Raw genomic sequence first — 57,671 nt, 5'->3', positions numbered from 1 at the left:
ATGCTTGATGTATTGGGCGATTCACACGGTATGGAAGTCACCCACAATATCGACGAAGCCGATGTGCTACTAATGAATACTTGCTCAATTCGCGAAAAAGCGCAAGAAAAAGTGTTTTCAGAATTGGGCCGCTGGCGCAAATTGAAAGAAAAACGCCCTGATTTGGTTATCGGTGTTGGCGGCTGCGTAGCCTCGCAAGAAGGCGATAATATCCAAAAACGCGCGCCTTACGTTGATATGGTTTTTGGGCCACAAACCTTACACCGTCTGCCAGAGCTGTATGACCAGTCGCATGAGCAGCGCTCTATCTCGCCTAAAAACCGTATCGGTACGGTGGATGTGTCATTCCCAAGTATCGAAAAGTTTGATTTTTTACCAGAACCAAGAGTAGAAGGGTTTAAAGCCTTTGTATCTATCATGGAAGGTTGCTCAAAATATTGCTCATTTTGCGTGGTGCCTTATACGCGCGGAGAAGAATTGTCGCGTCCGCTTGATGATGTCTTGGCAGAGATTGATAGCCTCGCTGCCCAAGGTGTGCGCGAAATTAATTTACTGGGTCAAAACGTCAATGGCTATCGCGGCGAAAAAGACGACGGCAGTATTTGCCGATTCGCTGAGCTCTTGCATTATGTCTCGCATGTCGATGGTGTCGAGCGCATTCGCTATACCACCAGCCATCCGCTAGAGTTCACCGATGATATTATCGATGCTTATGCCAAGTTGCCAGAGCTGGTGTCACACCTGCATCTACCGGTTCAAAGTGGCTCAAATGCTATTTTGGCGGCGATGAAACGCAACCATACCATTGATGTTTATATCAATCAGATTAATAAGCTCAAAGCCATACGCCCTGACATTCACCTATCGAGTGACTTTATCATTGGCTTCCCTGGCGAGACTGATGAGGACTTTCAAGATACCTTAAACTTGGCAAAAGAATTAAACTTCGATCACTCTTATAGCTTTATCTATTCTAAGCGTCCGGGCACACCAGCCGCAGAATTGCCTGACGATGTGAGTTTCGCAACCAAAAAAGCACGCTTGGCAGAATTTCAAAAGGTTATTATCGATTCAACCCTTGCCAAAACCCATGAAATGGTCGGCACTACCACTCGCGTCTTGGTCGAGCAAGTGGCCAATCGTCATCCTGATTGCTTAATCGGCACAGCAGACAATACCCGTACCGTGATGTTCCCTTTTGACGTTGATAAAGTAGATGAACTACTGGGTAAAATCGTCAGTGTACGCGTGACCGATTTTGTCAGTCCGCATATGGTAAAAGGCGAGCTTATCGAGGTATTGGCTTAACCCTTTATAAAAAACTGTATAAATAAAAAAGCCGCTCTCTATTTAAGTAGGGAGCGGCTTTTTTGTGCGTGGATGTTAAAATTGATTGTCTTTACTGCGATAACCAATCGGTCTTCCGCAATTGCTGCTTGGTTTCGCGGCGACGTTTTTTGCGCACGATATCAATATCTTCTTTTCCATGAATACCGCCTTTTTTGAGCAGTGGATTTAGCGCCAGATAATTTCGCGGTTTTATAGCACCAAGTAAGTTTTGATTGGCTGTGGCATCTTGCTGTTCCAGCTGCCGTTCAATCTGTTTGGCCTTTTTTAAGGTTTGTTTTAAGCTCATATTGTTACCTATATTTTTAATATCTCTAAATCTGTTTTGCAAAACCAACTAACCCTTAATGCACATGACCTGTTTAAGCGTATGCACCACTTCGACTAAGTCGGCTTGGTTGGCCATCACTTCTTCAATGTCTTTATAAGCACCGGGTATCTCGTCGATGACCCCTTTGTCCTTACGGCACTCAACGCCTTCGGTTTGCGCTTTGAGCTCATCAATGGTAAATGCCCGTATGGCTTTGCCTCGGCTCATTTGTCGCCCTGCGCCATGCGAGCACGAGCAAAACGACTCATCATTGCCAAGACCTCGGACGATAAAGGATTTTGCGCCCATAGAACCGGGAATAATCCCCAGCTCACCTTGGTAGGCACTGATAGCGCCTTTACGCGTGACATAGACTTGCTCACCAAAATGCATCTCTTCGTTGACGTAGTTATGATGGCAATTGATGGCTTCTTTGGTCAGCTGAAAACGTGGCAACCCCGCTTGTGGTGACTGCATGGCTTTAATGACCAAACGCATCATCTCACGGCGGTTTTCTAGCGCATAATCCTGCGCCCAGCCTACCGCCTCAACATAATCAGCAAAACTATCAGAGCCTTCAGCAAAGTAAGACAAATCCCGATCTGGCACATGACCAAAGCGCGATTGACGCTCTTTTTTGGCAAGATTAATAAAGTACTGACCAATACAATTACCAATGCCGCGACTACCAGAATGCAGCATGACCCAGACATCATTGTTTTCATCTAAGCACAGCTCAATGAAATGATTGCCACCACCCAATGTGCCAAGTTGCTTTGCCCACGTACGCTCAAAGCCTTTGAGCATCTTGAGCAAACCTGGATGCTTATCAGTAATCGGTTTTAAGCGTTTACCTAACGGATCAAGCGTTGAGTTTTTGGCTTGGATTTGTTTGTGCATATTAAAGCCAACTGGCACTTGCTGCTCCACTACTGAGCGTAATGCCCTTAAACTATCAGGTAAATCGCTTGCCGTCAGAGACAAACGCACCGCGTTCATACCGCAGCCAATATCAACACCGACTGCAGCCGGAATGATGGCGGATTTGGTTGGAATCACACTTCCAACGGTAGCGCCTTTGCCAACGTGTACATCAGGCATCACCGCGATATGCGAATGTACAAACTCCAGCTGAGCCAAATTACATAACTGCTGCATCGCCTCTTGTTCAATATCTGAGGTATAAATCTTGACTGGTACGCCAGATTTACTATTTTCATTTAATACTAATTGAATGCTCATAATGTATTATTTCCATTTTATTATTTTAATCACCATACAAAATATATTTTAATTTACCTATTCTGTTAATTTTATAATTTACTTATTGATTACCATTAAGTAAAACACTCAATAAGTTATTTTTCATAAGAAATAGACAATAAAATACCGCTTCTTTATTAATTAAAAAATTAATAAAAATGTATGATTGATTTATGATGGACGTTTTAAAAAGAATTTTTACGCTACCAAAATTTTCAGCTTAAAAATAGCCAGCTCAGATAGCACACACATAAATAGTTATTTACTAAATAATAGCGTGAGCTGAGCGAGAATATTGGTGATAACAGTAAGGTAAAATTTTGAATAAACAGCTAACAGCAAGCGCGGAAATGCCGAGCACGATTACGAGCTATGTTGACATAGCGTACTTAGAAGAGGGATAGAGTGAGTAGATACAGAGGGCTATGCGTTGATATCAATAAACAAGATATTACTCATAGCTGACATATAAATTCAGCCAAACCTTTTCGAAGTCGTCATTGCTGTCATGCAATTTATACGTTCAATCTTTGAAAACGTCTTAATGTTTAAATAGGACACGATGATTCCTCCGTAGGTTGTGGCCAATGTCAGAGCGACAATAGCAGATTAATTAGGATGATATAGCACCTATGAAAGATAAGCACTATAAATCAATGGGATAATAATAACGATTTAAAAAATAAAGTCAATAATTAATTTAATTATATGAAAATTTTCTAGAAAACGTATCGCTTGTTAAAAAACCACGTTAAACATAAACCAGATTAATTCCTAAGCCAAGAAACCATTTAAAACCTCAGCCAATAACGCCGCGGCAATTAAAATAAATATCACTCCGCAACCGCGATTGAGCCATGCCAAACGCTCACCAACATCAAGCCAACCAGCCAGCTTTTTACCGCCAATGGTATAAATCAGCTGCCAAATCGTCTCGCTCAAAAACAGCCCACAAGTCAGCATAATATACTGCGGCCACAGCGGCGCGCTAAAATTGATAAATTTGGGAAAAAAGGCGGCAAAGAATAAAATCGCTTTTGGGTTAGACAGTGATACCCACATGCCCGTTCGAAACAATAACCAATCGCTAGGCGGTGCTTTGACAGCAGCGCTCGAAAGTGAGCGCGGCATAGGCTTATCTGCCATTTCCGCAGTCGCAGTCAGCTCTTTATGAACTTCTGTACTCAGCTCGCTGGCATCACTTATTAAGCTGCTACTACCACTATCGCGCCACGATGCGACACCTAGATAAATAAGGTAAATCGCACCAACGGTTTTAATCACTGTCAATAACCATGGCGATTGACGGCTGATAACATCAAGTCCAAGTAGCGTTGACAACAGCAAAATAAACAACCCAAGGCTTAAACCTGCTAGCGTCCATAAAGTACGTTTTACGCCATAATTAAGGCCATATTGGAATGCCAGTAGCATGTTTGGACCGGGGGTCGCTGAGATAAAAAACGTACTTGCAAAAAATACCGCAAACAGATGCCAAGACATCAACGAACCCCTACTTCTTTATAAAAATTTGAATAATACATGCGCCATGTTGAAAAGCATGCATCATGTTGAAAAAATAAACACCGCCATAAAGACGGTGTATGTCATGCGCATCTATATTGCCATAAAATTGCTTATTGACTATTTTATCAGCTGATAGCGCAACTGTTTAGCAGCTTTTGTAAAAACTCATCACAACGTGCCATTTCACTTAGCGCGACATATTCATCGGCTTTATGCGCCTGCTCAATACTACCAGGACCGCAAATAATCGTTGGGATGCCGCTATTAGTAAACTGACCACCTTCAGTTGCATAAGCGACTTTATGACGTGTATCGTCGCCGGTCAGAGCGATAATTAACGCTTGTAGCTCAGCGCTGTCGTTATCGGTCATCGCTGGTACACTTTCTTCTTGTAGCAGCTCAATGCCAGTATCGGCAGCGCGTGCTTGCATTTGGGTGCTGAGCTCTGCAACTTTGGCCGCAATCGGTGCGAGGATATCGTCTTGTGTCATATGCGGCAGATTACGATAATCAAAGGTAAATTCACACAGATTGGGGACGATATTGGTCGCGGTGCCGCCTTGTATGGTGCCAACAGATAATGTCGAATAAGGCACATCGAACAGCCCATCGTTATCGCTTCGATGACTAATCTCTTGGGCCAATTCATCGACATAACCAATCAAACGACTGGCATAGCTAATAGCGTTGACACCTTGGGCAGTCAATGATGAATGCGCTGACTTGCCATGGACGCGGCAACGGTAAACCGCGATGCCTTTATGCGCCACCACCATCGCCATATTGGTCGGCTCGCCAACGATACAGTAGTCAGGCGTAATACCGCGCGCTTTCAAATCTGCCAAAAGTAGCGGAGCGCCCAAGCAGCCCACTTCTTCATCGAACGACAATGCCAAATGCAATGGGCGACGCAATTGACCTGCGTTAGAGAGTTTTACCGCTTGCGGCAATAGTGTTAGCGCACAAGCAATAAAACCTTTCATATCGCAAGCACCGCGACCGTATAGCTTGTTGCCACGAATGGTCGCGGTAAACGGCTCCGACGTCCAATCTTGCCCATCTACTGGTACGACATCGGTATGACCCGATAGTACCAGACCATGATTGATTTCATCGGCATCTTTTCCCGCTGGCACTGTAACGAATAAATTGGCTTTATTTTTAACATCGTTAAAGGTTAAATCTACCGTTAAGCCCAATTGCTCGCAATACGCTTTCACATCGTCAATCAACGCCAAATTTGAATGGCGACTGACCGTATCAAACGCAATTAATCTTGTCAGCCAATCAATACTGTCTTTTGGATAATTGCCAGTAGAATAATGAGTATTAGGCGTTTCTCTTTCTGCAACGTTATCGTAATTTTTTAGCGTCATAAGACTTCCTTATCGTACTAAGATAAAAAGGCACAGCTTTTTTAATAAGCGTAATAATGAAGACACGCCCTAGCCTTTTTAAGCAAATTTTTTATTTAAGCTTTTTACTTAAGCTTTTTTAAATGCGCGTCGCTGTAGGGCTCTGATTTCTTCATCTAAACCGGCAATCGGACCTTCGACAGGTACATTCGGCGCCACTTCTTGGATACTTAATGAATGGATGGGCGATGTTGAGCTCACACCCATCTCGTCCATCCATTTACTGAGCTGTTTCGATGAGCTGATATAGACAATACGACCCAGACCCGCCCATGCATGCGCCGCTGAGCACATGGCGCAATGCTCACCCGAGGTATATACCACGGCTTTTGCCCGCGCCTCAGGGGTCATATTTTGCGCGGCCCATTTAGCGACGGCAATTTCAGGATGGTAAGTCACATCAACCGTATTGGCACGATTACGATCTTCTTGTAATATATTGCCATCGCCATCAACCAACACGCTGCCAAACGGCGCATCGCCCGCCTCCAAAGCTTCAGCAGCAAGCTCAATGCAGCGGCGTAAATAAACCATCCCATTATCAGTAGTCATCATCGCTTCCTTTCTCTCATTTTTTCAGCGCTATCTAATAGCCAAGTGTCCGGTGCCATTTGCATGGCATGAAACGTGACTACTTCTCATTCTATTTATCCTATCATATTAATTATGATGGGCGTTTCTGATTCATCACATCAACGACCGGCGGTATCGGTTTAGGCAGCTTACCTTCTGCCTGTAGCTCTTTGGTGGTTTTAGCATCGATAGCCAAGCCAGCAATTAGGGCAATATCTTTTACAGGTTTACGTTTACGCGTAGCAAAACTGACCGGTACCATGCGTGCAAATTCAAAAATATGCAGATAAGACTCTTCGCCACCTTCGAAGTCTTCATCATCTTCTAATCGAATCGCACCAATTTTTGCCAAATCCGATAGCATCTCGTTTTCTTCAGCGCTTAGACCACAATCGGTAATACCAAAACCGGTCATAAAGCCATTTGCCCACTGTTTCAGCGCCATCACGCGCTCGTACAAATCATGTTCATCATCTGGCACCAGTGGCATATACGCATAAGCATCGTCTTTGTCTTTTAACTGAAAAACAATGTCTTCTGCCTCTTCGGTGAGCAAAGTTAATGCGGCATCAGGCAGCGGCGCAAAGCTTAGCTCTTCAAACACCTTTGCCCAAACTGGCTCATCAGGGGCATTACAGGCGGTCATCAGCCCCGTCATCAAGCCGTGTACCTCGCTGATAGACACGTCCGTCCAGTCATCAAACGCAGCCAGCCAAGTATTCCAGCCAGAGATATTGTCATTCATAATAGATGTCCTAGTGATTGATTAATAGAGGTAAATATAAATAGACGCCGCCCGATATGATTCATAAAGCGGCAAATGATAAAAGTCACAAAACAAAGCGCCCTACAATTACTTTGTTGATATAGATATTATGCGGTCACCTATGGCATTATTAAACGCAGAGAACAAAATTCATTTACGCTTACTTGTTAAGGATAAAAACTGACTATGTATGACCAACTTAGAATATTAGAAAAAATGGTACTCGATATTAAAAAGCAGTATCAGCTTGTCAGTGCTGAACTTAGCAGCTTCAAACAACAACCAGTGACTGACCCAAAAGAGCTTACCGCTCTTAAAACCAAGCTTGATAGCAGCTATAGCGAGCGTGACGGTGCCAAAAAACAATTAAACGATCTTGATAAGCGCTATCAAAGCCTTGCCGAAGCGCATCATATGATTGGCGAAGAACAAGACAAATTGCACAAGCAAATCGAGCAATTACAGCATCAAAACCATGCCCTGCAGCAGCGTAATAATGAATTAAAACAGCAGTATAGCGATATTAAGCAGCAAAATAGCGACTTGAAGAAGAAAAATGAATTGGCCGCTGAGCGTACCCAAGTGGTTTTACAGCGTTTGACACGTATTGACCAAGCCGAAAGTTAAGCAGACGTTGATATTCATTATGCTTAATTTGAGCAATTTTGCTGATTAACTTTATCTATTCAGCATTTAAGTTTATCAGCACCCTATTTATAGGAATGACAGTTAATTATTCACTTTAATGACACATATTGTAGGATTTATCATGACCGATGACCGCGCAAACCCTGTAGAGCGTCAGCTGCCAAGCAGTCAGACCCATAACATTCAACCCACAACCACTCCAGCAAAAGACAGTCAAACACAAACCACGCAACCACAAAAAGCCATGCCAAATAATTCGAACCCGCAAAATAACAATGCAAATAGCAATGTAAACAATAATGCAAATAACAACAAGACAACTAATAGTACGGTAAATAGCGCTACTAAACCTGAAAGCGCCCCTGAGCCGCAAATTAAAAAGGTCGATGTGGCGATTGCGGGCGTAACCTACCCTATTTTTTGTCCTGTACACGAGCAAGAAGAATTGCGTGCAGCAGTTTCCTATATCAACGACTTTGCTCTCAAGTTAAGAAGAGATGCACCAAGTCTTAGCCAAGAAAACCTGCTGGTATTAACCTGCTTAAATTTATATGAAAAAATCCAAATTCATGAAAGAAACGAAGAAGATCGTCTGCAACAAAGCAAACAGTCTGAAGCACTGCTCAACAAAATTATGAAAGATGCCCATTCTGTTCTATAAACTTGCCTCAATATTAAATAGGTATTCTAAAAAGATAAGCGCTTAGCTCATCAGAACTAAGCGCTTTTTTAAATGGTGATAACTGCTTATTGATCTAGCTTAAGCATCTGCTTGATAAGTCTTACCAGCATGAAAGTCCGCCTGATGCTCATAATTGCAAAAGAATAATTCTTTAGGAGCGGCAACATTATTGCTGCTATTACTCTCTAAAATAGGTGTAGGTTCCAGCACACCGCGATACTCAGCCAAGTGATTGCCACAAAAATCACACTGGCGCGGCGTGGTCACATCACCCTTTTTTGGCATCATGCTTTTTGGCGCACGCGGGTACATAAACTTATAAAAGCCCCACATCACAGCCCAAATAATAAGAATTACAATGATAACGGCCAACACGTCAGTGCTCCTTTGGATACGTTCTAAGACATTATAAACCTAACGCTGTAGAATAAGCGCATAAAAAACTGACCACATGTAGCCAGTTTTTTATCTCGTTAATAAATTAACCGGATAGATGCTTAAACTAACGGAGGTCTATCACTGTCGAACTATAATGAACCAACTATAGCTGCAGCTCACTGATGTCAGCCACGGTTAAGAATAGGGCGCGCACTTGCTTGAGCAGTGCTAAGCGATTGTTTTTCAGCGCCGCATCTTCACTATTTACCATGACATCAGCGAAAAACTGGGTCAATGGCGCATCTAAACTGACCAGCGTTTGCAATACTTGCGTATAGTCAGCAGTTTCAAGTAGCGGTTTGACCGCCATCTGCGCTTGCTGAACCGCTTGATATAACGTTTGCTCAGCAGCTTCAGATAATAGTGCTTCATCGACAGTGTCGGCGACACTTACTTCTGATTTCGCTAAAATATTGGCAACGCGTTTGTTTGAATCGGCAAGCTTTTCGGCTTGTGGCAATTCACTAAACGTTTGCACAGCGCGAATACGCTGATCAAAATCGAGCGGCATATGCGGATTGATTGCTTGCACGGCTTGAATCGTATCGACACTGACGCCCTGCTCGGTATACATCGCCCGATAGCGTGAGTTTAAGAACGCCATCACTTGGGTAAAGGTATCGCCCATTTTAGCAATTTTACTGCCTTCACTGGTGCTATAACCTTTAATCGCTTGCTCAACGAGCGCCACCAAATTAATTGGTAATTGCTTTTCAATCAAAATACGCAAAATTCCAATGGCTGAACGACGTAAGCTAAATGGGTCTTTTGAGCCAGTCGGTGCTTGGTCAATGGCGAAAATACCAACCAACGTATCTAAACGATCAGCCAACGCTAAGCAAATACCAATCGGTGTCTGCGGTAATACATCACCGCTGAACTTAGGCAAATATTGCTCTTGCAGGCTGGCCGCGACGGCTTCAGGTTCATCATTTAAGCGCGCATAATACGTACCGGCGATACCTTGCAGTTCAGGATATTCACCGACCAATGAGCTGGCCAAATCCGCTTTTGATAAAATTGCGGCTCGTACAGTTTCATCAACATTAATATCGCGACCTTGCTGCTGCATCAGTGTCGCAATAAAGGCAGCAAGCTTGGCAATACGTTCAGACTTTTCCCAAATCGTACCAAGCTTATCTTGGAAGACACGCGTTTTTAGGCTTTCAGTCAAAGCAAATAAAGGCTGCTTTTGGTCTTGCAAGAAGAAAAACTCCGCGTCCGCCAAACGCGGACGCACGACTTTCTCGTTGCCTTCAATAATTTGATTGGGATCTTTTGACTCAATATTGGTGATAAAAATAAAATAAGGCTGCAATTTGCCTGCTTTATCGGTCAAGCAAAAATACTTTTGATCCGCTTGCATGGTTGAGATAAGCGCCTCTTGCGGCACTTGTAAAAAGCGCGGCTCAAAGTTTGCTCGCAGCGCAATCGGGAAATCAACCAACGCCGTCACTTCATCTAACAAATCTTGTGGGACGATAGGATCGGCATTAACTTCATCGGCTAGCGTTTTGACTTGGTTTTTAATCAACGTTTGACGCTTATCAAAATCCGCCACGACTTTTAAACCATCGAGCAGCTGCTCATAATCGTTAGCATGCATAATCTCGTGATAGTCAGGACTGTGGAAGCGATGACCGCGCGTTTGCTTGCCAGTTTGATGTCCTTGTATAGTCGCATCAATGACCGCATCATCTTGCATCAATATCGCCCATTGTACCGGACGGACAAACTCATTGCGGCTCGCGCCAGAACGCATACGCTTAGCAATCGGCAAATTATCAAGCGCGGTTTGGAAAATAGTAGGTAGTAACTCAGTCGTCGCTTGACCCTGAATAATCTGCTCATAGCCGACATAATCACCTTTATCGGTGTTGATAGTGATCAGCTCGCTGGCGTCGATACCTAAACCCTTAGCAAAACCCATCGCTGCGCGCGTTGGATTACCATCGCTATCAAACGCCGCTTTAATCGCAGGACCACGTTTTTGCTCGCTACGATCAGGCTGCTTATCACTGATACCCTCAATTTGAATCGCCAAACGACGCGGCGCGGCAAAGGCTTTAATACTATCGAAGCCAATTTCAGCTTCATTTAACTGCTCAGTGACACTGGCTTGAAGTGCATCACGTAGCGGTTTTAGGCTTTTTGGAGGTAGCTCTTCACACCCCAGTTCAAATAAAATAGTACTCATGGGATGCTCCTATTTATTATTGTTAGTAGTTTGATTATCATCTGTATTTTCAGTTAGTACATCTTCTTTTGGCAAATACTTATCGAGCGCCGCTTGACGATGCGCTTCATCTGCCAATGGGAAGCCCAATTTGGCGCGTGCTTCGACGTAACCAAAGGCAACTTTACGCGCCAGCGTACGTACACGTAGAATAAAACGTTGACGCTCTGTCACTGAAATCGCACCGCGCGCATCAAGCAAGTTAAAGGCATGCGAGGCTTTTAGTACCATCTCATAGGCAGGTAATGGCAAACCTTCAGCAACCAGCTTATCCGCTTGCTGCTCATAAAAATCAAACATCTGACCCATCATTGGCACATCGGCGTGCTCAAAGTTATAGGTTGATTGCTCAACTTCGTTTTGATGGAAAACATCGCCATAGGTTACGCGACCAAATTCGCCATCTGCCCAGACCAAATCATAGACGCTATCAACGCCTTGCACATACATCGCCAAGCGCTCAAGCCCATAAGTAATCTCGCCCGTCACGGGGAAACACTCGATACCGCCAACTTGTTGGAAATAAGTAAACTGGGTGACTTCCATGCCGTTAAGCCAAATCTCCCAACCAAGTCCCCACGCACCAAGCGTTGGCGACTCCCAGTTGTCTTCAACAAAACGCACATCATGTACCAATGGATCAATACCGATGGCGCGTAATGAATCCAGATACAGCTCTTGGATATTGGGTGGATTGGGCTTTAGAACCACCTGAAATTGATAATAATGCTGCAAACGGTTCGGGTTATCACCGTAGCGGCCATCGGTTGGACGGCGCGATGGCTGCACGTAAGCCGCATTCCAACGCTCAGGACCTAGCGAGCGCAAAAATGTCGCGGTATGAAAGGTACCAGCGCCGACTTCCATATCATAAGGCTGCAAGACCACACAGCCCTTATCAGCCCAGTAGTTCTGTAAGGTAAGAATTAAATCTTGAAAAGTCATCGGCTGAGCGTGTTTTTCTTGTGTCATCGAAGTTGTCGCTTGAGATGTCATAGTTTGGATTGTCATAGTTTGGGGCATGTCATAACGCCGCGGTGGAATAGGTATTATAAAATAAGATATTGATAGCGCGCGTATGGCTTATTTGGCAACGACGCTATTTGCCTGCTCACCTTACTAAAAATTGACCATTTTATCTATATTTAGCACAATTAAATTTGTCTAAATCGCTCAAATAGTCAGTTATTTGCTTGGTTCATCGTCAAAATCTACCTATCAGCGTGTTAAGCCGATAGATATAAAAACAAGATAAAAAAATACCCAAATGCGTGAGCATTCGGGCAGGAGGAAAAGTGTGTCGCAGGCATCCTGATGAGTCAGGCTTTTTGTTTTTTCATGGGCTATTGTTTTTATTCTAGCCTTGTATTTTACGTTCTCAACGTTGTCTTTATTTAGATGATTTTAGATTTAGATAACATTAATATTAACAATCAATATTCATCTTAACTTTTTAACTTTGCTTTTACTGATAAGACTGATTATTTGCTTTAGGCATGATTATCCATAAGATAATATAAATTAAGATGCCTGGGACAGCGGCGCTCATGGTGGAGACAATTACAAAAAGTAATCTTACACGCCAATCTCAACTTATCGTAGGCTTTTGATTTTTATAGAATTTAAAATTCTAATTGTTTTAACTGAAATTTTAAAAACTAAGTAAACCAATACCTTAGAAAAATAAGTTGAGAGTGGGGTAATCTTACCCATGTTGGCGACCAGCCGACATATTCTGCAATACCGCCCATCACACCCGCGATCATACGATTATTTCTTGAGCGATGTAATTTTGCTAACTTAGCCAAATCAAATACCTCTCTTATTATTTATGCTTATTTTGAATGTATTATTTAACGTTATTCTTATCATTTATTTTAAAACGTTATAAAAATTCATAACCCTTTTGAACTTACGAATAAGTATAGCAACTATTGACTTTTTATCTGTTGATGATATAGACGTGCTTTGTGAGTTTATGCTACTTAAGCTTACTCTAAGCTCTCATAATTACTCCTAAACTCCTGATTTTAAATAACTATTTCAAAATGTTTCATCATACACTTTGTTTCGCTTATATTACATATTCTGTTACAACTTTAAAAAGTTCAAGCAATCACTTTAAATCTGTTTAGGTGGAAAAACTTTATTATCTATTGATAATTTGATATTAAAAGTCCTTTATAAAATAATGCCTATTTACAATAACCTACCTGTAAATCTATCCAAACCTTTATACCATGCTATTAAATCATCAAGGCTTAGGAAATATGAATTGCCACGATGAATCATAACTAAAATAAAAACAGCACATAAGGAAAGCTATGTACGAGTCAGGATTAATGATTGGACATTTTGAACCGCTACATTTAGGACAAATGCGCAGTATATTGGATGCCGCAGGACAAGCAAAGACGCTACATATTGTGATTATGATGCACCCTGCTCCACATCCAGACTTTACTATTACCTTGCAAGATAAGGCACGTTGGCTACAGATGGCGTGTGCAGATTTGCCATTTATCCATATTCATACCACTGATGAGATTGAGCTGCCGCTACATGAAAGCTTTGCCGATGTAAGCATCGATATTGTGGCGAGCAATGCCAAGCTGCAACGTTTAAAAGATGCATTAGGCCTGCCAACAGAAACGGTATTATTCGTTGCAGAGAACCATCCTTTGGCGCAGTCGGACGTTTCTGGACAGTTAGTCATGCCAGTAGTCACGACGCCATTGCAATCTGAATTTGATTCTTACGCTATTGCACGTAATCCGGTCGCCCACTGGTCGGCGCTGCACCCACAAGTGCGCGGCGACTATACCAAAACGGTGGCGATTGTTGGCGGTGAAAGCTCGGGCAAGACGACTTTGGTACATAAGCTTGCCAACTATTATGGATCCAGCTTTGCGCTTGAGATGGGACGGCTGTATGTCGGTACAGATTTGGGCGGTAGCGAGATTGGATTGCAGTATAGCGATTATGGTCCCATTGCCCTCAATCATGGCCAAGCGATCCGTGCTGCCGCTGCTAGGGCAACAGCGCCCGTAACCATTATCGATACAGATTTTGTCACCACGCAGGCTTTTTGTGAAGAGTACGAAGGTCGTACCCATCCCTTTGTGAGCGCATGTATCGATGAGTTTCGCTTAGACCATACCATCATGCTTGATAACAATACTCCATGGGTAGACGATGGCATGCGCTCATTGGGTACGCCTGAGGCTCGCGGTCGCTTTGAGCAGCGCTTATTAGATATTTTTGCTCGTCACGATATTGAGCTGCATATGATTGATCAGCCCGATTATGATGCCCGCTATCAGCAAGCTTTATTAATTATTGATAAGCTTATCTATGGTAAATAACAAACTTAAAAAAACCATAGAAAAAATACGGTTAAAAGAATAACTCTAAAATAAGAAAAAAAACGATAATAGCTTCCATACTTTGAGGAAAAAGACGTTATGCGTATTCAGCTTCTAGACAACATCACCGGGAAATGGGCGATACAATGGATTGTCCTATGGTTTATCTGCGGTGTCATTGCTTTATCAGCAGGCTTTTGGCTGACCACCGAACACAATACCCTTGATTGGTTTTACTTAGTCGTGTCATTTATCGGTTTGATTTGCGTGGTGTCATTATCTTTTCGCAAAAATATTCTAGGTAATGGTTTTGGAATGGCGGCGACCGCAGGTGAATTTGTGGTTCAAGCCACCTCTGGCGCCGTTGGTTTGATGCTCGCGCCGTTATTTAACTTTTTTAGTCATCTTTATGGGATTTTTTATTGGTCCAAGCATACCGACGACGATGGCGATATGGTGCCCAAATCTGCCAGTCGCTGGATTTGGCTATTAACCATCGCTTTTATGGTCATCGGTTTGGCGCTGTTTCCTACAGTAAATAACTTACTTGCCAGCTATGGTTACGCCGTCGTTGAAGATGATAATAGTAAGTTTTTGGGCTTTATCTCTTTCTTTTGGATTAATGTTATCGCTTTTGTGCTGTCTATCACTGCGCAGGCAGCGATGATTCTGCGTTATTCATTTAACTGGTGGTTATGGATTTTATCCAATTTCGTTTGGCTAACCGTTAACCTAATGTCGGGCAATTATATCTTTGCCATTCAAACCATGGTTTACCAAGTTAATTCATTTGTCGGACTGTATGAATGGTATCGCAGCGAGCAAGACTCTAGAGAGTCAACCCAACCAGTACGTTAAGAGATAATTTTGGTAAAACATAAAAAGTTGAAAAACAGACAAATGAGGTTAATAAGATAGTATGTTTTGACTGTGCGGTTTACCAGATAAAATGGCAGGTTGTGCCAATTAGTGCTACAACTGGTAAGAATAAATTTATTTGCTAACAAGGAGGTTAGTATGTCTCGTACCCGTCAAGGCCGTATGTCAAAACGCACACTTGAGCAATGGCTCAGTGAATATTCTGTCAGCCATCAAAACCTAGTCAATAAAAAAATCCATTGGCTCTGTGTTCCAACCATTTTTGTCAGTATCTTAGGCATGGGCATGTCGCTATCGGTCTGGTTCACCTTGGTGATGAGCGCCTTAGTTTTAATATTTTATATGCGTTTATCGACGCCGCTGTTTTTGGCAATGGGCATATTTATTCTCATTTGCTTATCAGTGATGACGCTACTGCCGTGGGGCTTTAAGGTTTGGGCAGCTATCTTTGTGGTTGCTTGGATTGGACAATTTGTCGGTCATAAAATTGAAGGCAAAAAACCGTCTTTCTTTGAAGATTTGCAGTTCTTGCTGATTGGTCCAGCATGGGTAGCTAATAGCTTAATGCGCCGTAAAAAAGCTCAATAAACGGTATTTAATGCTGCTACTAGCTTAACTTTTCCGTTTAACACAGTTGAAAAAGCGCCACCCAATAATCCATTGAGTGGCGCTTTTTTTATTTGCTTACTATTTTAAAATTATTTTAAAAAATAGCTTATTTACCAAATACTTTCATACGCTCTTCGAGAGGCTTAAATTCCTTGTCACCTGCGGGTTGTTCGATAGCGCCAAATACCAATTGCGCGTTCATCTCCCATTGCTCATCGATATTCCACTCTTCAGCGACTTTTTTATCGATAATAGGATTGTAATGCTGTAAGTTGGCGCCGACATCAATACTGGCTAACGCCGTCCAAATAATGTACTGGTGCATCGCATTGGTTTGGTGCGCCCAAATTGGAAATTTGTCTGCATACAAAGGCGCAGCAGCTTGCATGTCTCTGACGACGCTATGATCTTCAAAAAACAAGATAGTACCAGCACCTGCTTTAAAGCCATCCATTTTTTGCTTGGTCGCCGCAAATTGCTCTTCGTTATCGACGATATCGCGTAGGGTATCTTCGGTTAATTGCCAAAGCTTGTTATGGTCGTCACCAAACAAAACAGCGATACGCGTTGATTGCGAGTTAAATGACGATGGCGTATGTAAAACCGCATGTTCAACCAACTTGACGATTTCATCATTTGTAACGGGTAATTGATCGCTCAAAGCATAAACTGAACGACGTTTTTCTGCCAATTTCTCTAATGTTTTTAGGTCTGACATAGTTTTCTCCATATTATTTATTAGGAATATTAGTGATTAGAAGCTAATGAATACGAGTACGATTAATGGGTAATACCAAGCAAGCGTACTATCAACAAATCTGCTGTATTATAAGAAAGATTGACCTTAATCAATACTTCCTTTTTGTAATTATATCTTATTAATAGTTTATGAAAACCAAAATAAACTAAACAAACTAACCTTTAAAGCCTTGCGGTAATTCTGGTGCTGGCAAGCGTTTCATGTCTGAGTCGATATTACCAAAACGCTCATGACCGTTGTTCCAGTCGATGATAGATTGCTCAATCTCTTCTTTGTTGTCGGCGACAAAGTTCCACCACAGCAGCACTTGATTGTTTAATGGCTCACCGCCGATAAACATCACACGGGTGCCTTTTTTGGCGACTAGCTTGATGCTTTTATTATTGGCAACGTCGCTATCGTGGAAGCGGAACAATTGATCTTGCTCACAAATTTTGCCTTCAGACTCAATCTGTCCTTCTGTCACCAAGATACCATATTCAAAACCCGGTTCTAGGTTAAGCGTAACTTCACCATCCTCTAAAAAGTAAACGTCGATACCGACCATTTTTGAGTACTGAATGGTTGGCGCTTCATAGCGCTTACCTGTGACGCTGTCATAGCTGCCCGTCGTCAATACCATCTCGACGTTATCTTCACGCCATGTCGGTAGCTCTGGATAATGGTGGAAACTGCGTTCGATTTGTTGATCGGTCGGTAGCGCAATCCACAGTTGTACCATACTTAGACCACGAGCGGCATCTGCCGAACCACCGGTATCAGGAAAAACGCTCTGCTCTGTATGACTGATACCTTGGGTAAGGCCAGTACCTGCTGTCATGACGTTGACTTGGTTTTTGGTAATCACTTGCTTATTACCCAAGCTGTCTTTGTGCAGTACTTCACCATTTAGCATCCAGCTAAAGGTTTGCAGGTTGGTGTGCGGATGACGACCGACTTGCATACCGCTTTCATCTTCGCTAAATTCAGCAGGACCTGCATGGTCTAGAAAGCACCAAGCACCAATTGGCTGCTTACCTTTACTGGGTAACAGACGAGCAATGGGAATGCCGCCCACATCTGCTAAGCGCGGCTCTAGGGTTTCAATACTCATAATTTACCTCTTATGATGTAAGATAGAATTTAGTGTGACCAAAAGATAAAAATTAATGTCTATTATTTGGCATTAAAAGCTCATTTAGTATCAAAAGCTCATAGGTACTTCCATGAGCAAAACTCTGGCATCATCGAGGACATCCATCGTAAAGTTTTTAGTATCCCAAACACCTAGACCATCGCGGGTATCCAAAGTGTTACCGTTTATAACGACTTTACCGCTAATGACAAAAATATAGACACCATTGTTAGGATTTTTAAGCTGATACGTCTCTGTCACGCCTTTATCAAAATCGCCCATACTGAACCATGCGTCTTGATGAATCCACACGCCTGCATCATCGCTATTAGGCGATAAAATTTGATTAAACGCATTTGGCTTCATCAGTTCATCCATACGGATTTGCTGATAACGAGGCTCAACGTTCATTTTGTTTGGGATGACCCAAATCTGTAAAAAACTCACCGCCTCATGATTATCGGCGTTCATTTCACTGTGGGCAATACCTGTACCCGCCGACATGACTTGGATTTCACCGGTTTCAATAGTGCCCTTATTACCGATGTTATCGCCGTGACCGAGCTTGCCTGATAAAGGAATACTGATAATTTCCATATCACGATGTGAATGTTTACCAAAACCTTGACCTGCGATGACAAAATCATCATTAATGACACGTAGCGCACCAAAGCCCATACGTTCTGGATTATGATAATTGGCAAAACTAAAGGTATGCTTGCTTTTTAACCAACCATGGTTGGCATCGCCACGAGAATCCGCTGCATGATAGATGGTTTTCATAATGTATCCTTAATTATTAGTAAGTTAAACGGTTTTAGAATTTGACATTCGTTAACTCGTTTAAACAATGAAACTATTATAATTGTTGTCTACTAACAGATAAACAACGATATTCGCAATTGACTATTCTTATTTTTAGAACAATATCGTCATAAAGGTAAGGTAATATATTTATAACAGAACCCTGTATACTCATAACAGTACAACTAGCATGAGCTGTTACTATGGCCAAAGTTACGATAAAAGTGTCATGAAAAAAGTAACGCGAGCAGGTGTAAATTAAGTCTAGAAAATGTTAATCATACGATATCAGGAAATTTAACCATGTCAGATATGGCAAAGACAGATATGAAAAATAAACAACCATTACATTATGAAGTCATTAATAATACCGAAAAGAAGCGTTTTGAGATTCATATCGATGACAAAATTGCTTTAGAGGATTATGAATTTTTCACCACGAGCGCCGGCGAAAAAGGTATCGAATATAAACATACCGAAGTGCCAGCAGATTTAGGTGGTCTAGGTATTGCAGTGTATCTGGTCAAATATATTTTGGATGATGCAGCGGCGAAAAACCTGCGTGTGAAACCAACTTGTTCTTATGTAAAGTCCTATATCGACAAGCATCCAGAGTACCAAGACAATTCAGTATTTCATAACGCTAAGGCTTAAATAGCGATACATAAGTGCTTAACCAGCAAGCAAAAAAACGCCCTATCCATAAAGCTAGGGCGTTTTTTATTGGCAATGGTTTAGGTGAGATTTATTATTGGTAGTATTCCTTAAGCAATATGCGCTAAGAATTCTTTATCGCGTGCCATCACTGATATATACAGCACCGGCAATACAAACAAACCTACGGCCCAAAAACTCAGCTGCATATATAGCAGTGCACCGACTAACGCACCAACTAAAAAGCTAAACACCAATACTGAACTGTGTGCCAATTTTTTGCCATTATCAGTAGTGCGATTGACCAAATAATCGGTCAGGTTGATGCCCAGTTGGGTGGTATTTCCAGTCATCAATACCGTTGGGCTCATGTGTTTAATCACTGTCTTGCTAGCGGTATTACGAATTGCTAGCGCAATCAAACCTAATCCACCTGTGATTGCCACGGTGATATCGCCGGCATCAACAAACGGCTGGTAATAAAGACCAGCCACCATAAACGCGGTCAAAAAAGCCGCTTCTGCTAAAAATAAATGGCTTAAGGTCAGTTGTTTATTTTTACTGCGGTCAATAAATATCTTGGTGACCATAACCGTTAAAATAAATAGCGGCAAAGCAGCAAGTTTAATCCATAGACCCGCTTCACCTTTTACCAAGCCACTACCCGCCATCACCAAGTTACCCGTGACATGGGCAGTAAAGAACCCAAACAAGGTGATAAAACCAATGGTATCAATCGCGCCGCCGACCACTGTTAAAAGTACGGGCGTTTGATGACGTTGCCAGAAGCTTGGCAGCTTGGCAGTCTCTGTAGAGATAGGATTAGGCACGCGACGACTGCCCTGCAAATTTACGATTGATGGATTCTTTTCGCAAACTACCGATAATTAATACGATGTTTATGGATGCGCTCATAGGTGCTCCTTGATTATAATTATAAGATGATATTGTCTAAACCATTTACTCTACTAGATTCTGTGCGTATGACTGTTATCAATTGAATATGCGCCTGGTCCATGAGTAAAAATCATCAAGAAACCGCCTGCCATGGCAATGTTTTTCATAAACGGGTTCATTTGTGATTCATCAATCCAAAATTGATGGAAAAGTAGCGCCGACACAATGCTAAAACCAGCCATTAGAATCGCCACCAAGCGCGCTTTGAAGCCTAATAAAATTGCAATACCGCCAAGCAGCTCAACAGCAATGACCAAAGGCAATAGCATACCCGGTACGCCCATCGATTCCATATAACCTTGGGTGGCCGCGTAGCCAGTAATTTTGGTAAAGCCAGAAAAGATAAAGATCATCGATAACAATAAGCGACCAATTGGGGCGCTCAGCTCTTACAGCTTATCCATAAGTATTCTCCAATAACATAAAAGTCATCATTATAAAAATTTTACCAAAAAGACTTTTGTTCGATTAAATGATGGCATTATTGTAGTCGTTGCTTAATAGCAGATAAACCAAGATAATCGCAAATATAAGTTCTCTTTTAGAGAACAGTCAAATAGCAATTCTACTGGTACAATATTAAAAACGACAATAGCGTTACGTGCTATTTATGCTCACTATTAAGACAGTTAGCATTTTAGCCATACTATTAGACGCTAGAGATAAGCGCCACAGAAAGAAACATTTTTCGATGCCATTTAGCGTTTAATATCCTAATTTTTTGCTACACTCATTATGTTATTATGTAAGACATACTTAACGCTAGCTTCTACTTACTTACCTAAAAAGGATGATTTATGATCACTATAAATTCTATTAAAAAAACAAACCGCGCAATTACTTTTGCTGCTATCGGTACGCTTGGTTTGCTTAGCACACTAAGTCACGCTGCAACTTATGATCTTGACTCCAAACATACCGCCGTACGTTTCTTCGTCGATCACTTTGGTACCACGACCAACGCTGGCGGCTTTTATAATCTATCGGGTACGCTTGAGTACGCGCCTAAAGAGAAAAAAGGCTTTGTCGGTATTACCATCCCGATGGGCAGCTTGAGCACAGGTATTAAAGCGTTTGATGGTCACCTTAAATCTGCCGATTTTTTCAATGTAAAAGAACACCCAACCGCTTATTTTAAATCGACTAAATGGGAGTTTGACGGCGATAAAGTCAAAGCGGTCAAAGGCGATTTAACCCTGCTAGGTCAGACGCATCCAATCACTTTAACGGCCACTAAATTTAACTGTTATGACAGTCCTTTATTAAAAGCTGAAGCGTGCGGTGGTGATTTTGAAACCACGATTGATAGAACCAAATGGGGTATCAATACCTTTACCGATGGCGGTATGATGAAAGACATTAAACTGGTCGTTCAAGTAGAAGGCAGTAAAAAAGCCGATCTTAAATAAGACGGCTTGACGACTTTGAACCGTATTTTATACGGAACACAGTCTAAACTATTTGGCGTTATTGATAAAAAGACTGGGTTTTTAACTCGGTCTTTTATTTTTTATATGATTAACCGCTAAATAATAACAGCCAAATAACAGTAAGGAGGTAGCTAAGATGGGACAACTAGAAGATATGGCGATGTTTGTGCGTATTGTCGAGGCGGGTAGCATTACTAAGGCTGCCGAGCAACTTAATATTGCTAAATCAGCAGTAAGCCGCCGACTCAAGGATTTAGAGACGCGTTTGGGCAGTCAACTGATTAGCCGTACCACGCGCCAATCAAACTTAACCCAAGCTGGCGAGCAATATTACCAAAAGGTAAGTAATATCCTCAGCGAAGTGGACGCGCTAAACGAGGAAACCAGTGGCGCGCCGACACGTATCGAGGGCACCTTAAAAATGACTGCACCTTTGTCATTTGGCTTGATGCACTTAAACGATGTCATCGATGAATATGCCAATCAGCACCCCAATCTGAACTTTGAATTAAACTTTTCTGACCGCCATACCGATTTGGTCGAAGAAGGCTTTGAATTAGCGATTCGGATTAGAGAGCTGCAAGATTCAAGTTATCAAGCCAAACGTCTGGCGCTGATTCGTTATACCTTATGTGCCAGTCCTGAATATCTGACTAGAATAGGCACGCCAAAAACCATAGAAGATTTGGCCAAGCATGCGTTTTTACAATACGGTCTGAGTAAATCTAGCACGATAGAGCTGATAGACGAGCAAGGCAAAAAACATCAAGTCGCTATCAATTCAAAAATAAAAGTCAATAACGGCGATTTTTTGCGCGATATGGCGGTAAAGGGACACGGTATTGCTTTTTTACCCAATTTCATCACTTATAAAACCCTAGCCAGTGGTAAGCTGGTGCCTATTATGCAGCAGTACCAACTGCCCACTTTAAACGCTTATGCGGTCTACCCGAAAAATCGCTTTTTGTCGCAGCGCTGTCGCTATCTCATTGATTTTATTGCCGAGCGTTTTGGTGATGACCCTTATTGGGATAAATTCTAATAAAACCAATTTGGCACACTGAGCAGTTTTTTTAAGTCGCTATAAATTCTAAAACTATACTGCTAGTATGATTTTAAGTTATCCATCAGTCATAAGGAGATGCGACATGGATTTATAGTCAATCCTACTTAAAAATGTTATAAAATAATTAACAAATTCAATTGTTATTATAAAGACCATGACTTACTCACTAGATTTCCGCAAACAAGTACTAAAAAGCTTAGACGAGGGTATGACCTTTGCCGAGGCAGCTAAATTCTATAACCTCAGCCCAACCACCATACAAAACTGGAAGAGACGTGTTCATAGCAAAACAACCAGGCAAACCAAACCCTATAAAATACCAGATGACGTGCTACTCAATGATGTCAAAGAACATCCTGATGATTATCAGTACGAGCGAGCGCGTCGTTTAAACTGTAGTAAAACAGGCATTCATCATGCCCTAAAGCGCCTAGGCATCAGTCAAAAAAAAGACTTTAGAACATCCAAAAGCCTGTCCGATCAAAAGAGCGGCGTATCAGAATAAGCTTGAGCACTTTAAGCAGCAAGGCTACCCCATTGTATATATATACGCGCGCGGCTTTGAGGCTGAAACCATTCGCTCTCATGGTTATGCACCGATTGGTAAGCCTTGTATCGATAGCTACAACTGGCAAGGTAAAAAGCGAACCAACGTTATTGGTGCTCTGTATGAAAAGATGCTGTTTGCGCTTGATTACTTTGAGACAAACATCAACAGCAGCATATTCTACAACTGGTGCAAACAAACCCTAATCCCAAGTCTTAAAACCAAATGCGTGATTGTGATGGATAACGCCAGATTTCATAAGAGCAAACGCATTCAAAAGCTACTAAACAGGCACGGGCATCGTATTTTATGGCTGCCGCCGTACAGCCCTGATCTGAATCCTGAGCGAGGATAAAGCAAAGCACTGCTTTGCCCGAGCGCAAGACGAGAGCTGTGCTCGAGTGGGAGAAAAAATGGGCTCAGGTGAAGTTTCTACGCCAAGGCTGGATGGAAAACGACTTATCCAAATTGTTTTATGATGTTTGCCCTAACCATAACAATTTTATTTTGAGCTGACTATATATTGAAATTCTTGCATAAAAATCCTTATCATCGTTATTATTATTTTTAATAAGCTACAGACTACTATGTTTACGTACTTTGTATTTAAACTACTTTGTTAGCACTAACTAATTAAAGACAATATGCGCGACTAAAATTAAATGAGTGTGACAAATTATCCGTAATTTGTAACGGGTGCATTTTATAAGGCAGGGGTTTTTAGTATATCTATAAGCTTTTAATAGCGCTGCAAACTTGCCTTTTAAATGTTAAGTGCTAAATTTAAAATATAAAAAAAGCCTTACTTCTTATAAGAAGTAAGGCTTTAGTGCTTTTGCAAGCTATATTTGGAGCGGGATAAGAGATTCGAACTCTCGACCCCAACCTTGGCAAGGTTGTGCTCTACCACTGAGCTAATCCCGCTAAATATCAAATCGTAATATTGTTAACAACGACTACGTCTCGATAGGCTGGCTATTTTAGCAAATATTCTGTAGGTGTCAATAGCTTTTTTCAATTTTTTAGCCCGTAACTGAAGCTTTGAGTGGTTTTCAAGGCAAGAAAACATATATATTATTGATTTCAATTACTATTTTCATACCTAATAATAACGCTATAAATTTAAAATATTTAGAAATCGTAGCAAATTTTATGACGCCTACTATAAACGCGTAGCAAACTTGCACTTAACGTATTTACAATCCTACTGCCTATTGTTACTTTTTCTGTCTAGGTTTTCACTTGCCAACATTATTATACTTATGCCTAACGATAGATAGTTGCGGTAGAGCTTTATCGTTTCGGTAGACCAGCAGGCATGACAAGTTTTTAATCAGTTAACCTTTTTTAATAAAAAACTATCTTTACCGCGACCGTTTTAATTTCAATATTGTTTAATTTTTTTATATATTTACAGCGAGGACGTTTTATGAAGAAGCTATTTACCACCACCATCATGGCGGCATCCTTGTCGGCATTGACCCTGACTGGTTGCTCAAGCACCACTAGCACGGGCGCTGTCGGCGTTGACCGTCAGCAGCTACTTTTGGTTTCTAGTGAACAAGTTCAGCAATTATCAGCGCAAAGCTACAATAAGAATATTCAAGAAGCACGTGCACGCGGTTTGCTTGACACCAATAAGGCCCAGCTCAATCGTTTAAAAAATATCTCTAACCGTTTGATTGGTCAAGTGGGCGTCTATCGTCCTGACGCAGCGAAATGGAAGTGGGAAGTTCACACCATTAAATCTAACGATTTGAACGCGTTTGTGATGCCAGGTGGTAAGATTATGTTTTACACCGGTATCATTGATCGCTTAAATCTTAGCGATGACGAAATCGCCGCTATTATGGGTCATGAGATGTCTCATGCCCTACGTGAGCATTCACGCGAGCGCTTATCGCGTCAATATGCCACGCAAACGGGTATCGGTGTCGCAGCCAGTATTTTTGGTCTATCGCAAGGTCAGGCTGAGCTTGCTAACGTTGCAGGAGACTTAGGTTTAAGCCGTCCGCACAGCCGCACGCAAGAAGCAGAAGCTGACCAAATCGGTCTTGAGCTGATGGCACGTGCAGGTTACAACCCGCAAGCCGCGATTACCTTGTGGCAAAAAATGCAACGCGCCAGTCAAGGTGAGCCACCACAATTTTTGAGTACTCACCCAACCAGCAGCAACCGAATTGCGCAATTGCAATCATTGATGCCTAAGGTAATGCCGTTATATCAAAAAGCACGTCGTTAAAATTTAATGGCAAATGGTATTCATAGTAAATAGCAATAGACGACAATAATGGACGATAAAAGCAGAGCGTAATAAGGTTGCGCTCTGCTTTTTTATGCGTATCAATAATCCGCTCTTTACTGATATAGATGGCTTTGTAGAGCCTTGCAGTATAAATATCAGGGTCTGCTATAATAAGTGCCATCAGCCATTTGAAAGGCCAAGCATTACAATAACGAGGAATACTATGACAACTCATACCCCAACTGCAGACGCCCTAAATAAGGAACTGCAAGCCTTGCCAGCACAGCATATTGAACTGGTGAATGAATCAATGAACCATGCCGGTTATTTCGACGGTAAAGAAAGTCATTTTAAACTGACCATTGTCAGTGATGCCTTTGAAGGCAAACGCTTGGTGGCGCGGCATCAGCTCGTGTACAATCTAGCAAATCCACTTTTGACCTCACAAGGTGGTCAAATCCACGCTTTGGCTATCCATGCTTATACGCCAACAGAATGGCAAGGCCAAAGCCCTGACAGCCCATTATGCGCAGGGCGAAATAAAAGTTAGTCTCAAAAATTAGTCTTAACGCTATTTCCAAATAACATAGATAAGCTGGCAAACGGCACCTTTAAAGGAAACCCTATCCAATGAAACATCTACATATGCTCATGGCCGTCTTGTTGATTGCGCTGTTTTTATACCAAAGCTATGTGGTACTAAGCGCAAACAAAAAGCCACCATTTGCGGTAAAAATATCGACCCATATTCTCTATGCCGTCATTATTATTTCAGGGGCTGGCATGCTCGTGCAACTCATGAGTGTCAATGCGCCAGTACAGTGGGTATTTGCTAAAGTTATCTTATTGGTTGCCGCACTCAGTGCCAGTATTAAAGCCTTTAATGATAAAGCCACGCCTAGTCAAAGAAAAACCGGCATTCTTATCGCGGGTATCGCCTATGTTGGCATCTTGGTACTCGCCTTTACCAAGCCGGGTAATTTATTTTAAGAGTCGTTAAAAGTTATATTTTTCAATATCTTAATCGCTATTTTTTTGCTATCTTAAATAGATATCAACCTCCCAACGTCGCCTTATGGAGCCATTATGAAAACTCTTACTGCAGCAACACTACTCGCCACAGCTGGCGTTCTTGCTCTCTCAGGCTGCGCCTCAACAGGTAATATTACCCCGCAATACGTGCCACCGAGCACTTATCAAAGCTATGACTGCCAGGCGCTAAGCCAAGAATATAACCGTGTCAATCGCTATGTCAATGCAGCGCGCAATGAGCAATCTACCATAGCTGCCTCGGGTGTCGGCGTTGGGGTTTCCGCTGGACGTTGGGGTATCTCACCTAATATCAGCTTTGGCGTGGGTAAAAGTAATAATACCAAAGCCCGTGATGCCAAATTATCGCGACTTTATGGTGAGCGTGATGCCATTATCCAATCGGCTCGTATACAGCGCTGTAGCTTTGCCAATGGTATTAAGATTTATGGTGAGTAATCATTCATACCTGTTTCATAGCTTTGAAAGTCTCTTACAAAAAAAGCCAATATGCGATAAGCATATTGGCTTTTTGGTTTGTAATCATGACGAGCAGTAACTCAGTCTGAGATTAAGAATTTAAGCTTCTTACCCACTGTACGATTTGATCGCTTGGTAAGGCTCCAGACTGGCGCGCGATTTCTTTGCCGTTTTTGAAGGCCACCATCGTCGGCAAGCTACGAATATTATAAGGTGCCGCCGCTTGCTCGTATTTATCAGTTTGTATTTTAGCAAACACCACGTGCGGCAGCTGACTGGCTGCGGCTTTAAACTGCGGAGCCATCATTAGACACGGCTGGCACCAGCTCGCCCAAAAATCAACGATGGTCAATACCTCATTTTTTTGAATAACTTTGCTAACCGTTTGCGCATTGAGTTCATGTGGAGTGGCCGTTAATAATGGCTGACCACATTTGCCACAGTTTGGTGCGGCATTAAGGCGCGCTGCAGGTACCTGATTGGTGACACTGCAATGCGGACAGACTAGATGAGAGTTTTGCTCACTCATGATACAACTCCTTTAGAAATAACAGCGGCGGGCGTCTTAGTAACACTCTTATAAATAGACTAGCATCAAGATAACCGTTGCACGTATTGTGATTGCGTAACGGTCTGCATATTTTTTGCCTATTAATTACATATCAATCTTGGATGAATAAATCAAACGCATGACTGCCTAAAGCGCATTAAGTGGCACTTTTAGATAACGGGTGCCATTGTCTTCGGGTTCTGGAAAATGACCGGCATCGATATTGAGTTGTACTGACGGGATAATCAAGCGCGGCATCTCTAGCGTGGCATCGCGGCGCGCGCGCATCTCGACAAACTCGGCTTCATTGATACCCTCTTTGACATGGATATTTCCGAGCTTTTGCGCGGCTATCGTCGTGGTTGGACAATGCTTGCGACCTTGACTCGGATAGTCATGGCACAGATACATGATGGTTTCGTCAGGCAGTGCGAGCAATTTTTGGATAGACTGATACAGGGTTTTGGCGTCGCCTCCGGGGAAGTCACAGCGCGCTGTGCCGACATCTGGGGCAAATAGTGTATCACCGACAAAGACCACGGTTTTTTCATCGTCAGCGGCAAGATACGCCATATCCGCGCGGGTGTGACCAGGCACATACATGGCAGTAATCGTAATACCGCCAAGCGTCAAGGTCTCGCCTTCATCGGTCAAGATGTCAAACTGGCTGGCATCAGTACGAAAACTGCTATCAAAGTTAAAGATTTGCTTAAATATTTTTTGCACTTCGGTGATATGTTGCCCGATGACCAACTTACCGCCAAGCTCATCTTTTACATGGATAGCAGCTGATATATGGTCGGCATGAGCATGGGTTTCTATAATATAAACCAGCGTCCAGCCCTGCTCTCGAACGAACGCTATCACTTCATCTACACTCACGGTATCCGTATGTCCGGATTTAGCATCAAAATCCAGTACAGGATCGATGATGGCACACACTTGCTGCTGCACGTCCGCGAGTACATGGGTGTAAGTTTCCGTGTCGCTATGTAAGAAAGAATGAACTTGCATGGCTACCTCTTTACTTGTATATGAATGTTTTAATTTTTAAGGTATTGTTCCGTATAATAGGCGCTTATTTATGGCATTTGCTGCTGATTTATAGTATCTATCCCTAGTGTTGCCTATATTTCCTATGCATCTACCTATCAATACCAGCACTATAGCAATCATTATACATTTTATCAATTTATATAATGTAAATAATGATAACTTGCTATAAATCGCGATATCATTGATAATTAACTATATATATCCATAACTTATCTATAAACTCTGCCTTTTCTATTTATATCTTTTATAAGGAGCTCGCTCTGACTACTTCAACTTCAGCATTGAGCACAACCACCATCCCCACTGGCACGCCTACATCTGCCAACGTCGCAGACTTTGCGCCTAAAGACCTTGCTGAGCAAATGCAACAAGCCTCCATGCAAGCCAGCCAGTTATTAAAATCGCTCTCACATCCTGATCGCTTATTACTTTTGTGTCAGCTGACCCAAGGCGAGTACTGTGTCAGTGAGCTTGAGGGCTTGGTCGGTGTCGGTCAGCCAAGTTTATCGCAGCAGCTAGGTATCTTGCGTAAAGACGAGCTGGTCACTACTCGCCGCGAAGGTAAGCAAATCTACTATAGTATCGCAAGTGAGGACGCATTATCGGTATTGCAGTTATTGTATGAACGCTTTTGTGCCAAAACAGACGCCTAACTGCGCGTTTGGTTTTTAATTATTTTTAACTTTCTTTATCGTGATGACATATCGCTATGCCTTCTATCGCTGCTCGTCTGATTCCCGCTTGGTTACGTCAGTATCAGCTGTCTGCCCTGCCGACTGACGTCATCGCGGGATTGGTCGTTGGGGTGCTTGTCATTCCGCAAAGCCTAGGTTATGCGGTGCTAGCAGGATTGCCGCCGGTCTATGGACTCTACGCAGCTATCGTACCCGTGCTGGTATATGCGTGGATAGGCTCGAGCAATGTCCAAGCCGTAGGGCCTGTCGCCATTACAGCGATTATGACAGCCAGTAGTTTGCATCCTTATGGCAATGATGGCACGCAGCAATATATATTAATGGCCAGTTTATTGTCTTTGATGGTTGGCACGATGTTATGGCTGGCGGGCCGGCTGAAGCTTGGCTGGATTATGCAGTTTATCAGTCGCGGCGTATCGGCAGGTTTTATCAGTGGCGCGGCGGTATTGATTTTTGTCAGTCAGCTTAAGTATCTGACGGGGATTCCTATTGCCGGCAATGGCCTTATTGGTTATTTATCGAGTATGCAGATGTACGCTCGCCAGCTGCATCCGCTAACCTTGGTCATCGGCGTGATGGCATTTACGCTATTATTTGCTAATCGCTATGCGAGTAAATGGGTCTGGCGCTCTTGGTTGTCAGCCTCTTATGCAAAATGGGCTGAGCGTCTATTTCCGCTTATTTTGCTTGCTCTTGCCATTATATTAAGTATGAGTTTGCATTGGACAACGCACGGCGTAGCGACAATTGGTACTATTCCGCAAGGGCTGCCTAGCTTTACCCTGCCGTACTTGCCAGATTTTCATGAAGCGCTCAATCTATTACCGAGCGCCGGTTTAATGGCGTTGATTATCTTTGTTTCAAGCAGCTCAGTAGCCAGCAACTATGCACGCCTGCGCGGTGAAACCTTTGATGCCAATCGTGAGTTAACCGGACTGGGTCTGGCCAATATGGCTGGCGGCTTTTTTCAGAGCTTTACCATTGCTGGCGGCTTTTCACGTACGGCGATTAATGCCGACTCAGGCGCCAAAACGCCAGTCGCAAGTCTGGTCACTGTGTTGGTTATGATTGCGGCGTTAATCGCTTTTGGTCATTTATTGGCGCCTCTGCCCTACGCCCTCTTGGGCGCGACTATTATGACGTCAATTATCGGTCTCATTGATATGGCGACTTTAAGGTCAGCATGGCAACGCGACCGCTTAGATGCGGCGAGCTTTTTGGCGGCATTTATCGGGGTGCTGATATTTGGGTTAAATACTGGCTTAGTCATCGGTTTGATGGTGTCGTTTGCTAGCCTTATTTGGCAATCAAGCAAGCCGCATGTCGCAGTCGTCGGTCAGCTAGCGGGTACAGGACATTTTCGTAATATCAATCGTCATGATGTGGTGACCTTTAGCAATTTATTGATGCTGCGTATCGATGAGAGCTTGTTTTTTGGCAATAGTGAATCCGTGCATCGCAGCGTCATACAAGCGACGCGGCAGTACCCCGATGCGCATGAGGTTATCCTGATTATGTCAGCGGTCAATCATATTGACTTGACCGGACAAGAGATGCTTATCAGCCTCAATCAAGAGCTATTGAATCAAAAAAAGCACTTAAGCTTTAGCTTTATTAAGGGACCGGTGATGGATATTATCGAGCATACACCAGTCATAACCCATCTATCAGGGCAGGTTTATTTAAGCACCATGGATGCGGTCAATGCGCTAAAAGATAATTAGCTTATAGCTAATCAATTTTTCGCTTAAATTTAATCCTGACAGAAAGTGCTTTTGAGAAAACATCAGTGACAAAACATCAGTGACAAAACATCAGTGACAAAAGATAGATATGATAAAAGCTGTGTTATGCTAAATTACTATCAGATTTAAAATTTACTGTCTCTAGAAACATCAGAAATTCTAACGCCATTTAATATATGCGACCGAAAAACTTATGACCGATGATTTAACCATTTATAAGCAAATTTACCCAAGCCAATGCGTCAAGATTGCCGAGCTTGGCTACCGCTCTGTGCTCAATATTCGACCTGATGCTGAGACAGAGACGCAGCCTAATAGCTGTGACTTTACCAGTGCAACGGCAAAGGCCAACCTTAACTATCAGCATTTACCGTTCGATGATGAGCGTTTAAGCATGGCGACTGTCGAGCAGTTTGCCGCCTTTTATCGCAGCATGCCAAAACCCATCCTGATGTTTTGCGGTACGGGTGCACGCGCCAAATTGCTCTATCAAAGTGCACTGATGCAAGGTTTACTATAGAAAGCAGATAGGCTTTATTGAAATATTTTAATCCAAGCGCAAAATTTTCGTTTTTACGCTAAAAAATAAAAAGGAGCTCTTATGAGCCATGAAGTGAGTATTACCGGACAAATCACCCCTGATCAAGTACCTATGATTGCTGAAAATGGTTTTAAGACCATTATTAACAATCGTCCAGATGGTGAAGAACCAAACCAACCAACCAGTGCTGAGATTGAAGCTGCCGCTAAAAAAGCAGGTCTTGCTTATAAAGAAGTGTCTTTCGCCGGTAGCGAGCTCAATCAAAACCATGTTGAAGAATTTGCTGACTTTTTTAACCAAGCTGAGCAGCCTATACTGATTTTTTGCCGTACCGGTAACCGCTCAACGGGTATCTATGAAGCAGCAAAGCGTATGGATTTGTTAGATGATTAATACTGATTTAAGTATAATCGTTACTGCTTGAAAAACGCTCATCCAAACTTTGGATGGGCGTTTTTTTATATACTACTCAACTATAGACTGGTTATTATTTAATATTGAATACATAATAAATTCCTACTGATACTTCTTAATAGGAATTTATGATGCAACAACCCCTACTCATCATCGGCAATAAAAATTATTCGTCATGGTCATTGCGAGCTTGGCTACTACTCAAGGCATTTAATATTGATTTTGATGAGCAACTGATTGAGCTGTTTCATCCATCAGCGACGGCCATTCTCGATGAGCATGCGCCAACAGGGAAAGTACCCGTTTTAGTCTATGGTGAAAATGATGAAAAGGTCACAGTTTGGGATACTTTAGCGATAGCCATTCATGCCAATGATTATCTGACGGACTTAGATGTTTGGACAGGTCTGAATAAATCTGATGCTAAGAACAATACCAGCAACAGAATAAACAGCGCTTATTGCCAAAGCATTATTGCGGAGATGCACTCAGGTCTAATGGGCATTCGTAGTGAGATGCCAATGAACATTCGAGCTACCGCGAAAATACAACCAAGCGCTGCATGCTTAAAGGATATCGCCCGTATAGAAAATATCTTTGCAGATTGTTTAAAAAATCGCTCAAAAGACAGCTATCTGTTTGGTGCATTCACGGCTGCCGATGCTTTTTTCGCACCTGTGGTTTTACGCTTGCAGACTTATGCGGTCGCCTCAGGCATACCATTAAAACCGATAACCAAACAGTATTGTGTGACGATGTTAAACAACCTTCATATACAAGCTTGGATTAATTCAGCGTTAAAAGAGACACGTGTAATCAAAGAAGATGAAGCAGGGGAGATTTTATCTTTAAATGGCGTTTTAGGTCATTAGCACAATTCCATATACAGTGAGTTGCTACGTCATCAATAAGAACCATGATGAGCCGGTAGTTCTTATTGAAACACCTAACTAGCTGTAGATAACATCATTGTAATGGATAATCTTTAGGTGCTTGATACCCTTTTTTTGGCTCGTATTTTATTGTATAGACCTGATTGTTATAGGTATTCTTTTTTGAGGCATCATAGTTATACTCATGACCATTGACTGTAATTTCTAGCGGGTAGAACCCATTTATCAGCGTCGTTTTATCGATATTGAGTTTGGCTTTAAGCAATGTGCAATATTCTACCTTTCTATCTTTACTACAACCTGAAGGCGCTGTCGATTCATTATAGTACTCAACTTCCGCTGCTATGTGACTGTCTATAATCTTTCTCGATTTAGAGTCTGGTGTCATGAGGATATATTCAGAAAAAGATTGATTGTAGTGCGAGTCACTATGAATGTTAATAAATCCCCACTTATCAGAGGCAACTTGTATCAGCTTCCAGTCTTTTAGTCCTGCACCAGAAGCACCTGCATTCATCACTGGATTAGCGTATTCCACCTCCCAGCCCGAACCTTGTGGCTTTAAGACAAACATACCAACCAGTCCAGTATCGGCATGAGATCCAGAATCATTTCCACCTTCTTTATTAAATGATACCTCTCCAATGACGACCACATATAAACGCTTGCCTTGCTTGGTTTTTACCTCTAGTTGTCTATCAATTTTAATACAGTAACCACTTTTTAGGTAAACGTCCTCATCAATTCTAGAACCGTTATTAGCCATAATACCTTGGCACTGTTGAGCCTTGTTGTAGATAGGATAGTATTCTTTAATAATCTCATTGACGCTTTTTGCCGATGCAACATTTGATAAGCTCATAAGCGTAATCGCACCAACAGCGCTGAAAGTTATTTTTGATCGTTTGAAGTTAGTCATGTTTTATCTTTTCCTAAACGCTTAACGGTTATTTTTTGCGACAGCTGCAGCGTGATGTACGTTACGATATAAACAATAAAGTCGACACTTAAAAACTGACATCTTTCATTGGATAATCATTAGGTACTTGATACCCTAATCGGGGTTGATACTTAATAAGATAGACTTGATTTTTATATACCTTATCCTCTTCAAAACCGTTTAGCGTAATCTCTAACGGATAAAAACCATTGATTACCGTATTTTTATTCACGTTTAGTTTAGCCTTCAAAAGTGTGCAGGTACTGGCATCAGAGTTGCTACAGCCTCCTGCTGACCCAGATCCTGCATTAAAATGTTCATACTTGGCTTCTATCCAGCTTCTTCTAATATTACTCTTATCTGGAGTAAGTAAAATAAAAGCCGAGCCTGAATAAACCCAATGCGAGTCACTATGAATATTAATAAATCCCCACTTATCAGGGGCAACTTGTATCAGCTTCCAGTCTTTTAGTCCTTCACCAGAAGCACCTGCATTCATAGCTGGATTAGCGTATTCAATCTCCCAGCCTGAACCTTGTGGCTTTAAAACAAACATGCCTACTAGACCAGAAAAGACGTGTGCCCCATAAGCTTCGCTACCGTCTTCATTAAAACCTATGTCACCAATGACTGATATATATAACCTTGTGCCTTGTTTGGTTTCTACCCTCAATTGTCTATCAATCTTAATACAATAACCGCTTTGATAAAGTGTTCCTTCGCCATTTGATGAGCCATCATTAGCAATAATACCTCGACACTGCTTTGTCTCATTATAGATAGGGTAATACTCTTTAATAATTTCATTAACGCTTTTCGCTGAGGCAACATTTGATAAGCTCATAAGCATAATCACACCAACAGCGCTTAAGGTTATTGTTGATCGTTTAGGTTTTGGCATGTTTTCTCTTCTCTCATGAGGTCAAATGTAACGGTTATAAATCTTCTAGCTCATCTAGTTCTCTAAACCTATAGGATAGTTATCAGGTATCTGATAGCCCTGACCTTTTTTATAAAAAAAGGTATAGTTTGCATTTTTATAAGTCTTATTGTTTTTGCGACCGTTAATCATGAAACTTAGAGGATAAAAACCATCAACGACTTTACTCGTATCAATGCGCTGTAATTTAGCCTTGATATCATCGCAGACCCGTTTTACCTCATCGCTACAAAGATCAGTATAAGCACTAAAATTACTATTATTAATCGAGCTTTTTATAATATTTTGTCCATTAGGCGTTAATATAACCAAACTGGTTTCTACATAACCCAAATACTCGTAACCATCCTCATTTATAAAGCCCCAAGTATCGGGAGCAAGTCGCATCAGCTTCCAACCACGTAGTCCCATACCTTGTGCACCCGCACTCATAATAGGACTTGCCGATTCTATTTTCCAGTTGTTGCCATTTGGCTTTAAGACAAACATACCCACCAAGCCTTGGTAAAAAAGAGCGTCATTACTATCTATCAATCCCTCCTCATGCTCACCAAATTTTATATCGCCAGCGACTAGTACATAGAGACGTTTGCCTTTATTAGTTTCAACCACAACTTGACGATCAATTTCAACACAATGACCCGCTTTGTTATCTTCAGCAGAAAAGATTCCATAAAAACTTGATTCAACCACCACACTTTGGCACTTAAGTTTCTTATTATAGAATGGATAATAAGGCTTCAAGAAATTCATAAGAGTGTTGTTTGATATAAGACTATTGGTTTGAGAGGTGTTTGCTAATGCCTGACTTCCAAAAAACATATAAGCTAAAGTAGCTACTAAGGTTATGCGTTTTAAAGCTGATGTGTTTAAATGGGGCAAAGCAATCTCCTTTTCACCGTCGTTTTATCGATAATCCATTTAGTTACACTCTATACATTTTACATTGCCAAACATACGTCACCTTATGTTATTTAACAAGCATTAAAATATTTCCCATAAAAAAACCACCTCAAAATAGGTGGCTTGTTAGACTAAATCTAGCGTGAAATAACTTACTGCATCACCAAGTATTCAAACGCTGATAATGCTGCTTTTGAACCCTCACCCATCGCAATATTAATCTGCTTAAATGGCACGGTGGTCACGTCACCACAAGCAAAGATACCTTTGCGGTCAGTACGGCAGCGCTCGTCAATCTCAATCTCACCAAAGCGGTTTAGATCCACAAAGCCTTTGACAAACTCAGTATTGGGCACCAAACCAATTTGCACAAACACCGCTGAAGTATCCAGCTCTTTGGTTTCACTGCTGCTACGATCTTGATAAACAAGCGAAGTCACTTTACCATCTTGCGCTTTAATCTCTTGCGTTGCAGCACTGGTAATGATATCAATATTTGCCTTTTCTTTGGCTTTATTAATCAGTACTTGGTCAGCCTTTAAATCATCGGCAAATTCAAGGACGGTCACGTGTTTAACAATACCTGCCAAATCTAGCGCCGCCTCGATACCTGAGTTACCGCCGCCGACGACCGCAATATCCTTACCTTTAAAGAATGGACCATCACAGTGCGCACAGTAGGCTACGCCTTGACCCACGTTTTCATCTTCACCGGGAACACCAAGCTTACGCCACTGGGCTCCGGTCGCTAAGATGATACTGCGCGTCTCAAACGTCTCACCAGTATTGAGATGAATACGGTAGTTTTCTTCTTCAGTTTCACTGATTTCTTTGACGCTGACATGCTCTTTGAGCGTAATGTCATATTCGTGCAAATGTTTTTCAAAGTTCGCTGACAGCTCACTACCGGTTGTTAAAGGCACAGAGATTAAGTTCTCGATATCTTGCGTGTCTTTCACTTGTCCACCGATTCGGTCGGCGACCATAGTAACTTTTAGGCCTTTACGCGCGGTATAAATCGCCGCCGCCACACCAGCAGGGCCTGCACCGATAATCGTTACGTCTTGCTGCTCTAACTGCTGAGCGTCATCAGCCACTTCGCTCAATAAATCAGGGAACTGCTCTTGTAACTTCTCAATCAATTTAGCCGTATCGATTTTACCATTAGCAAACGGTTTACCATTTAAAAATACCGCTGGTACACCTTGGATATTATTGGCTTCGACTTGCTCTTGAAACAAGGCACCATCAATCATCTCATTACTGATGTCATCGTTGAGCAGCGCAAATTGGTTCAGCGCTTGCACCACATCCGGACAGCTGTGGCAAGACAGAGAGACATAAGTCTGAAACTGTAGCGGCTTATTAAAGCGCTTAATCAGCTTTTGAATCCCTTCATCCAGTTTTAAGGTATGACCGCCCGCTTGCAAAATCGCCAAAATCAACGAGGTAAACTCATGGCCACCCGGAATACCGCTAAAAACGATCCCCGTATCGGTCAATGCATTATCAATATGACTGACGACTTTAAAGCTAATCGGACTTGGTAAGCTGTTATCAGTTGCTGTTGCATCAAAATTGATCTTATCTGTGGTGCCAGCGATTTTAGTCAAAAAATCAATCAGCTCAGCACGTTTGCTATGTTCGCCGCTACCCAATACAAAGGTAATGGGGCGGGTCATGTTTTCACTATAGCTTTTGACTGCGTCTAATAAACCTTGATCTATCATGTTTGTTCCTCATTATTATCAGATATGTAACGTCAGCTATATCGCTGCACATTTAAATAGGGTTTGGTGACAAGCTAAGTATCTGATTTAAAAAGCCATAAATACTTGGCTTACCACCTTTGATACGTCTATTATCAAGGCTTTGGACGTACCACGCAAGCCGATAAACTCAAACTTTATGTTTAATAAAACAAATCATATATAGATATTATTATTTAATTTTAAAACTACCAATCAAAGAAAATCCATGACAGTCATGGTATCGGGTAAATTTTTTCGCTACAATCAGATGAGGCGAATAAGAAACACTCTTATTTACCGGTCGGCAGATTGACTGCTAGTTGTCGTTAACAAACGCCCTTTCTGCTGCGCACAAGCCTGTTCAAAACTGAGCTGAATTGCGATTTGGCTTGGTAAGACTGAAGTCTCACAATCATATAAATTCATCAGAGCACTCTTAACTAAAATGCGCTATGGCTTTACTAAGCCTGCGCTTCATAACAAGGATGACAACATGAGAAAGACTGATACATGGCAAGACAACAGAGATATTATTTGCGAACTTAAGCAAAAAGACAGCTACTTTGCGACCATTTTTGATGAGCATACCAAGCTTGATCAGCAAATCAACCAGCTAGATAAGGATTTGGTGACGCACGCCAGCTGTGACGAAGAAATAGAAAAAATGAAAAAGCGAAAGCTGCACTTAAAAGATGAGATTTATAAAATAATCGATAAAAATAAACTCAATTCTGCGGTGTAAACGCTTTAGTTTATAACGCTAACTGATTCAATAGCGGCTTGGTGCGATGCTTACTTGCTTATCGAACCAAGCCGCTATTTTTTGCCGCGACTTTTATTGGACTTAAATCAATATAAGTCAATAAACGCTCGATGAGCATTGGCTTAACTAACCATTTACTTAATGAAGCACTCATCTACTCACTTTATCCACCGACAATCTCGCCGCCATTTACATGGATAACCTGTCCTGTAACGTAGCTTGCGTCGTCACTGGCCAAGTATAGATAAGCAGGCGCGACCTCGTTTGGCTGACCGGCGCGGCCCATCGGCGTGCTTTGACCGAACTTCTCTATCTCATCAGGGGTAAATGACGCCACAATAAGCGGCGTCCAAATAGGACCGGGTGCGACGCCATTGACGCGGATACCTTTATCCTGACTCATTAAATTATTGGCTAAAGCGCGGGTGAAAGATAAAATCGCGCCCTTAGTGGCAGCATAATCAATCAAATGGTCACTGCCGCGATAAGCGGTGATAGAGGTGGTATTGATAATCGAGCTACCCCCTGGCATATGTGGTAAGGCAAATTTACTCAACCAAAAGTGCGGATAAAAATTGGTATGAATGGTTTTATCAAATTGCGCACTACTGATATCGGTGAGCGATTCTTGCTCAACCTGCATCCCAGCGTTATTGACTAAAATATCAATTTTGCCGAACTCAGCGATGGCAGTATCGATTAGCTTTTGACAGTTAGCTTCTTCTGATAAATCTGACGCCACCAGTAAGCAGCGCTGCTGGTAAGATTCTACGTGCTTTTTGGTCATCTTGGCATCGTCATCTTCACATAGGTAGCTGACCACTACGTCCGCGCCTTCTTTGGCAAATAATATTGCTACTGCTTGCCCAATCCCGCTATCAGCGCCAGTGATAATAGCAACCTTTCCAGCAAGCTTGCCATTTGGATATTCTTTTGGCAGCACCTTAGGGCTTGGGTGCTGCTCTTGCTGCGAGCCTGGTAGCGATTGTTCTTGTTTCGGAAATTCTTTAGCAGATGATTTGTCGTTACTCATAATATCCTCTCTTCATTACCGATTTATGTGATAGGTTCAATGTAAAACCATTTCTGTGCAACTAAGGTGAGTGCTTCGTCGCCTCTACTGTGATGGCAACAAGCGAGGAAAGTTTAACCCAGTCGCACGTAGTCATTGATGTATCGTTTTCGATGTAACGTTTTTATTAATGACGCTCATATACTTAAATGGATGTTGACGTAGATATCTTTAAATCATAAGCATTCTGTGATAAAAATCGAATGAACTTAGGTGACAATCTGTAGACAGCCTGTAATCTTGTCCTAACGCTATCTATCTCTAAATATCTGCCTATAAAAAATAGACAAAAAAACGCCCCATCAATCAAAACCGATGGGGCGTTTTTAAGTCATTATTTAATAGCGTTTTCTTTTAAAAACGAAAACTCACTATTAAATTTTATACTTATCTTTTCGCTAGTCTAAATAGTAAGTTATCTAAGTATATCCTTAGATTTTACCAACTAGATCTAGGCTTGGTTTAAGGGTTTCTTGTCCTTGTTCCCAAGCTGCTGGGCAAACTTCGCCGTCGTTATCACGAACGTACTGTGCCGCTTTTACTTTACGTAGCATGTCTTTTGCACTACGGCCAATACCGCCTGCATGGATTTCAGCGACTTGGATTTTACCGTCTGGGTCTACTAAGAAAGTACCACGCTCTGCCAAACCTGCTTCTTCGATCATGACATTAAAGCCACGAGTGATACGGCCAGTTGGGTCACCAATCATTGGATAAGTGACTTTGCCGATAGCTTCTGAAGAATCATGCCATGCTTTATGTGTGAAATGTGTGTCAGTTGATACTGAGTACACTTCTACGCCTAAGCCTTTAAGCTCTTCGTAATGGGCTGCCATGTCTTCAAGTTCAGTTGGGCAAACAAAGGTAAAGTCAGCTGGGTAAAATAGGAAGATTGCCCAACTGCCTTTTACGTCTTCTGAAGTGATGGTTTTGAAATCACCGTTTACAAACGCTTCTGCTGAAAACTCTGGAATTTCTTGATTGATAATTGACGCCATGATTGGCTCCTTTTTTGATTAATTGATTGTTGTTAAGTTAATTAGTGTTTATGGCTGCAGGTTTTGATTAACCCACTCATTAACTGGGTTACAAGACAAACTATACGCGAATTCTATGGTTAATCCAGTTAAAAGTTTTTAATGTGATGTTTTGTTTTATTAAACTTGTTAAACTATTCTAACGGCTTTTTTTATACGAACATCGGCATTAAATTGCTATAGTACACAAGATAAACGCCCAAAACAAATGGCGTTCAAAACCCATTAATAGAGAGGTTTTATGATTACTTTACGTCAACTTGAGTTTGCCTTAGCAGTTGCCAAACATCGTCATTTTAAACGGGCAGCAGAAGACTGTAATATTTCACAATCAGCGCTGAGTTTGGGTATCGCCGAGCTAGAAAAGCAACTAGATACGCAGATTTTTGAGCGTAATAATAAGCAAGTTTTGATTACGCCTATCGGTGAGGACATCTTGACGCGGGCGCAGCGTATATTTTCTGAAGTCAATGATTTGACTACGCGTGCGCACAGCCATCAATCACCGCTTGCGTACCCGATGACGGTTGGTATCATTCCGACGATTGCCCCTTATCTGCTGCCAAAAGTCCTACCTGCGCTGCGCAAACACTACCCTGAATTTCGGATGACCGTTATCGAGCAGCAAACCGAGCGTTTGCTTGAGCAAGTGCGCTATGGTCATATTGATACCGCCATTATTGCATTGCCTTATGCGGTCGATGGTTTGCATACCTTTGAGTTTTGGGCGGAAGATTTCTTTGCGGTCTTTCCACAGGATGACGTCCATGCCAAGCTTGACAAGATTAATGCCGATGAGCTAGCAACGGCCAATCTGATGTTACTTGGCGAAGGGCATTGTCTGACCGATCAAACCTTAACCGTCTGTCATTTCGACCGCGCGCAAATGAAATCAAGCTTTTCTGATGCCAGCTTAAATACCCTAATACAAATGGCGCTTGCTAATATGGGCACGACCTTGGTACCAGAGATGGCGCTCGATCAGCTGCATTTGCAAAACCAAAATGCGGTCGCAGTGCCATTAGCAGAAAAAGGGCCACATCGTCATATCGCTTTTGTCACCCGCTTAAACTATGCCCGCGTTGATGATGTTAATTTGCTTGGGCAATTATTTAAACAAGCATTTGAAGAGGCAGATCATAAAAAATAAATGACCGGTGGTGAATGGAAGTTGGCTAAAAAGGATGAGGAATAAGGAAATTAAATGATAAAGGCTTTTGCGCACATAGAGACTGAGCTTGGTAAGGTTTTTGCGCAGCATTTTACAGCTATTAATAGCGATGTAGAATCAGAAAAAGTTAACAATCTTTGGCAAGATATCGCTATACGTTATAATGAAGCTCAGCGCGCTTATCATAGCTTGCAGCATATTGAGCAGTTATTTGCGCAGTTTAAGCAGATTAAGCATGTTTTAAATGAGCCGCATATTATCGCATTGGCACTGTTTTATCATGACGTGATATATGCGCCGACGCGCTCAGATAATGAGCTGAAAAGTGCAGAATATGCGGTAGAGGCGCTACGCCCTTATTTATCGGCAGCGCAGTGCCAACATATTTACGAGCTCATTATGATGACGGCCAATCATGAGCTTGCTGACTGCTCAAACGCTCAAAAGAACTTTGATGCTGCCTATTTACTAGATATGGATTTGAGTATTCTGGGGGCATCTTGGTCTGAGTACGAGCAATATGCCCAAGCGGTTCGGCAAGAATATGCGCATGTCTCAAACCCAGATTATCGTGATGGACGTAGAGCCGTATTAACAGAGTTATTGGCGCACCCGAAGCTTTACCTAACCGATTATTATTATGACAGGTTAGAAAAGCAGGCTCGGCAAAACATCAAGCGTGAGATTAAGATTTTACAAGCATCTTAATAAACAGCTCACTGCCTTGCCGCGCCGGATGCGAGTTATAGCTTATTTCCATAATCTCAATATCAAAATAAGGCGCAAAACGCTGCTGGTATTCAGCTTTCGAGCCGCCAAATGGTGGTTCTTCTCGTCCGAAATCCTTATCAAACAGCAGCCCAACCAGCTTGCCATTCGGTTTCAATAATGCGGCCATCTGCGCCACATATTCATCACGGCGCGCAGGATTTATGGCACAAAAAAACGTCTGCTCAAGCACCCAATCAAACTGGTATTGTGCTGGCGATAACGCGAAAAAATCAGCACAGACCAAATGCTCTGCTGGAAAGTTGGGATAGCGCTCTGCGAAAGCCTCAATCGGCGCAGGGGCAAAATCAACCAAGGTGACATTGGTAAACCCTTGCTCATGCAGATAACCGACCTCATAAGCATTGCCCGCGCCCGGTACTAAAATCGCTTGCTCTTTAGCAGATTCAGGCAACTGGTCAATATAAGCTTTGAGCGGTGGTGACACTTGCCCCATATCCCAGCCGATACTGTCCTCTTCATAACGCTGCTGCCAAAACTGCGCTTGATTGACGTTTTCCATAGCACATCCTTGTTTCGATAAAAAACCTTATCTTAGCAGATTAAGACATGACATCTGGTTATTTAGCAGTAGGTCGTACTTTAATCTAACTGCCCTGTTTTACCCGCCAACATATTATGCCAATGCTGGTAATTGGGCATCGCCGTTGCCACCGTTTGCCAAAAAGCGCGGCTATGATTGGCATGATGCAGATGACAAAGCTCATGGACGATGACGTATTCGGTGCATTCGATAGGATAGGTTGGCAGATAGACGGACAACCAAATTCGCCGTGCGCGGGTATTGCAACTGCCCCAACGCGTATGCATTTTCTTTAGACGTATTTCATTAGCATAAGCGCCGACAATCGGTTGCCATTTTTCAAACAGAGAAGGTATGACTTCAGAAAGCTGTTGCCGATAGTAGGCAATTTTTTTATCGTGATTTAAGGTGAATGATTGCTCTACGCCCCACAATAGCAGTGTGCTATCGGCAGTTGAAGACTCTTTTATAGATTGCTGTGATGGGATTTGCTGACGTTTATAGCGTTCTAATACATGCGCGTGATTGGCGATTGCCCAAGGCACGCGTTTTTCTATCGCCTGGGCAATTTGCGCTGAGCTAAGAGAGATGGGTATAGAGACCATTAATTTATGCGGTTTTAAGCGGAAATTGATATTTTTAACGCGCTTTTTGCTGATGTGTAGCTCAATATCCGCTTGAGCCAAACAACGTATAGCGCTATTTAATAAGGGCGAATCATACTGTGACAGCACATTCATGCTCAGAGCGCTTGCAAGTGATTGTCAAACGACATCAGATGACATTTGCTGTCTATAAAAATACGCTCAACGTTATCTACTCTAGCAAGTTCAGCAGTTGCTAAATGATTAACAGTTAACGCGGTCAACTGACCTTGTCCATCACTAACGATAAAACCTGAGTGCGCCTTAGTCTTAACATTGGCATTGGCATTGTTAACGCCAGCTTTGTCAGCATTCAGATTTGGCAACACTGCTGCACCGGCACAATCTGGTAAGCTAATATTATCAATCAATGTACGAGTATTTAAGTCATAAATCGCCGCACAACCGCCAATTGGCGTGGTCACACATAATAGGTTACGCTCACTATCAACCGCCACACTGGCGATATATTGATGAAAGCGCTGCCATTGATTATTAGGCATAATAAGAGGTTTAAAATCAGGCTCACCGCGTTGATGGGTCAATACTAACGGCACATTGATATGCTTTTCGCCTTGAAACTGAATACCTATCATCACCGTACCATCGTCATGCATGGCGAGATGACGCACGCTCATCTGATTATGCTCAGGCATAATCTGCTCAAGTAACGCGCCAGTATGACGATTGAGGTAAGCCAATGACGGTCGCATACTGTCTAAATTAAGCTCTTCACGCGACGCTTGCTCGGTTTTGATACCGCCATTGGCAATCACCAACGTTTCGCCATCAGGATGCATAATCAGCTCATGCGGGCCGATACCATGCGAGTCATACTCTGCTATCTTTTGATAATGATCACAGGCATCATAAATGCCAACTTTACCGTCTAAACTTAACGTGTCATTCTCGGTCACGTAGAGCAGTTTACCATCTAAGCTATAACAAGCATGGCCATAAAAATGACGATGCGTAGACGCTTTAATAGCAAACTTTACTTGCCCAGTTGCCGTGTCTAGTACCCAAAACTTTTCGCTCGGGCGCCGACCCATCACCACCACATCGCGTGCTTGGTTATTCTTAGCAGAAAACTTTTGCTTATCAGAAATAGGTTGAACGACAATATCATGCACGCGTTCAGGCATAGTCGTTTGCCAAACGATTTGTCTATCGGAGTCGATACCAACCACGCCGAAGTCATGCTCATTATGACTGGCATCAGCGCTATCATTATTTGCTAAGGCGATGTTTTTCGGCATAGACGCCACGCCGCTAACCCAGCAGACTGGTCGCGGTAGTATTGTGGTCGTATGTGCTGTGCTAAAGTCGCTTACGCTATAAGACTTGGTGTTTTGCTCGTCATCTCTGTGTGAATGATAAGCTTGCTGCCATGCAACTGCCGCTTGCTGACAAGCGTGGCGAAATTGCACGAGCTCGCGTTTAGGCGTCAAGTTTATCAACTGCAACTGCGCGCCCATACCTGCCACATAATCCCATAAGCTGGCATCTGGTTGCTTGTGCTTACGAAAACCATGATGGATACCGACAAGCGCGACTGTACCCATGACAGCAGAAAGCATGGTCAATGCAGATGTTACTAGCAGCTCATTATTAGGCTGCTCTTGTGATTTACCTGCAGTTTTAGTATCGAGAGAGTACATTTTTTAATCGCCATCGGTGCTGTTAAAGCCAACGCGCAGACCAAGGGTTGGAATCAATTGACGCTTAATAATGCGCGTAATGCTCGTGAGATGATCAAGTAGTTCCTGCTGCGTCGCTTTATCAGCAGTCGCTAAATCCTCCGGCATTTGTGCCAATAATGTCGTGGTATCGGCAAGCGCGGTCGATAGACTATCCGCCACTGCATTTTCATTATTGCCACCAAGAATAGCAGTCAAAACAGGGTCAGTCATTGCTTGATTTAAGGTTGCCAATTTCGCAGTGATAATCGCGCGGCTTTGTCCAGCGGTTGCAGCTGGCAAATGACCTTTTGCTTTAGCAGTTAAACCCAATGGCTGGTCGATAGCGTTAGATTTCATCGTCTCAACCAATGACAGCAGCGAGTTAAACCATTGGTTTAAACCTTGATCGCTCTCGGCGGTTTTATCAATTGCTAGTAAATCAGTAGCATTTTGCTGCCAGTTTTTCTCGATATCTTTTAGACGTGTGCTCAAAGCGCTGCTCGCGCTCATCACATAAGCGCACTGCCCAGCATCCAAACTATCATTGGCATAAAGTACCTCTTCTAAGCCTGGCACGCCTTGCACGATGGCGCTCTCGTTAGCCAACTGCTCGGCGGTAAGCTTGGAATTGGCAGCAATCAAATCAGCGACCCCGCTATGTACCAGTCCGCGCTCATCAGGATAGTAATTGATATATAAATTACTCATGCTCGCCGTCGCTGGTCCAAAGTTAACCATCTCAGCGCTTGCCCAAGCTTGTGCGAGCACCAGCCATTGGTCGCGCAATTCTTTTAGCGCATCACCGCTCACGGGCGCTTGCTGACAAGATTTCTTCGCCAAATCATGCAATAAATCACTCTGCTTTGCGGCATCTGCATAGGCTGGAATGACAATGTCATTTGCCACGTGGGTCAGATAGGTTTTTTCGGTATCAGGACTAATATCAACAGCGCTAATCTTTTCAGCATTATTGTCTTTTTTGTCAGGAGTAGTAGAAGTAGCACTTTCTTGGGCGACTTGGCTATCTACCTCTGATACTTTATTTTCTTCCGCAGGTTTGACGCAGCTAATTAGAATACCAGCACTTAGCGCTGATAATGCCATTGCTAAAGCAGGATTTATTTTCATAGATTTCTCAGTATTTGGATGAATATTGATATAAGTAATTATTTAATTTGGTATTTCTTACGTTGAATAACCATCGCTTTTAACACTCATACGCTTATTTTTATAATGACTTTAAGAACGCATTCAACTCACTGCGTCCTTGTTTATCAAGCTTAAGTACTTTTTGCTTCTGCTTTTCCGCTTCGCCGCCATGCCAAAGTACCGCTTCCATCAAAGTACGCGCGCGCCCATCATGTAAAAACGTCGCTTGTGGATCGACGGTTTGCGCAAGACCAATGCCCCACAAAGCAGGCGTGCGCCACTCATAAGAGTTTGCTAAAAACTCAACCTGTAAATCTTTCGATGGTAGCTTACCCGCAATGGTACGATCAGCTAAGCCATCGCCCATGTCATGCAACAATAAATCGGTATAAGGATAAATCACTTGGCCGTACTGCTCAAGATGGTCATCGTCGGTTTTTGGCAACTGATAACGCGGCGTATGGCAGCTTTGACAGCCCATATCATAAAAGCGTTTTTTACCTGCCAATACCAGCTTGTCTTCGGCATTGCGGCGATGCGGCACCGCCAGATTACGGGTATAAAATTCGACGAATTTTGCTACCTCATCATTGACTTCTACGGGCGGCTCACCATTACCTTGCTCATCAGCCCCTGTTGCGGCATTCACACAAGCGGTCTGCGCTGGCATACACGATTCATGCGGGCGGATATTCGAGGTAAGCCCCATATCCTCATTAAACGCACTTTGGTTTTGAGTAATCAGCTTGGTTTGACCAGCTTTCCAGCCAAAGCGTCCTAATGCCACTTTACCCGTTTGTGGATCCATGACTATATTAAATTTACCGCTAATGTCGCTATTAGCGCTATTTACTTTGATTGCTTGTTTTTTAATATCATCGTCTGGAATCTGTTCGAGTAACCCAAGCCCAATCATCGGTAAGGCTACCCGCGGCGATACCATCAGCTCATCGTCAAATGGCCCATAACCGGGTTTGGTCAGATTAAAGGTTGGCGCGCGCAAGGTCTCGACATGACCATCAGCAAATGTAACGGCTTTATCGCTCCACTCTACTACAATTCGGGCTTCAGCAGGCACGCCTTGCACACCGCGGTCCTGCAATTGACCGCCATACATAGGATGGACGACTTTTTCAATCAAGGAATCTTTTAGCTTTTGACGCTGCGCTTCGGTAGTCGCCGGCATAGCAAGGCGAATCAGCAAGCTGTCGGCATCGTCATCAGCGTTCATCGGCGCATGACCACGACCGTCTTTGATATGGCAAGATTGACAGGCAGCCACGTTAAATAAAGCACCAAGCCCATCACGGCTATCGGTACTCGCCGGCGCGACCACCCAAGGTTGCCTAAAAAACGCATTGCCGATAAAGAAAGACCCTTTACGTGAGGCGGTGATATTTGAGGAAGGTTTAGAGTAGCTTTCGCTCGTGGTAATACTAATGCCCGTATCGCCACCTTGTTTGATTTCTTGCGCATCAAAGCTGGCAAGCTGCTGCATAGGGACGCCTGCTAGCGCTTCAATCGTTTGAGTACGCTCAGGCGTTATATTTTGCAAATAGCTCCTGTCTTGGGCTTTATTGTCGTTATTATTGGCGGTGTCGTCCGTTGGAGATGGCTGGCAGGCGCTTAATGAGAGCACGCATGTCACTCCTAGCGATAGCTTTAATAGCGAATTTTTAAATATTAAAGGAGAATAAAACGCGGTAGATTGTTTGGCGGTTGACACATTACTGCTACTCATAGGGAACCTTAGTTCTGGTATGGAACCATTAAAAACGCGTGCTATAATTTTTTCACTTTTATTTGATAAGCATTTTTAGTCAATAGATATTTCAATTCGATAAATCATTGCTGCGCTATAAAAAAACACGCTGCCAACAGCGGTCGACAACGTGTATATTATACCCAAATTATTTTTCTATAAAAATAATTCTCATTCACTGATAACGACTCATCAGGCACATAAATACAGGCTATTAAGGCTTCCTAAATTGGAACCGAAAACTTCATTTTAAATAGCCGCCCTTTTAAATAACTGTCCTTTTAAATAAGACCTACTTAAAACTGTGAACCTGCATCAGCGTCTAAATTATCAATGCCAACGGCTTTTGCTGCATTTTCAATACCATCGGTTAGCTGTTGTAAGCTTGTGATACTACTTTCAATCCAGCCGCGGCGTTTGTTTTGCTCTTCAGCAGAAATACCGTGCTTGCTGGCTTGACCTACGGTTGCAATCATCTGATCGACCTTGATGCCTTCTTTCTCAGCTTTTTCAACGATGACTTTAAACGCTGCTTCGACGTTAGCAAAATCAGTCGCAAGTTTATCAGCCGCTTCTTTATTGCCGGTATCGACAAGATAATTCTTTAGTCCATAACCGCCTACTGTCTTGCCAGCGACGGTTTTATAGCCGCCATTAAAGATATTTTGAATACCGCGGGCATTATTGGCATAGCTTAAATGGGTCAAATCACTAAAGCATTCATGCTCATCTTCGGTAGAGCCAGTGACGAACGCCACCTGTATACGCTCAGAAGCTAGCTCGCCAAGCGCTAAGCTGCCCATTTGATACATGATTTGACGCAGACCGTTTTTGTCTTTACGAGCCATCATATCGCTACGTAAGGTGTTTTCGCTATCAGGTTGCCACTGGGCTTCCATCGCGGTCAAATCATCGATCAATAACTGGGTAACCGCTTTTAGATACTGTCCACGGCGCTCGCAAATACTCGCATCTGGGTTTGTCGTATCGCCGCTGGTACATTCGCCCTCGGTCGTTATATAGTCGCTCACCGGACGATTACCTGCACCTTCACCAACGCCATTGGTATCTTGTCCCCACAGCAGAAACTCAATCGCATGATAACCGGTGGTGACATTGGCCTCACTACCACCAATCTCGTTCATCTCAGCCAATAAGTCAGGCGTAATAGTGCTGGTATCTTGCTTGATACTACCAACCGTGATGCTCTCGCTATTGATAATATTATCCTGACTGTTATATTCACCCTCATAACTGTCACTGACATAGTCAATCAAAGCTTCATCTAGCGGCCAAGCATTTACCTGCCCTTCCCAGCCATCAACGCTACCAAGCGCGCGTTTATCATCAGCGGTCACAAAGCCTTCGTCAAAGCGAAACACTTCAGTCTGTGAATATGGCTGACGCGCGGCTTTATAGGCAGCCTTTGCAGCGTCAAGATTGGCTTGGGTCGGCGTGTCCACATAAGTATTCACTGCTGTTTGTAAAAGTTTGGCCGTTTCTAAAGAATCTTTATAGGCGGCGTGCGCCATATCAGCATAGCTAATCAACAATCGATCGATATGCGCCTGATCAGCAGCGGAAGACGTTTTATTGTCGCTTTTTTGGGTTGCTTGGACGTCGGTTTGTGCCTCTGACGCTGTGGTCTCATCAGACTGTTTGGTACATCCTGATACTAGCAGTATCCCTGCCAATGCAGCAGCTAAAGTAGTCGGTAAAATTTTACGGCTTATCGCTGGGCTGATATTCATACACATCCTCGATGAGATACATTAGATAAAATGACAAAAGATAAAGTAATAAAGTGATAAAAGGAAAGCTTAAAGACTTATAATTTCAATAAGATAAAATCCATTTAAACCCTAGTTAAATTTAAACGCCCGCTAAAGGCTGACAAAATTTAACCCCTGCAAATTATAATGTTATTGATAACTATTATCAAATGTAATTTTTTGAGTATTAGACAAATTTCAAGCAAAAAAAAGACCAACTTTGCGTTGGTCTTTTTTAATTTATATTATATTTTAAATATCAGTAGCGATTAACGAACGCTGCTTGGCGCATTAAGGGTCAACTCAACACGGCGGTTTTGTTGACGGCCGTATTCAGAACTATTATCAGCAACTGGACGAGACTCGCCATAAGCAACTACATTAATACGGCTAGAGGCTACACCGCGAGCACTTAGATAGTTTGCTACCGCATAAGCGCGATCACGTGATAATTTCATGTTATAAGAATCAGAACCTTTACTATCGGTATGACCGGCAATAGTAATAGTGTTCTGGTTATATTCATTCATTGTAGCCGCAAGTTTATCAAGCGTTGGTCTAAACGATGGGTTCAACGAAGCACTGTCAAAAGCAAAAGTAATGTTACCTGGCATAACCAAGTCAATGTTACCGTTTGCATTTGGGGTAACCGTAACGCCAGTACCCGCCATTTGCTGCTCTAGCTGCTTCGCTTGACGCTCCATGTAGTAGCCTACGCCTGAACCCAATGCAGCACCGATAGCCGCATCACGACCAGTCTTATCACCGCCTGTTGCTTTTGAGATAGTGGCACCACCAGCTGCACCCGCTAGCGTACCGATAGCAGTTTTATTTAAACGTTGCTGTCCAGTGTTTGGATCAGTCGTACAGCCACTCAATGCTAAGCCTGATGCCAATGCTGCAACCATTAATGTATTACGCATAATATGTCCTCTTAAGTTGAAAAAATGGGCTATCAATATAGGTATCGATAAATAAACGGTGTTTTTATAGATATTGCTTGTCACGAATATGCGTCAACAAACCTTTTTATTTGTTTATTCACACTTACTATTATTATGGCAATTACCGTCTATTTGTGTGTAATATTTTGTCACATCTATGTATGGAAAGTGCATAAGTATCTATAGTCTAGTGTTTATAAAAGCACGTTGTTTGTTACCGCAAGTCACGTTTACAGTCGTACACTCTAATTATTTTCTGCTAACATTATCTTATAAAAACTTTGGTACAAACATTTTACGAATTAAAAATCCGAAAAATTACTGGACTAAAATAAGGTCTTACCTAATATTAGTACTAAAATTTATTAAATAAAATGCGATTATAATTTGCTAAAACTTGTTAGAAAAATGAGCCGTATTTTTGAGATGATATAAAACACCGGTTTAACCATAATAATGAAACGATTAACGAGCAAATAGTAAGGAATAAGACATGCGTTTGAACGCTGCGATGCAAAAAATACACGAACGCGCGCCAAAACTTGGCAAAGCAATGTCGCTTACCACAGCGGCCGGAGTCATCGCTGCCAATAGTTTTGGCGGCAGTATTCCATTATGGCTTATGGGCGTTGGCAAAATTATCACGGGCGCTCCTATCGCTGATAAGACGGTAATAAAGATTGCCGAGCACTGGATTGGTAGCAATAATGCTTTGATTGATACCATGTTACCGCGTAAGGATTGGCGCATTCAATTGCCGGATGATGTACATATGGACGGCAAATATCTGCTGGTCAGCAATCATCAGTCTTGGGTAGATACCAGCATCGTGCAATACATTAGTGAAAAACGCTTACCACTGACCCGGTTTTTCACCAAGTTTGAGCTCATCTATATTCCTATCGTTGGGCAGGCATTTTACTTTTTAGACTTTCCAATGATGCGGCGCCATTCTAAAGAAGCAGTTGCTAAAAACCCAGCGCTTAAAGGTAAAGATATCGAAGAAGCCAAGCGCGCTTGTGCGTTATTAAAAGACAAGCCGTTTACCTTGTTGAATTATTTGGAAGGCACACGCTTTACCCAAGAAAAACACGATAAACAAAACTCGCCTTATACCCATCTGTTGAAGCCGCGCGCTGGCGGTCTGTCGCTAGCCATTAATGCCTTGGGCGCTGATATCGATGGTATCTTAGATATGACCATCGTCTACCCTGACGGCGTGCCAACCTATGGCGATTTGTGGAAAGGCAATATCAAACGCTTAGGCGTCGATGTCCGCCATATTGCCATACCCGATGCGCTGTTTGCCGGTATTCAAGACGGCGGCTACGAAAACGATGAGGCCGTTAAAGCGCAAATGTTTGAATGGGTCGAGCAAATTTGGCGCCAAAAAGATCAGCGTATTACAAAAATGCTGGCAGAATTTGAGAGTCATCCGCAAGCGGCGCATCAAAGTGAATAAAAAAGGACATTAAAAAAACTGATTAAAAAAAGCCATTAAAAATTATGGCTTTTTATATAAAAAGATAACGGCTAAAATACCAAATTATAATGGTTGATGGCTTGTTTTTTGGCATGATTCATTGATAATGTGAATAACCATTAAAACTTGCCGCTTATTTGGTAGTGATTGGCAAAAGATTACTCACTACCAATGCCATTTACTACTAAATAAGGTATGACTGTGCCCGCCTCTTCTACCCGTGCGCCGATAACACCAGCGCCTCTTCAGTCCTCAGACCTACCCAGCAGCCCGCCGCCAAGACCGAATCGTCCCCAGCCCAATCGCTTGAAGCTGACCTATGACATCGTGATGCTCATCGCCATCAGTATTGATTTATTTTTAATCAGTACTGACGCTATTTTGATGAGTAATTTTAGTAGTAATGCTGCGCAGTGGTTGAGTATGAGCGAGGCATTAAACTGGTATCAAAACCATATTCATGACTCGCTACGGACAGCGGGCGGTTTTTTTACGCTCTTCTTGATTGCCGAGTTGCTATTGCGCTGGGCAGTTGCTATTAAAGAAAAGGTATATTACCGCTGGTTCTTTTTCCCTTTTGTGCATTGGTATGAAGTGTTAGGCTGTTTTCCGCAGTTGCGCGCGCTGCGCCTATTTCGCGCCGTGATTATCGGGCGCCGCTTATATCAGCTAGGTTATCAAGTACTGCCACAGCCGTGGATTAATCGCATTAATTTTTATATTAATTTGCTGTTAGAAGAGCTGTCTGACCGCGTCATCTTAACGACCATTCAGACGTTTCGTCAGCAGCTGACCGATCCTAACACTCATAAATCCTTTATCGAATCTACCATTGCCCGCAATCGCAATGAGATTGAAGCGGCGATATTATCGCTACTGCGTAAAGAGCTGGCGCCAAAACTTCAGGCACTGACCGAGTCATCGGGCGGCGGCACTATTGTCGCCACCGAAATGGGTAACGCTATTAAAGAGGGGTTGGCCAATACGCCTGAACTACGCCGCTATCTGCGTATGATACCCATTGCTGGGACGTTAATTGAGTCGCAGCTACAACATGTCGGGCATAATATCGGCGAAAACGTGGTATATGCACTGAATGAGCGCCTGCTTGACGCCGAACGTATTGACGCGTTAATGGTTGCTATTGCCAGCGGCGTTGCTCAAATCGATACCGACAACAGCGCCCTTGATACATTAATATCAAGCATCATCGCCGATGGTTTAGACGAATTTGAAGCCCAAATAAAAGTGCAGCAATGGAAGCATCAAGACATGCTTAATTTGTAGTGTTTTGAATGAAAACCAGATTTTTTGACAATCATACTTTTGATATACACATTTTTGAAAGCCACACTTTTAATAATCAGACTTTGATGCTATATGCCGAGGCAAAAACGGCACATTGAACACCGCAACACGACCATTTTTGAGGATGTATATTATGACGATTTCAGACAACAATCAGCAGGCGCTTGACTCGCCTGAAATGCCAGCTTTGGCATTTTATGGCAAAATGCTGACCTTTTCACGGCTGCAGTTTAGCACCGATGATTTTGCGGCGATTGGCAGCCAACTTGAAAGTACACTGAGTAATAAAAATAGCAATATTCCTGTATTGATTGACAGTGAAGTCGAGCAGGATTTAGCAGCATTGGTAGAGCTGCTTTGGTCATGGGGTTTGCAGCCTATCGGCGTGGTCACAGGTTTGCTTGATGAGCAAGCACGTCAGCTACGCTTGGCGATATTCCCAGCGGATGGCAAACGTATCGAGCGTATTTTGCCCAGTAAAAAAGCCACTACACAGTTAAGTCAAGTAGCAGTTTCTAAAGACGGCGCACAAACAACACCTGCGAACGATTCTGTCAGCTCTACTACGGATAATGCTGGCTCAGCTGTAAATAGCCAAGCTGCTGCCACTACCGAGGTAAATGCAACGACTGAAACCACCTTGACGGCAGAGACGCTTATCAGTGCCGAGCATATTACCAGCTTGATTTATGATCAAATGCTGCGCTCGGGACAAAGCCTCAACCATGTCGGTGGCGATTTGATTTTGACCAACAGTGTCAATAGCGGCGCTGAAGCCATTACTGACAACAACCTACACGTCTATGGTCGCGCCCAAGGTCGTTTGGTCGCAGGCGCAACTGGCGATAAAGACGCGCGTATTTTCTGCCAAGTATTTAATCCTTCACTGGTATCGGTCGCTGGTACTTATTGCCTGCGCGATAACCTACCCGAGCACGTAATTGATAAATCCGTTGAAGTGCGTTATTTAGAAGGTCAGGGCTTGGTCTTTACGGTCATGGATAACGCTTAGGTTTTATTTAATCTTTAGACGACTCAAAGGCGTCATTTCATCATTATCAGTTTGAATATATTTGATGATAGATGATAAATTGACGTCTAAATAGTACGATTAATATTATAGTAAGTTTACTTAACAAAACTGCGCTATGATGGATTGTTAGCTCTGCCACTATTTACGCTAGACTATAGGCGCGGACGTTGAGCGCAGATAATAGAGGGTGCTTTGGCTCCCTATTTAGCTGATATAACCATTATCTGTAGGCAGCTTTTGTGCTTAAATATGCACTTGCTATAAGTTTTTGTATATTTATGCTAGGCTTACGCTCGCAGATAGCACATCTCGGCTAGGTAAACGCCGAGCAATTGTGCTACTTTACATCTATACTGTTTCATCTAAAATGTTTTAACTAATAAATATCCCATCAATTCATAGGAGTGTGCCATTGTGGCGAAGATTGTTGTAATCACTTCGGGTAAAGGCGGTGTGGGCAAAACCACGACCAGCGCTTCTTTTGCCGCCGGTTTAGCATTACGTGGCTATAAGACAGTTGTTATCGATTTTGATGTAGGCTTACGTAATCTAGACTTGATTATGGGCTGCGAAAATCGAATTGTTTATGACTTTGTCGATGTTATCAATGGCAATGCCCGCCTGTCACAAGCGCTGGTAAAAGACAAGCAACTAGAAAATTTATATATCCTGCCTGCCAGTCAAACGCGTGATAAAGATGCGTTGACAGACGACGGCGTTACAGAAGTCATGGATGAGTTGTCAAAGCAGTTTGACTATATTATCTGCGACTCGCCTGCTGGTATTGAGCGCGGTGCGCAGTTGGCGATGTATCATGCAGATGAAGCCATCATCGTCACCAACCCTGAAATCTCTTCGGTACGTGACTCGGACCGTATCATTGGTATCTTGCAAAGCCAAACCAAAAAAGTGATTGAAAATCAGGGCACGGTACGCGAGCATTTAATCATCACCCGCTACAACGCCGACCGTGCTGCTGCTAACGAGATGATGGATATCGATACCATCTCTAACGATATTTTAAAAGTGCCGTTACTTGGTGTGGTTCCTGAAAGCCATTCAGTGCTTGAAGCGTCTAACCATGGCGAGCCTGTGATTCATTATACCGATTCAGTGGCTGGTCAATGTTATGACGATATCGTCGCCCGTTTCTTAGGAGAAGAGCGTCCATTACGTCATATTGATGTGAAGAAAAAGAGTCTACTACAGCGCTGGTTTGGGGGTTAATGATGAGTAAGAAAAAAGGATTTTGGAGTAGCCTATTTGGTACGGATGACAGCAGCAGTGCTGGCAGTGCTAATATGGCAACTGAGCGCTTAAAAGTTATTGTTGCAAGTGAAAATCGCTTGAATAATCGCTTGACTGCTGATCGTATTGAAAAAATGAAACGTGAAATACTAGAAGTGGTTAATAAGTACGTCAACGGTGTACAGATTGATGATGTTAATATCAACCATCGCTCTGAAGACAGCTTAGACGTGCTCGAGATGAATATCAGTTTGCCTGAACATAAAAAGTAAACAGCATAATTTTATATTTATAGCGTTTGCTAGTATAAATGCTGGCACAAAAAAAGCCCTAAGTTTCATACTTAGGGCTTTTTTATACGCGCTCTTCCCATTTTTAAGTCGTTATTTTATACGCGCCATAATATTGTCTTTTTTGATAAATTGATGATATAGCGCGGCGCCAATATGCATCAAAGTAAAAACAATTATCATCGGCCATAAAATATCGGTATGCCAGTCATTAAAAAGCCGTGCCAACCCTCTATCGGGGGTGACAAAGACAGGGATTTGAAATAAACCAAAGACGTCAACTGCTCGGCCGCCATATACCGACATCAGTAGTCCTGCCATAGGCATCGCAATTAATAACGCATATAAAGCAAAGTGGGATAATTGTGCAAGCAGCATTTGCCATTTTGGCATTGCCAACGCTGGCGGTGCTTTAGTAAAAATACGGCTGATCACGCGGGCAATCATCCAAAACAACAAACTGACCCCAAATGCCTTGTGCAATCCGATATAGACCTTACTATCAAGATTGTCATATAACAGTATCATGATCCAAGTGACCAGTAATAATAAGGCGCTAACCCAATGAAAGATTCGACTAGCAACCGACCACTTTGTCAGATTTGAATGGATATTATTCATAGTATATTTTATCGCTTCCTATTCATCGATACTTATAGGCGCTGACTGATACGGATCAAATGACAGTGTTAAAAACCTACTAGCTGGCAAATTAATACAATAACTATTTATCCCAGCTCAAGGCTAATAACTTTCTTTAGAGCTAACACTAAAGCCCATGATAAAAAGCGTCACCATGAGCAAATTAGCTATCTAAGTCAACCAATTGATGGGCGATTTTATCCAAATCTGGCACTACGTAAACCGTATCATCGATCATCACCGCTTGGAAAAGGTAGGATAGCACAACATCTTCTTGGACGCGCTGCTGAACGGTATCAGTTTTGCTGTCGGTTTTGATAAAGTGCTCAGGCAAGTCGATATCTTTGACGTCGGAGATACGCGCCTGTAGTTGGCGGAGCTCGCCTGCTGTCTGTAGCGCGATACGATGCGCAGTAGTATTGCCTTCTAAAATAATCATCTTGTCCGGCGTTTGATGGCGCGGTAGTAGATGGAACACAGCGACTTCTTGTTGTTGCCACTCATAAGTCCATGTATGTTCACTATACTCATCGACACTTAAAATCAAACTACTAGGGATAAGCCAATCCGGTTGGTCGGTGGCTGGGACAATCGTTACGTCGAGCATACCATTGTTGGTGGTCAATAAGCTCACGGCTTCAAATGAGTGCTTTAGAATCTGTTTCATATGTCGCTCACAATAAATGACTACGAAGAGGCGGGCATCGCCCTTTCAGCAATATAATGGGTAAGTTTTTCTGCTAAGGCTTTGGGACTACCGACAAACTGACAATAACCTGAATCAATA

The 57,671-nt window shown here is 42.6% G+C and carries 60 protein-coding genes, 1 tRNA gene and 2 pseudogenes (2 of these 63 cut by a window edge); 28 read left to right on the top strand and 35 right to left on the bottom strand.

From position 1 onward, the window contains the following. On the top strand, nucleotides 1–1,308 hold the 3' portion of the coding sequence (gene miaB / locus IQ457_RS01695; RefSeq protein ID WP_102077493.1) for a tRNA (N6-isopentenyl adenosine(37)-C2)-methylthiotransferase MiaB. 201 nt of this gene lie to the left of the window's left edge; 1,308 of the gene's 1,509 nt are visible here — the last part of the coding sequence; its start codon lies beyond the left edge, outside the window; the stop codon is at nucleotides 1,306–1,308. Nucleotides 1,309–1,399: 91 nt separating this feature from the next. Here the strand turns inward: miaB and IQ457_RS01690 are convergent, their stop codons facing one another. From IQ457_RS01690 to IQ457_RS01665, 6 genes are all read right to left on the bottom strand, one after another. Further along, complete coding sequence (locus IQ457_RS01690) at nucleotides 1,400–1,636, bottom strand: hypothetical protein (RefSeq protein WP_102077494.1); 237 nt, start codon at nucleotides 1,634–1,636, stop codon at nucleotides 1,400–1,402. Between the two features lie 48 nt (nucleotides 1,637–1,684). After that, entirely contained in the window at nucleotides 1,685–2,899 is a 1,215-nt protein-coding gene (locus tag IQ457_RS01685; RefSeq protein ID WP_200661821.1) for an RtcB family protein, read from the bottom strand. Nucleotides 2,900–3,694: 795 nt separating this feature from the next. After that, nucleotides 3,695–4,423 carry a LysE family translocator gene (locus IQ457_RS01680; protein ID WP_200661820.1) on the bottom strand — a complete coding sequence of 243 codons (729 nt, stop codon included), beginning with the start codon at nucleotides 4,421–4,423 and terminating at the stop codon, nucleotides 3,695–3,697. 149 nt (nucleotides 4,424–4,572) lie between these two features. After that, a complete protein-coding gene (argE, locus tag IQ457_RS01675) occupies nucleotides 4,573–5,823 on the bottom strand; it encodes an acetylornithine deacetylase (protein ID WP_200661819.1) in 1,251 nt (416 codons plus the stop codon). Nucleotides 5,824–5,931: 108 nt separating this feature from the next. Further along, nucleotides 5,932–6,414, bottom strand: coding sequence for a nucleoside deaminase (locus IQ457_RS01670; RefSeq protein WP_200661818.1), 483 nt, complete (start codon nucleotides 6,412–6,414; stop codon nucleotides 5,932–5,934). A 112-nt stretch (nucleotides 6,415–6,526) separates the two neighbouring features. Continuing rightward, on the bottom strand, nucleotides 6,527–7,180 hold the full coding sequence (locus tag IQ457_RS01665; protein WP_200661817.1) for a UPF0149 family protein: 654 nt from the start codon (nucleotides 7,178–7,180) through the stop codon (nucleotides 6,527–6,529). A gap of 207 nt (nucleotides 7,181–7,387) precedes the next feature. Between IQ457_RS01665 and IQ457_RS01660 the strand changes: the two genes are divergently transcribed. Then, a complete protein-coding gene (locus IQ457_RS01660) occupies nucleotides 7,388–7,828 on the top strand; it encodes a hypothetical protein (RefSeq protein WP_200661816.1) in 441 nt (146 codons plus the stop codon). 142 nt (nucleotides 7,829–7,970) lie between these two features. Continuing rightward, on the top strand, nucleotides 7,971–8,510 hold the full coding sequence (locus IQ457_RS01655) for a cell division protein ZapA (protein ID WP_200661815.1): 540 nt from the start codon (nucleotides 7,971–7,973) through the stop codon (nucleotides 8,508–8,510). A 99-nt stretch (nucleotides 8,511–8,609) separates the two neighbouring features. Here the strand turns inward: IQ457_RS01655 and IQ457_RS01650 are convergent, their stop codons facing one another. From IQ457_RS01650 to IQ457_RS01630, 5 genes and pseudogenes are all read right to left on the bottom strand, one after another. After that, nucleotides 8,610–8,906, bottom strand: coding sequence for a hypothetical protein (locus tag IQ457_RS01650; protein WP_446737522.1), 297 nt, complete (start codon nucleotides 8,904–8,906; stop codon nucleotides 8,610–8,612). Between the two features lie 166 nt (nucleotides 8,907–9,072). Then, entirely contained in the window at nucleotides 9,073–11,166 is a 2,094-nt protein-coding gene (gene glyS, locus IQ457_RS01645; RefSeq protein ID WP_200661814.1) for a glycine--tRNA ligase subunit beta, read from the bottom strand. A gap of 9 nt (nucleotides 11,167–11,175) precedes the next feature. Then, complete coding sequence (glyQ, locus tag IQ457_RS01640) at nucleotides 11,176–12,201, bottom strand: glycine--tRNA ligase subunit alpha (RefSeq protein WP_376779313.1); 1,026 nt, start codon at nucleotides 12,199–12,201, stop codon at nucleotides 11,176–11,178. Between the two features lie 469 nt (nucleotides 12,202–12,670). Beyond that, nucleotides 12,671–12,784 (bottom strand): annotated as a pseudogene (locus tag IQ457_RS01635) (PspC domain-containing protein); the annotation flags it as partial. 131 nt (nucleotides 12,785–12,915) lie between these two features. Continuing rightward, nucleotides 12,916–13,013: pseudogene (locus IQ457_RS01630) on the bottom strand (PspC domain-containing protein); the annotation flags it as partial. Nucleotides 13,014–13,529: 516 nt separating this feature from the next. On the opposite strand from IQ457_RS01630, the gene nadR reads away from it, so the two are divergent. From nadR to IQ457_RS01615, 3 genes are all read left to right on the top strand, one after another. Then, entirely contained in the window at nucleotides 13,530–14,570 is a 1,041-nt protein-coding gene (gene nadR / locus IQ457_RS01625) for a multifunctional transcriptional regulator/nicotinamide-nucleotide adenylyltransferase/ribosylnicotinamide kinase NadR (protein WP_200661813.1), read from the top strand. A gap of 99 nt (nucleotides 14,571–14,669) precedes the next feature. Beyond that, nucleotides 14,670–15,428 (top strand): nicotinamide riboside transporter PnuC, encoded by a 759-nt coding sequence (gene pnuC / locus IQ457_RS01620; RefSeq protein WP_200661812.1) that lies wholly within the window; start codon nucleotides 14,670–14,672, stop codon nucleotides 15,426–15,428. A gap of 159 nt (nucleotides 15,429–15,587) precedes the next feature. Next, complete coding sequence (locus IQ457_RS01615) at nucleotides 15,588–16,037, top strand: Mpo1 family 2-hydroxy fatty acid dioxygenase (protein WP_144296691.1); 450 nt, start codon at nucleotides 15,588–15,590, stop codon at nucleotides 16,035–16,037. A gap of 127 nt (nucleotides 16,038–16,164) precedes the next feature. Here IQ457_RS01615 and IQ457_RS01610 read toward each other — a convergent pair whose 3' ends face one another. The 3 genes from IQ457_RS01610 to IQ457_RS01600 form a co-directional block, all read right to left on the bottom strand. Continuing rightward, nucleotides 16,165–16,776, bottom strand: a complete 612-nt coding sequence (locus IQ457_RS01610; RefSeq protein ID WP_200661811.1) for a nitroreductase family protein — start codon at nucleotides 16,774–16,776, stop codon at nucleotides 16,165–16,167. 196 nt (nucleotides 16,777–16,972) lie between these two features. Further along, nucleotides 16,973–17,911: a pirin family protein gene (locus IQ457_RS01605; RefSeq protein ID WP_200661810.1), complete on the bottom strand. Its 939-nt coding sequence runs from the start codon at nucleotides 17,909–17,911 to the stop codon at nucleotides 16,973–16,975. 90 nt (nucleotides 17,912–18,001) lie between these two features. Next, complete coding sequence (locus tag IQ457_RS01600) at nucleotides 18,002–18,715, bottom strand: pirin family protein (protein WP_102076247.1); 714 nt, start codon at nucleotides 18,713–18,715, stop codon at nucleotides 18,002–18,004. A gap of 324 nt (nucleotides 18,716–19,039) precedes the next feature. Between IQ457_RS01600 and IQ457_RS01595 the strand changes: the two genes are divergently transcribed. Beyond that, nucleotides 19,040–19,390, top strand: a complete 351-nt coding sequence (locus IQ457_RS01595; RefSeq protein ID WP_242465315.1) for a GNAT family N-acetyltransferase — start codon at nucleotides 19,040–19,042, stop codon at nucleotides 19,388–19,390. 110 nt (nucleotides 19,391–19,500) lie between these two features. Here the strand turns inward: IQ457_RS01595 and IQ457_RS01590 are convergent, their stop codons facing one another. Continuing rightward, on the bottom strand, nucleotides 19,501–20,220 hold the full coding sequence (locus IQ457_RS01590; RefSeq protein ID WP_372396251.1) for a YoaK family protein: 720 nt from the start codon (nucleotides 20,218–20,220) through the stop codon (nucleotides 19,501–19,503). A gap of 138 nt (nucleotides 20,221–20,358) precedes the next feature. Then, on the bottom strand, nucleotides 20,359–20,721 hold the full coding sequence (locus IQ457_RS01585) for a DoxX family protein (protein ID WP_446737523.1): 363 nt from the start codon (nucleotides 20,719–20,721) through the stop codon (nucleotides 20,359–20,361). A gap of 423 nt (nucleotides 20,722–21,144) precedes the next feature. Between IQ457_RS01585 and IQ457_RS01580 the strand changes: the two genes are divergently transcribed. From IQ457_RS01580 to IQ457_RS13705, 4 genes are all read left to right on the top strand, one after another. Beyond that, nucleotides 21,145–21,756 (top strand): YceI family protein, encoded by a 612-nt coding sequence (locus IQ457_RS01580; protein WP_200661809.1) that lies wholly within the window; start codon nucleotides 21,145–21,147, stop codon nucleotides 21,754–21,756. A 157-nt stretch (nucleotides 21,757–21,913) separates the two neighbouring features. Further along, on the top strand, nucleotides 21,914–22,819 hold the full coding sequence (locus IQ457_RS01575; RefSeq protein ID WP_144296697.1) for a LysR family transcriptional regulator: 906 nt from the start codon (nucleotides 21,914–21,916) through the stop codon (nucleotides 22,817–22,819). A 178-nt stretch (nucleotides 22,820–22,997) separates the two neighbouring features. Beyond that, nucleotides 22,998–23,348, top strand: a complete 351-nt coding sequence (locus tag IQ457_RS01570) for an IS630 transposase-related protein (RefSeq protein ID WP_192529622.1) — start codon at nucleotides 22,998–23,000, stop codon at nucleotides 23,346–23,348. Beyond that, a complete protein-coding gene (locus IQ457_RS13705; RefSeq protein ID WP_200661891.1) occupies nucleotides 23,323–23,745 on the top strand; it encodes a transposase in 423 nt (140 codons plus the stop codon). Before IQ457_RS01570 ends, IQ457_RS13705 begins: the two co-directional genes overlap by 26 nt. A 494-nt stretch (nucleotides 23,746–24,239) precedes the next feature. Here the strand turns inward: IQ457_RS13705 and IQ457_RS01560 are convergent. Then, nucleotides 24,240–24,314 (bottom strand) — tRNA-Gly (locus tag IQ457_RS01560). Nucleotides 24,315–24,819: 505 nt separating this feature from the next. Here IQ457_RS01560 and IQ457_RS01555 point away from each other — a divergent pair. From IQ457_RS01555 to IQ457_RS01540, 4 genes are all read left to right on the top strand, one after another. Next, a complete protein-coding gene (locus IQ457_RS01555) occupies nucleotides 24,820–25,632 on the top strand; it encodes a M48 family metallopeptidase (RefSeq protein ID WP_068407582.1) in 813 nt (270 codons plus the stop codon). Nucleotides 25,633–25,858: 226 nt separating this feature from the next. Next, the gene (locus IQ457_RS01550) at nucleotides 25,859–26,185 is read left to right on the top strand and encodes a BolA family protein (protein ID WP_200661808.1); all 327 of its coding nucleotides are present in this window, start codon (nucleotides 25,859–25,861) and stop codon (nucleotides 26,183–26,185) included. Between the two features lie 80 nt (nucleotides 26,186–26,265). Beyond that, nucleotides 26,266–26,625, top strand: coding sequence for a SirB2 family protein (locus tag IQ457_RS01545; RefSeq protein WP_068407573.1), 360 nt, complete (start codon nucleotides 26,266–26,268; stop codon nucleotides 26,623–26,625). Nucleotides 26,626–26,721: 96 nt separating this feature from the next. Further along, the gene (locus IQ457_RS01540; RefSeq protein WP_200661807.1) at nucleotides 26,722–27,123 is read left to right on the top strand and encodes a hypothetical protein; all 402 of its coding nucleotides are present in this window, start codon (nucleotides 26,722–26,724) and stop codon (nucleotides 27,121–27,123) included. Nucleotides 27,124–27,235: 112 nt separating this feature from the next. On the opposite strand, the gene trxA is transcribed toward IQ457_RS01540, so the two are convergent. Continuing rightward, complete coding sequence (trxA, locus tag IQ457_RS01535; protein WP_200661806.1) at nucleotides 27,236–27,673, bottom strand: thioredoxin; 438 nt, start codon at nucleotides 27,671–27,673, stop codon at nucleotides 27,236–27,238. A 168-nt stretch (nucleotides 27,674–27,841) separates the two neighbouring features. Then, complete coding sequence (locus IQ457_RS01530) at nucleotides 27,842–28,708, bottom strand: MBL fold metallo-hydrolase (protein WP_200661805.1); 867 nt, start codon at nucleotides 28,706–28,708, stop codon at nucleotides 27,842–27,844. Between the two features lie 323 nt (nucleotides 28,709–29,031). Between IQ457_RS01530 and IQ457_RS01525 the strand changes: the two genes are divergently transcribed. The 5 genes from IQ457_RS01525 (at nucleotide 29,032) to IQ457_RS01505 (ending at nucleotide 33,017) form a co-directional block, all read left to right on the top strand. Beyond that, nucleotides 29,032–29,403 (top strand): ArsR/SmtB family transcription factor, encoded by a 372-nt coding sequence (locus IQ457_RS01525; protein ID WP_446737521.1) that lies wholly within the window; start codon nucleotides 29,032–29,034, stop codon nucleotides 29,401–29,403. Between the two features lie 56 nt (nucleotides 29,404–29,459). Next, nucleotides 29,460–31,169 carry a SulP family inorganic anion transporter gene (locus tag IQ457_RS01520; protein WP_200661804.1) on the top strand — a complete coding sequence of 570 codons (1,710 nt, stop codon included), beginning with the start codon at nucleotides 29,460–29,462 and terminating at the stop codon, nucleotides 31,167–31,169. A gap of 214 nt (nucleotides 31,170–31,383) precedes the next feature. Continuing rightward, nucleotides 31,384–31,710 (top strand): beta-lactamase hydrolase domain-containing protein, encoded by a 327-nt coding sequence (locus IQ457_RS01515; RefSeq protein WP_200661803.1) that lies wholly within the window; start codon nucleotides 31,384–31,386, stop codon nucleotides 31,708–31,710. Between the two features lie 81 nt (nucleotides 31,711–31,791). Next, nucleotides 31,792–32,124: a TIGR01244 family sulfur transferase gene (locus tag IQ457_RS01510; protein ID WP_200661802.1), complete on the top strand. Its 333-nt coding sequence runs from the start codon at nucleotides 31,792–31,794 to the stop codon at nucleotides 32,122–32,124. A gap of 149 nt (nucleotides 32,125–32,273) precedes the next feature. Beyond that, on the top strand, nucleotides 32,274–33,017 hold the full coding sequence (locus tag IQ457_RS01505; protein WP_242465313.1) for a glutathione S-transferase: 744 nt from the start codon (nucleotides 32,274–32,276) through the stop codon (nucleotides 33,015–33,017). A gap of 94 nt (nucleotides 33,018–33,111) precedes the next feature. Here the strand turns inward: IQ457_RS01505 and IQ457_RS01500 are convergent, their stop codons facing one another. The 4 genes from IQ457_RS01500 to ahpF form a co-directional block, all read right to left on the bottom strand. Further along, the gene (locus IQ457_RS01500) at nucleotides 33,112–33,900 is read right to left on the bottom strand and encodes a hypothetical protein (RefSeq protein ID WP_200661801.1); all 789 of its coding nucleotides are present in this window, start codon (nucleotides 33,898–33,900) and stop codon (nucleotides 33,112–33,114) included. Nucleotides 33,901–34,045: 145 nt separating this feature from the next. Continuing rightward, nucleotides 34,046–34,879, bottom strand: coding sequence for a hypothetical protein (locus tag IQ457_RS01495; protein ID WP_200661800.1), 834 nt, complete (start codon nucleotides 34,877–34,879; stop codon nucleotides 34,046–34,048). A 54-nt stretch (nucleotides 34,880–34,933) separates the two neighbouring features. Next, nucleotides 34,934–35,800: a hypothetical protein gene (locus tag IQ457_RS01490; protein ID WP_200661799.1), complete on the bottom strand. Its 867-nt coding sequence runs from the start codon at nucleotides 35,798–35,800 to the stop codon at nucleotides 34,934–34,936. Between the two features lie 173 nt (nucleotides 35,801–35,973). Then, the gene (gene ahpF / locus IQ457_RS01485; RefSeq protein WP_200661798.1) at nucleotides 35,974–37,551 is read right to left on the bottom strand and encodes an alkyl hydroperoxide reductase subunit F; all 1,578 of its coding nucleotides are present in this window, start codon (nucleotides 37,549–37,551) and stop codon (nucleotides 35,974–35,976) included. 514 nt (nucleotides 37,552–38,065) lie between these two features. Here ahpF and IQ457_RS01480 point away from each other — a divergent pair. After that, nucleotides 38,066–38,314, top strand: a complete 249-nt coding sequence (locus IQ457_RS01480) for a YdcH family protein (RefSeq protein ID WP_144296708.1) — start codon at nucleotides 38,066–38,068, stop codon at nucleotides 38,312–38,314. Nucleotides 38,315–38,498: 184 nt separating this feature from the next. Here IQ457_RS01480 and IQ457_RS01475 read toward each other — a convergent pair whose 3' ends face one another. Together IQ457_RS01475 and ahpC are read right to left on the bottom strand one after the other, a co-directional pair. Then, entirely contained in the window at nucleotides 38,499–39,368 is an 870-nt protein-coding gene (locus IQ457_RS01475) for a glucose 1-dehydrogenase (RefSeq protein ID WP_191690340.1), read from the bottom strand. Nucleotides 39,369–39,838: 470 nt separating this feature from the next. Further along, nucleotides 39,839–40,405, bottom strand: a complete 567-nt coding sequence (gene ahpC / locus IQ457_RS01470) for an alkyl hydroperoxide reductase subunit C (protein WP_191690338.1) — start codon at nucleotides 40,403–40,405, stop codon at nucleotides 39,839–39,841. A gap of 280 nt (nucleotides 40,406–40,685) precedes the next feature. On the opposite strand from ahpC, the gene IQ457_RS01465 reads away from it, so the two are divergent. Further along, entirely contained in the window at nucleotides 40,686–41,594 is a 909-nt protein-coding gene (locus IQ457_RS01465; RefSeq protein ID WP_144296710.1) for a hydrogen peroxide-inducible genes activator, read from the top strand. A 54-nt stretch (nucleotides 41,595–41,648) separates the two neighbouring features. Beyond that, nucleotides 41,649–42,323, top strand: coding sequence for an HD domain-containing protein (locus IQ457_RS01460; RefSeq protein ID WP_207161659.1), 675 nt, complete (start codon nucleotides 41,649–41,651; stop codon nucleotides 42,321–42,323). On the opposite strand, the gene IQ457_RS01455 is transcribed toward IQ457_RS01460, so the two are convergent. The 7 genes from IQ457_RS01455 to IQ457_RS01425 all read right to left on the bottom strand — a co-directional run bounded on the left by IQ457_RS01455 (nucleotide 42,301) and on the right by IQ457_RS01425 (nucleotide 50,859). Beyond that, nucleotides 42,301–42,906 (bottom strand): methyltransferase domain-containing protein, encoded by a 606-nt coding sequence (locus IQ457_RS01455; RefSeq protein WP_200661797.1) that lies wholly within the window; start codon nucleotides 42,904–42,906, stop codon nucleotides 42,301–42,303. The two genes, IQ457_RS01460 and IQ457_RS01455, sit on opposite strands and share 23 nt — an antisense overlap. 80 nt (nucleotides 42,907–42,986) lie before the next feature. Beyond that, nucleotides 42,987–43,667, bottom strand: a complete 681-nt coding sequence (locus IQ457_RS01450; RefSeq protein WP_200661796.1) for a M48 family metallopeptidase — start codon at nucleotides 43,665–43,667, stop codon at nucleotides 42,987–42,989. Between the two features lie 2 nt (nucleotides 43,668–43,669). Continuing rightward, nucleotides 43,670–45,232, bottom strand: a complete 1,563-nt coding sequence (locus IQ457_RS01445) for a DUF1513 domain-containing protein (protein ID WP_200661795.1) — start codon at nucleotides 45,230–45,232, stop codon at nucleotides 43,670–43,672. A gap of 3 nt (nucleotides 45,233–45,235) precedes the next feature. After that, complete coding sequence (locus IQ457_RS01440; RefSeq protein ID WP_200661794.1) at nucleotides 45,236–46,381, bottom strand: imelysin family protein; 1,146 nt, start codon at nucleotides 46,379–46,381, stop codon at nucleotides 45,236–45,238. A 100-nt stretch (nucleotides 46,382–46,481) separates the two neighbouring features. Beyond that, nucleotides 46,482–48,143: a di-heme oxidoreductase family protein gene (locus IQ457_RS01435; protein WP_200661793.1), complete on the bottom strand. Its 1,662-nt coding sequence runs from the start codon at nucleotides 48,141–48,143 to the stop codon at nucleotides 46,482–46,484. Nucleotides 48,144–48,460: 317 nt separating this feature from the next. Further along, nucleotides 48,461–49,915, bottom strand: a complete 1,455-nt coding sequence (locus tag IQ457_RS01430) for an imelysin family protein (RefSeq protein WP_200661792.1) — start codon at nucleotides 49,913–49,915, stop codon at nucleotides 48,461–48,463. A 290-nt stretch (nucleotides 49,916–50,205) separates the two neighbouring features. Further along, nucleotides 50,206–50,859: an OmpA family protein gene (locus IQ457_RS01425; protein WP_200661791.1), complete on the bottom strand. Its 654-nt coding sequence runs from the start codon at nucleotides 50,857–50,859 to the stop codon at nucleotides 50,206–50,208. Nucleotides 50,860–51,373: 514 nt separating this feature from the next. Here IQ457_RS01425 and IQ457_RS01420 point away from each other — a divergent pair. The 5 genes from IQ457_RS01420 to minE all read left to right on the top strand — a co-directional run bounded on the left by IQ457_RS01420 (nucleotide 51,374) and on the right by minE (nucleotide 56,224). Next, on the top strand, nucleotides 51,374–52,342 hold the full coding sequence (locus IQ457_RS01420) for an acyltransferase (RefSeq protein ID WP_200661790.1): 969 nt from the start codon (nucleotides 51,374–51,376) through the stop codon (nucleotides 52,340–52,342). 216 nt (nucleotides 52,343–52,558) lie between these two features. Beyond that, the gene (locus IQ457_RS01415; protein WP_207161658.1) at nucleotides 52,559–53,650 is read left to right on the top strand and encodes a hypothetical protein; all 1,092 of its coding nucleotides are present in this window, start codon (nucleotides 52,559–52,561) and stop codon (nucleotides 53,648–53,650) included. 154 nt (nucleotides 53,651–53,804) lie between these two features. Continuing rightward, nucleotides 53,805–54,683, top strand: coding sequence for a septum site-determining protein MinC (gene minC, locus IQ457_RS01410; RefSeq protein WP_227671148.1), 879 nt, complete (start codon nucleotides 53,805–53,807; stop codon nucleotides 54,681–54,683). Between the two features lie 435 nt (nucleotides 54,684–55,118). Then, nucleotides 55,119–55,931 (top strand): septum site-determining protein MinD, encoded by an 813-nt coding sequence (minD, locus tag IQ457_RS01405; protein ID WP_068408121.1) that lies wholly within the window; start codon nucleotides 55,119–55,121, stop codon nucleotides 55,929–55,931. 2 nt (nucleotides 55,932–55,933) lie between these two features. Further along, a complete protein-coding gene (minE, locus tag IQ457_RS01400) occupies nucleotides 55,934–56,224 on the top strand; it encodes a cell division topological specificity factor MinE (RefSeq protein WP_200661789.1) in 291 nt (96 codons plus the stop codon). A 111-nt stretch (nucleotides 56,225–56,335) separates the two neighbouring features. Here minE and IQ457_RS01395 read toward each other — a convergent pair whose 3' ends face one another. The 3 genes from IQ457_RS01395 to IQ457_RS01385 form a co-directional block, all read right to left on the bottom strand. Beyond that, complete coding sequence (locus tag IQ457_RS01395) at nucleotides 56,336–56,863, bottom strand: cytochrome b (protein ID WP_200661788.1); 528 nt, start codon at nucleotides 56,861–56,863, stop codon at nucleotides 56,336–56,338. Between the two features lie 184 nt (nucleotides 56,864–57,047). Next, nucleotides 57,048–57,551 carry a hypothetical protein gene (locus IQ457_RS01390; protein WP_200661787.1) on the bottom strand — a complete coding sequence of 168 codons (504 nt, stop codon included), beginning with the start codon at nucleotides 57,549–57,551 and terminating at the stop codon, nucleotides 57,048–57,050. Nucleotides 57,552–57,571: 20 nt separating this feature from the next. Further along, a protein-coding gene (locus IQ457_RS01385) for a chemotaxis protein CheB (RefSeq protein ID WP_200661786.1) crosses the window boundary here: on the bottom strand, nucleotides 57,572–57,671 show its 3' end. Its footprint extends 920 nt past the window's final position; 100 of the gene's 1,020 nt are visible here — the last part of the coding sequence; the start codon falls outside the window, past its right edge; the stop codon is at nucleotides 57,572–57,574.

Origin of the sequence: Psychrobacter sp. M9-54-1 (assembly GCF_016613355.1) — a bacterium.
Classification (GTDB): Bacteria; Pseudomonadota; Gammaproteobacteria; order Pseudomonadales; family Moraxellaceae; genus Psychrobacter; species Psychrobacter faecalis.
This window is presented reverse-complemented; position numbering and strand designations above follow the sequence as displayed.

Bases quoted from the DNA above. Each gene is read 5' to 3' on its own strand.
- IQ457_RS01690 (WP_102077494.1), bottom strand. From the start codon at position 1,636: ATGAGCTTAAAACAAACCTTAAAAAAGGCCAAACAGATTGAACGGCAG.
- IQ457_RS01685 (WP_200661821.1), bottom strand. From the start codon at position 2,899: ATGAGCATTCAATTAGTATTAAATGAAAATAGTAAATCTGGCGTACCA.
- IQ457_RS01680 (WP_200661820.1), bottom strand. From the start codon at position 4,423: ATGTCTTGGCATCTGTTTGCGGTATTTTTTGCAAGTACGTTTTTTATC.
- argE (WP_200661819.1), bottom strand. From the start codon at position 5,823: ATGACGCTAAAAAATTACGATAACGTTGCAGAAAGAGAAACGCCTAAT.
- IQ457_RS01670 (WP_200661818.1), bottom strand. From the start codon at position 6,414: ATGACTACTGATAATGGGATGGTTTATTTACGCCGCTGCATTGAGCTT.
- IQ457_RS01665 (WP_200661817.1), bottom strand. From the start codon at position 7,180: ATGAATGACAATATCTCTGGCTGGAATACTTGGCTGGCTGCGTTTGAT.
- IQ457_RS01660 (WP_200661816.1), top strand. From the start codon at position 7,388: ATGTATGACCAACTTAGAATATTAGAAAAAATGGTACTCGATATTAAA.
- IQ457_RS01655 (WP_200661815.1), top strand. From the start codon at position 7,971: ATGACCGATGACCGCGCAAACCCTGTAGAGCGTCAGCTGCCAAGCAGT.
- glyS (WP_200661814.1), bottom strand. From the start codon at position 11,166: ATGAGTACTATTTTATTTGAACTGGGGTGTGAAGAGCTACCTCCAAAA.
- glyQ (WP_376779313.1), bottom strand. From the start codon at position 12,201: ATGACATCTCAAGCGACAACTTCGATGACACAAGAAAAACACGCTCAG.
- nadR (WP_200661813.1), top strand. From the start codon at position 13,530: ATGTACGAGTCAGGATTAATGATTGGACATTTTGAACCGCTACATTTA.
- pnuC (WP_200661812.1), top strand. From the start codon at position 14,670: ATGCGTATTCAGCTTCTAGACAACATCACCGGGAAATGGGCGATACAA.
- IQ457_RS01615 (WP_144296691.1), top strand. From the start codon at position 15,588: ATGTCTCGTACCCGTCAAGGCCGTATGTCAAAACGCACACTTGAGCAA.
- IQ457_RS01610 (WP_200661811.1), bottom strand. From the start codon at position 16,776: ATGTCAGACCTAAAAACATTAGAGAAATTGGCAGAAAAACGTCGTTCA.
- IQ457_RS01605 (WP_200661810.1), bottom strand. From the start codon at position 17,911: ATGAGTATTGAAACCCTAGAGCCGCGCTTAGCAGATGTGGGCGGCATT.
- IQ457_RS01600 (WP_102076247.1), bottom strand. From the start codon at position 18,715: ATGAAAACCATCTATCATGCAGCGGATTCTCGTGGCGATGCCAACCAT.
- IQ457_RS01595 (WP_242465315.1), top strand. From the start codon at position 19,040: ATGTCAGATATGGCAAAGACAGATATGAAAAATAAACAACCATTACAT.
- IQ457_RS01580 (WP_200661809.1), top strand. From the start codon at position 21,145: ATGATCACTATAAATTCTATTAAAAAAACAAACCGCGCAATTACTTTT.
- IQ457_RS01575 (WP_144296697.1), top strand. From the start codon at position 21,914: ATGGGACAACTAGAAGATATGGCGATGTTTGTGCGTATTGTCGAGGCG.
- IQ457_RS01570 (WP_192529622.1), top strand. From the start codon at position 22,998: ATGACTTACTCACTAGATTTCCGCAAACAAGTACTAAAAAGCTTAGAC.
- IQ457_RS01555 (WP_068407582.1), top strand. From the start codon at position 24,820: ATGAAGAAGCTATTTACCACCACCATCATGGCGGCATCCTTGTCGGCA.
- IQ457_RS01550 (WP_200661808.1), top strand. From the start codon at position 25,859: ATGACAACTCATACCCCAACTGCAGACGCCCTAAATAAGGAACTGCAA.
- IQ457_RS01545 (WP_068407573.1), top strand. From the start codon at position 26,266: ATGAAACATCTACATATGCTCATGGCCGTCTTGTTGATTGCGCTGTTT.
- IQ457_RS01540 (WP_200661807.1), top strand. From the start codon at position 26,722: ATGAAAACTCTTACTGCAGCAACACTACTCGCCACAGCTGGCGTTCTT.
- trxA (WP_200661806.1), bottom strand. From the start codon at position 27,673: ATGAGTGAGCAAAACTCTCATCTAGTCTGTCCGCATTGCAGTGTCACC.
- IQ457_RS01530 (WP_200661805.1), bottom strand. From the start codon at position 28,708: ATGCAAGTTCATTCTTTCTTACATAGCGACACGGAAACTTACACCCAT.
- IQ457_RS01520 (WP_200661804.1), top strand. From the start codon at position 29,460: ATGCCTTCTATCGCTGCTCGTCTGATTCCCGCTTGGTTACGTCAGTAT.
- IQ457_RS01515 (WP_200661803.1), top strand. From the start codon at position 31,384: ATGACCGATGATTTAACCATTTATAAGCAAATTTACCCAAGCCAATGC.
- IQ457_RS01510 (WP_200661802.1), top strand. From the start codon at position 31,792: ATGAGCCATGAAGTGAGTATTACCGGACAAATCACCCCTGATCAAGTA.
- IQ457_RS01505 (WP_242465313.1), top strand. From the start codon at position 32,274: ATGATGCAACAACCCCTACTCATCATCGGCAATAAAAATTATTCGTCA.
- IQ457_RS01500 (WP_200661801.1), bottom strand. From the start codon at position 33,900: ATGAGCTTATCAAATGTTGCATCGGCAAAAAGCGTCAATGAGATTATT.
- IQ457_RS01495 (WP_200661800.1), bottom strand. From the start codon at position 34,879: ATGCCAAAACCTAAACGATCAACAATAACCTTAAGCGCTGTTGGTGTG.
- ahpF (WP_200661798.1), bottom strand. From the start codon at position 37,551: ATGATAGATCAAGGTTTATTAGACGCAGTCAAAAGCTATAGTGAAAAC.
- IQ457_RS01480 (WP_144296708.1), top strand. From the start codon at position 38,066: ATGAGAAAGACTGATACATGGCAAGACAACAGAGATATTATTTGCGAA.
- IQ457_RS01475 (WP_191690340.1), bottom strand. From the start codon at position 39,368: ATGAGTAACGACAAATCATCTGCTAAAGAATTTCCGAAACAAGAACAA.
- ahpC (WP_191690338.1), bottom strand. From the start codon at position 40,405: ATGGCGTCAATTATCAATCAAGAAATTCCAGAGTTTTCAGCAGAAGCG.
- IQ457_RS01465 (WP_144296710.1), top strand. From the start codon at position 40,686: ATGATTACTTTACGTCAACTTGAGTTTGCCTTAGCAGTTGCCAAACAT.
- IQ457_RS01460 (WP_207161659.1), top strand. From the start codon at position 41,649: ATGATAAAGGCTTTTGCGCACATAGAGACTGAGCTTGGTAAGGTTTTT.
- IQ457_RS01455 (WP_200661797.1), bottom strand. From the start codon at position 42,906: ATGGAAAACGTCAATCAAGCGCAGTTTTGGCAGCAGCGTTATGAAGAG.
- IQ457_RS01450 (WP_200661796.1), bottom strand. From the start codon at position 43,667: ATGAATGTGCTGTCACAGTATGATTCGCCCTTATTAAATAGCGCTATA.
- IQ457_RS01445 (WP_200661795.1), bottom strand. From the start codon at position 45,232: ATGTACTCTCTCGATACTAAAACTGCAGGTAAATCACAAGAGCAGCCT.
- IQ457_RS01440 (WP_200661794.1), bottom strand. From the start codon at position 46,381: ATGAAAATAAATCCTGCTTTAGCAATGGCATTATCAGCGCTAAGTGCT.
- IQ457_RS01435 (WP_200661793.1), bottom strand. From the start codon at position 48,143: ATGAGTAGCAGTAATGTGTCAACCGCCAAACAATCTACCGCGTTTTAT.
- IQ457_RS01430 (WP_200661792.1), bottom strand. From the start codon at position 49,915: ATGAATATCAGCCCAGCGATAAGCCGTAAAATTTTACCGACTACTTTA.
- IQ457_RS01425 (WP_200661791.1), bottom strand. From the start codon at position 50,859: ATGCGTAATACATTAATGGTTGCAGCATTGGCATCAGGCTTAGCATTG.
- IQ457_RS01420 (WP_200661790.1), top strand. From the start codon at position 51,374: ATGCGTTTGAACGCTGCGATGCAAAAAATACACGAACGCGCGCCAAAA.
- IQ457_RS01415 (WP_207161658.1), top strand. From the start codon at position 52,559: ATGACTGTGCCCGCCTCTTCTACCCGTGCGCCGATAACACCAGCGCCT.
- minC (WP_227671148.1), top strand. From the start codon at position 53,805: ATGACGATTTCAGACAACAATCAGCAGGCGCTTGACTCGCCTGAAATG.
- minE (WP_200661789.1), top strand. From the start codon at position 55,934: ATGAGTAAGAAAAAAGGATTTTGGAGTAGCCTATTTGGTACGGATGAC.
- IQ457_RS01395 (WP_200661788.1), bottom strand. From the start codon at position 56,863: ATGAATAATATCCATTCAAATCTGACAAAGTGGTCGGTTGCTAGTCGA.
- IQ457_RS01390 (WP_200661787.1), bottom strand. From the start codon at position 57,551: ATGAAACAGATTCTAAAGCACTCATTTGAAGCCGTGAGCTTATTGACC.